The organism is Shewanella sp. 10N.286.51.B2 (assembly GCF_041469265.1).
Classification (GTDB): Bacteria; Pseudomonadota; Gammaproteobacteria; order Enterobacterales; family Shewanellaceae; genus Shewanella.
Window position 1 is genome coordinate 1 of record NZ_JBFRKH010000073.1, and the last position, 43,841, is coordinate 43,841.

Consider the following 43,841-nt stretch of genomic DNA (forward strand, 5'->3'; position numbering starts at 1 on the left):
GATAATTCCGATGGCGCATCAGCCACCATAACCCAAGCGGGGATGGACAATTCAGCAGAAATTTTCCAACAAACGGGTGATTTAAGTGACTCTGTCACTGAAGATACCGTCGCAGTGATAAGCCAAACCGGTGAGCGCCATAACGCCTTTATTAGCCAAATCGGTTTATCTTCAGATGCAGTGGTCACTCAAACGGGTACAGAAAACCACACCGATATCGAACAAACTGGGATCAATAACACGGCATTAATCATTCAAGATGATGCCAGCAATATAGCCAATGTTACCCAAGCTAACATGGACAATACTGTATCAATTAATCAAAGCGGTTCTGTCGTCGGCATGGGTAATACGGCAGTAGTGGAACAAGTCGGTATCAATGAATCCATCAATATTGTTCAAGTGGGTAATTCAAATATGGTCGATTTTTTTCAATTTAATGTGACTACGGGCCTTACAGTAGAGGTTGAGCAATTAGGTGATAATAATGTCGCCCGAGCGATTTCCGCTGAAGCTACAGCTAATTCAAGTCGCAATAGTCAGTCATTAATTATACAACATGGTAATGGTAATAGAGGGTACGCAGGCTCTTGGGACCGAGGCGGCATCGCCAGCGTGACTCAAATTGGTAATGATAATTCAGGTACCGCTCAAAGTTTTCTTGAAAGTAGCGCGATTATTGATCAAATCGGTAATGGCAATGATGCTCATGCATTTTCAAGATATGGGGAATCTGACATATATATCAGTCAAGTTGGTGATTTAAATGAAGCGTCAGGTGTTGCTCATTATGGTGAAGGTGTTGGTAGTGATATCGATATAATCCAAATCGGTAATGAACATTACGCTCATGTATCAGCAAGTGGAAATGCGAATATTATCGCGGTGACACAAACAGACATGGCGCAGAATGCAAATGTAAGCATAAATGGAAATGGTAACTCTGTAACGATTAACCAAGGATCTGGTATGTAGCTCATACGATTATTAGGAGGCATAAGTCTCTTAATAAGCGCTCTTAATTCGAGCCTCTTAAATGATGTTAGAGATCGAAGCTGTACATACCATTAGCTGAAATGCAGATAAAAGAAATAGCAGTGGCTGAGCAGCTTAATAGTGAAGGCAATACTGTAATAATTGACCATGATGGTTCTTAAACACTGCAGATATTGTCCAGCAAGGTACTTAGGTTCTTCGGCAACCATCACACAAAAGGATGGTAAAAACCCCGCTGCAATATATCAGTAACTCTGTAGCGTAAATGCACTTGCGCTAATAAACGCCAACGGTAAATCTATCGAAAGCTAGCCATATAGCAAAATCCGCTAGAAAAGTGCTAATGGAGCGTTAGCTGCGATCAATCAGTGCTCGATAGTTTTCAAGCTGAAATGTATATTGCTAGCGCGACAATAAATCAGGCTTGTGAAGCCCGTAATGATGCTTATTATTGATAAATTTTTTCATCGCGTCCTTTCAGCATCCCCCCTTTTACATGGATTAATCAAATTTAAATGGGCCATTTGGCTGATATTTTCCAGAAATAAGCTGGTAATGGCACATATGTAGATCAGTTTGGTTTCAAGGGGATTATTTCTGTTTATCAGCCTGTTTATCAGCCTGTTTATTAGCCTGTTTATCAAGTCGGTTTATCAAATCAGATCGATGCTGGTCAGCCTAGCGCTCTATTTGTATAGCGTCATTATTATTGATTAAATTAGAGGATAATAATCGAGCTTAGGCCTTAATCTGATGGCGAAAAAGCTCAGGGCTAAGAGGTCGCCGTAACCCCGTAGAAACCTGGTCGCAATGGATGAGGCTTAAGGCTGCGGTTCTGCGAATATTGATAACGCCAGAAATAATACAGCGATAGCATAGATAAGCCATCACTGCACAGTCAGTATTGCAGATACAAGTCACTATGGCGCTAGCGATAACAATATCAGCAGTAGACAATCGCGGCTGAGGCATATTTTACACATCCCAATAAATGGCTCATGAAATTCAGTGGAAATTATCCAAATAGCGATATTTAGTGCGTTATTAATTAAATTATGAGAATTGTTTTTTAGTATTACTTTGCTTTCTAAAGTTTAATTATTATTGATGAATTTAAAAATGACATTAATTGAGAGTAGAGCCGTTGTCATTTCTATGTTTTATAAGGCTGTAAAAATGTATTGAGTAGAAAGTATTTATATTGTTAGTTAAATTTATTATTTCGAGCCTTTTATTTTAATCTTCATTAAATACACCAAAAAATCTTCATTAAATCTAATTCAAAACGAATAATTCTCACATTGTTTATGTCAGTTTCCATGTTTTTTTAATTTTAATTGCAATTTTAGCACATACAACCCCAAAGAAAGTACAAAATCTTCAATGTGAAGTTGGGTTTAACTACATGTATTTACTCATTAATTCAATTATAAATGTTGATATTTCGATTTAAGGAATAGTACTAAAGTAGGGGGGGCGATGATTTTTTACCTATTAGTCTATGCAGTTTTAATACTCGAGGAGGATTCAGAATAAATATTAATCATCAATACTTTACACACTGAAAATGTGAAAGGAAATCTCCTTTCAGTATGTTAAAGGCAGAAAGCATGGACGTATTAAAAAGTAAGTATTTACATCGCTTAACTAAGATACTAGCAATTTCATTTGCCTTTGTCGTCTGTCTAGCTTCTTTTCCTACTTTCAGTCAGTCTGATTTAAGTGATTTTGATGAACTTGCCAGTGGGGCTAATTTAGCTCTAGTTTCACAAGATGGCAGTGATAGTTCATTAAGCTTATATCAGTCTGGTAGCGCTAATCGTTTTCAATCTCAACAATTCGGTTTTAATAATTCAATAAATGTTAATCAGCAAGGCTCGCATCATATTGCAGGCCTTAGGCAGTCTGGTGCCAATATTGAGGCTGAAATCTTGCAGATGGGTTTTGGAAATGCGGTTGTTTCGTTGCAACGCGGAGAAAATTTATACCTCGATGTGATGCAAACAGGAACTGGGAACCTAGCTTTAATTAAGCAAAGTGGTTACGACAATTCGATAGAGATCCAGCAGCACGGGTCTGGAAACGCAGTGGGTGTACTTCAATGGGGAAACTCACAAGATGTTGTGATCACCCAAAGATAATTTATCTAACTAAACGTATAGGGAAAGACAATAATGAAACATTCAAAATTAGCTTTATTAATTTCAGCTGTACTATTTGCTTCAACTAGTGCGCATGCTAGTGATGGTAACATGGCAACTGTGGACCAAGTTGGTAATGATAATTCTGTCATGATTACGCAGCAAGTCAATAGCGAGTCAAATGCAGCAACAGTATCACAATCTGGTGATGAGAATTCTGCAGAAGTGACTCAAGCTGATACTTCAAATACTGCAGCTTTTATTACTCAAGTGGGTAATGGGAATGAAGGGGCAATCTCTCAGCATAATTCAACCGCTACAGCATCAGCGACTATTGATACTGAAGGTAGTTTGAATAAAGCGAATATAGTGCAGAAATATTACAATGCCCAAGCTGCAGAAGCGGCAGTAAATCAAGTGGGTGACAGTAATATTGCAACTATTACGCAAGAAAATGCCGATGGCGCATCATCGACCATCAATCAGTTAGGTGATGGTGATACTGCAGAAATTAACAATTATGTGTCTGACTTTGCCGATGCCACCATTAATCAGTCTGTTGGCACTGGTAATGATGCCTACATTGAGCAGGATAATTCAGATGGTGCAGAAGCGACCATATCGCAGGCTGGAGCTGGCAATACAGGTAGCATATTTCAGCAAACAAATACGCTAACAGATAATGCTTTGGAAGAGACAGTCGCGGTAATTGATCAATCTGGCGATAATAACTGGGCAGATATTGTACAAACAGGCTTGTCGAATGATGCTGCAGTGATGCAAATGGGCAATGGTAACGAGGCATTTGTTACTCAATCTAATTTGAATAATGAGGCTGATGTTAACCAGTCTGGTGATAGCGGTTTGGCTACTGTGATGCAAAGTGGTGTTAATGGTCAAGCTACTGTGGAGCAATCAGACTTTAACCAAACTACAACCGTAACTCAGTCTGGTGACGGTCAAATGGCATTTGTTAATCAAAGTAATGCCAATAATACTGCCACGGTTACCCAAAGCGATATGAGTAACTTAGCGACAGTCAATCAAGCTGGTAGCGGTGATACTGCAACTGTTGTTCAAGCAGGTATTTCAAACGAGGCATTGGTTACTCAATTGCCTGATAGCGTAACAAATACAGTATCTGTATACCAAACTGGTGATGATAACTATGCTGGTGCAAAAACAGGATATAACGCCAACAACACTATTACTATTACTCAAACCGGTAATAGAAACTCTGTGACTGATAACGACAATGCAACTAATTCTTATGGGACCGGTTTTGGTGCGGGTGCATGGGGAAGCAATAATGTTGTCAATGTGACGCAAACTGGTGATGATAATAGCGCTTATGCCGACGGTGCAAGTACTGGCTCAATGGTTGATATTGTACAGGTAGGCAGCTTGAACGAAGCTATTGGAGAGTCTTGGTTTGGTTCAACTAATGACCTTGATATTAGCCAAACGGGCACAGAGCACTTTGCTGATGTTTATATCAGTGGCAGTACAAATGTTATTGCAGTAACACAAACTGATATGGGTAATAATTCGTCAGTAAACACCTTTGGTAATGGTAACTCTGTGACCATTAATCAAGGCGCAGTGATGATGCCTTAATAGTACAAAAGTATATTTAAAATAATTTAAACACTCTTTTGGCTAATAGTATATGTCAGGTTGGCTTGCTAACCTGACTTTATACAATTTCTACAGGTTTGTTTAAGTAATAACATGGAGTGAAGGGTGATGTTTAAAGTTATCAATTGGATGATCGTTTCTCGTTCGCAATTGCTTGTTGACCTACTTGATTGTCGTTGGCCCCAAGAGTTTTTGGTCAAGCTAGCTAAAGCAACTCCAGCAACTATGAGTACTAAATTAAATTCACATGAAATCTCTTTAGTGGTGTTTGATTTAGCTACCATAGATTTACAACAAGCTTATCAATTACAGCGTTTAATCGAACGCGAACACAGCTCGGTGAAAACGGTATTTATTAATTTCCCCAAACAAGTTGATGCAAAATTTTTGATCCACCCAGCTACAACGTTTGGTGTATTTTACAGTGATGCTGAACTTACCGCTATTAGCAGTGGATTTAACGAAATACTTAAAGGTCGCAGCATTATACCCCATGATTTACATAAATCAGTCACTGGTGATGAAGCTGACGATGATAGTGAGCATTTAACCATACGTGAAAGAGAAGTACTTCAAGCGTTACTGGCTGGCAGTACAAATTTGGATATCGCCAATCAATTGTTTGTCAGCGAGAGTACAATTAAAACTCATTTATATCGCGCTTTCAGAAAAATTGGGGTATCCAGTCGCGGTCAAGCAATAGCTTGGGCACAGACTCACATGCATGAGGTTAGAGTATGAAAAGCATCTTATTGATGTTTTTTCTGTTCATCTTTTCAAGTCATGTCATTGCCGCTGGTAATTCAGTAACAAAACCTTTAGTTACTGAATCAAGGTTATCTACAGAGTCAACACTAGATATTAAATCAACTTTAGTGACTGAACCTTCTTTAAAGCAAATCAGCACTAAAAATAAACCGCCAATAGATCAAAGCCACGCAGAAAAGCTTAAGAATGCCAAAGAGCCAACAACGTCAGCGACAGATAAGAATATTCAAAAAGCTCCCAAAACTAAGCCTATTAATATTAATGATGCCGTCCCTAAGGATGAAGCTGATTTAATTGATGGGTTAATCTTAAACCGTGCGATGACCCGACTCGGCCATCGCTTTTACCGTGAATTTGTCGCGGCATACAGAGATATTGGTGGCGAGTCTAAACATACCGGGCTCACCGTTATTGAACAAGCTACAGCAAGAAGTGGTAGCAAAATATTAATACAACAAAACAGAAAAACCGTTTTTGTGACTTTTGTGTCGCCTATTAGTCGGAATATAGATGACCAAGCCAATTATGCCGCTAAACGCGTTAACTCTGCGGTAGTTAAGCAAAATGAACAAGCCGTTTTAGGAGCGTTGTTTGACCCAGATCTCGCACCTGACGAATTCTAAGCATGGAAAGCCAAAATGAAAAAAATAACATTTACTTCAATATTGCTCATTCTTTCAGTTGATTGCTTTGCCACTCAACTTATTTATCAACCAGTAAACCCAGCCTTTGGTGGCAGCTATTTAAATGGCTCATATCTACTGGCTAATGCAGCTGCGCAAAATGACCATGAAAGTAGTGGTGGCTCAGGTTATGTGGCCCCAACAGCATTAGAACGTCTCTCAAGTTCGTTACAGTCTCGGTTGATGAGCCAACTTTTTAATGATGCCGCCAATGGGGGGGAAGGTTATCTATTAACTGATGATTTTGAAATTAATGTCGTTAATGAAGACGGCTCATTGATTGTTCATATTACCGACGTATTAACCGGTGAAACCACCATTATTGAAGTTGGCGGTATTGTTGATGACAGTGTCGGGGGTTAATAATGAAAAAATTAATTATTAGCTTGTGCCTACTATCTTTAACAGCTTGCTCATCAATTGATGAAGAATTTGAAAATATAGATGCCACTTCAAGTTTAATGCCTAAAGGTGAAACTTATTACGATCTAACCAGTTTACCTTTTCCACAAGGTGCGATGGTTGCTGCAGTATATGATTTTCGCGATCAAACAGGACAATACAAGCCCATTCCATCAAGTAACTTTTCAACGGCAGTGCCACAATCCGGTACGGCATTTTTAGCCCAGTCACTTAATGATTCAGCATGGTTTATACCCGTTGAGCGTGAAGGACTGCAAAACCTATTAACAGAACGTAAAATTTTACGGGCAGGACTTAAAGGTGATGCCAGTAAATTACCGCAACTTAATAGTGCGCAGGTATTAATGGAAGGTGGCATTGTTGCCTATGACACAAATATTAAAACGGGCGGTGCTGGAGCACGGTATTTAGGCATTGGCGCTTCAGGTCAATACCGAGTCGATAGCATTACCGTTAATTTACGCGCTGTGGATATTCGAACTGGCCGATTACTCAGTAGTGTTACCACCACCAAATCGGTGATATCAAAAGAAATTACCGCAGGTGTATTTAAGTTTATTGATGCACAAGATTTGTTAGAGGCTGAAGCGGGTTATACTTCCAATGAGCCTGTGAGTTTATGCGTAGTCGCAGCCATTGAGAGCGCTGTTGTGCATCTTATTGCCGATGGCATTTGGAAAGGGGCTTGGAGGCTAGGGGATGCCACTACAGGTTTGCAAAATACTACCTTGCAAAAGTATTGGTTAGAAGCCCATAAAGAAGCGCAAGTCAGTGCCAGAATTAAGCGTGGCTAATTATCCGTCCTGAATAAATAGCCCCTAATTAACAGTCCCTTATGTTTCAATCACGATAAAGGTGCCAATGGCGCCTTTTATGTTTTCTGGGGGTAAACTTCTAGATACACAGAAGCAGCCCTTAAGGCGATAACCACATAAGCAACTTAGCTTTCATTATGGTTAAGTTAATCCAAGCTTTCATTATGTGGTGATCAAAAAGATGCCAAAGAAGTCTAATTGCATAAGGTTTAAAGGTAACCACCAAGAAATATAGCGCTTTTTTTAGCGACTTCAATGTTAATTGCTGGGGATACTTCAAATAAATCCCCTTTAGCATTGATAACAATGATGTGATAATGCCTAGATAAACTCTAAGTAAGTGAGCGTTGCTATAGTTAATCGAGCTGTCAAAATTGGCTTGATAGTGCCAACAACATTCAACAGTGATTAATAGCAAAGTGTTAAACTTGCTTGGCTTAAGTGACAAATGCAGCAGTAGCTATTATATAGTTAAGCAAGCGCTTAGTTGGCTGCTTGATTAGCGCATTCAACAATGATTTTCACTACTTCGATTATAATAACCAAAAGGATGATCAATCATGGCTGAAGAAACCATTTTCAGTAAAATTATACGCCGAGAAATTCCTGCCGACATTTTGTTTCAGGATGAGCTCGTCACCGCTTTTCGCGATATAAACCCACAGGCACCAACACATATTCTGATTATTCCAAACCATTTGATCCCCACAGCCAATGATGTAAAAGCATCTGACGAACTGGCATTAGGGCGAATGATGACAGTTGCGGCAAAGCTGGCTGATGAAGCGGGTATTGCACAAGATGGTTACCGCTTAATCATGAACTGTAATAAACACGGTGGCCAAGAGGTTTACCATATCCATATGCATCTACTTGGCGGTAAGTCACTTGGGCCAATGCTAAGTCGGTTGGATTAATACTAATAACATGAAAATAAACAGTGATTTTTTTCCGTTAACCGGCGTAGCAAGCCGATTTGTTAATCAGCTTGCCCATTGCCGTCGATTGAATATTAGTGCGTTAGAAGCCAGTGAACATCACGTATTACTGGAGTTGCCTTATAGCCAAGATATCATTGGTGACCCAGATACTGGGGTGATACACGGCGGTGTGGTGACTACGATCATTGATACCGCATCCGGCACTTCTGTTGTATGCGCTATTTTAGAGAAGTATAAATCCTTAGAAATATCGCCAACCTTAGATTTACGGGTTGACTACATGAAACCGGCTGAGCCAAACAAACCGCTGTATGCATTTGCAGAATGTTATCGTTTGTCGGCCAATGTGGCGTTTACCCGTGCGATTGCTTATCAAGACAGTATTGATGATCCTATTGCGCATGCTGTTGGCTCATTTATGCGTATTAGTCCAGAAATGGTGGGTGAAGAGTTTAGACAAGCTTTGATGGGCTGCGCTGATGAAGCAAGTGCAGTCAATTCAGCTGCTAATAACCAGCCTGATACTCAAAGTGTTGAAGTTATGCAGGCAGGCAATGCCAGTTTAACTGTGGGCGATATTAATGTTCATGATGTGGTTAAGCGGGCCATTGATTTAAATGACTATAGTTATTTATTAGAGAAAGTCCCTTATACCCAATTTATCGGGATGAGTGTTGATCGCTTTGGTGATGAAATGGTATTTAAGCTGCCAACTAAAGATGACAACATTGGTAATCCTATTCTGCCAGCCATACATGGCGGGGTTATTGCTGGCTTTATGGAAATGTCGGCGATTGTGCAGTTAATGGTATTTATGCAAGCTAAGAAAGTGCCAAAAATTATCGATTTTTCAATTGATTATTTACGTGCGGGTTTACATCAAGATACGTTTGCTGAATGTAAAATTACTCGTCAAGGACGCCGAGTTGCTAATGTTAGCATTAATTGCTGGCAGAAAAATCGTAAGCAGCTAATTGCTACTGCGAGAGCGCATTTCTTGCTTGATCAGTAGAAGTAACACACAGTTGATGCATAGATGAGCAAGCTGTTTGACACTGAGCCGACCATTTATTTTTAATACTTAAAAAAAGGAATTAATGATGACATTAAGAGTAATAATGATATCGCTAGCGTTAATGCTATCAGCCTGTGCTAATCATACCGCGGGAGTCATGGTTAGCTCTAATAGCGAAGTGAGAGTTGATAATAATTCTTTTGCGAGTAAAGTCGCTGTTGAGCAAGTCAATGTCAGAACGCAAGCGGATTTATTGCAAGGTTCTGCATTAATCATTAGCAAGGTGTCAACGGATTTAAGGCTGCAATATAAGTTTACTTGGTTTGATGTTGGTGGCTTTACCATTGAAGATGAAGCAAGCAGCTGGAAGTCATTAAAGCTACATGGCAAACAACAAATGCAGGTTAGCGCCGTTGCCCCTAATGCCAATGCAAGCCGTTTTGAAGTATATGTAAGAGAAGCATTCTCTAACTAAGTGTATCTTTTAAAATATAAAACACGCTTAATTGCGTGTTTTTTGTTTTATAGGCTTAGCTAATCATAAAAATATCTATGTGATAATTTTTTGTACTTAAATAGTTAATAAAAAGTGCCTGTTAGTGCTGTTGCACAGATAAAGGATAGTTTATAATCCGCCGCGCCAAGGGGTGTTTATCGTGTTGATAAACTGAGATGTCTAAAGACAAACCCTTAGAACCTGATCCGGCTCATACCGGCGTAGGAATAGGCTGCATGCTTTGCCGTAAATGTTAGTCATTAACTCAGTCATAAACCAAGTCGTAAACGAAAAACGACACCAATTTAATAACTGATAATTGTAATGACAGTCATGGATGCACATAACTAATTCACTATGCTTGCCGGATCTCAAAATTATAATTTGAGGTCCTATGTCTGTAATAAAATCTAAATCGCCACTAGCGATTGCCATTCTTGCCGTTTTATCCACTTCCGTTGTCGCTCAAACAGAAAATGTTGAACGCGTGGCGCCCGCTGCTGAAAAAATGGAAGTCATAGTGGTTAACGCTGACTTTAGTAATATAGCGCTAGAAAAAGTGCCATCCAGTGTTACCGTCATCGATAGCCAACAATTGCAAGATGAGGGCGCTCAACATTTTGAAGATGTATTAAACTCTATTGCTAATTTTAACTGGTCTGGCGGCAGCTCTCGGCCAAAGTATTTCCAAATTCGTGGTGTGGGTGAGCAAGAAGAATATCAAGGCGCGCCAAATTCTTCTGTTGGCTTCATTGTTGATGATATCGATTTATCTGGGATCGGCATGGTGTCGAGCATGTACGATATACAACAGGTTGAAGTTCTTCGTGGCCCACAAGGTACACAATATGGTGCCAATGCGTTAGCGGGTCTTATATACCTTAAAAGTAACGATCCCACCGATGTGTTTGAACATGGCGCACAAGTCTCTCTTGGGGACGATGACTTACAAACCTTCTCCGGTTTTAGCTCTGGCCCAATAACTGACTCTGGTAAGCTACTTTATCGGGTGTCTTTAGAGCAGCATTCACAAAATGGCTACCGCGACAATACTTACCTTGAACGTGAAGATACCAATGGCCGTGATGAATTCACTGCCCGTGCTAAATTGCGTTGGTATGCTGCAGATGATGTGCAACTGGATTTAACCTTTTTACATGCTAATTTTGATAATGGCTATGATGCCTGGACGTTAGATAATAATGGCTTTGAAACTATTACCGATAAGCCTGGTGTTGATGCGCAAAAGACCACTGGTGCTGGCTTAAAAGGCACATTCAGCAGTTTTGAAAAGTTCGAACTCACCTCGTTAACTTCATTTGCACAAACCGATCATCACCATAATTATGACGGCGATTGGGCCAACCCTGATTACTGGGATTCGAAACAATGCAGCATTTATGATGATGACTGGAACGTGATTGGGACTGAGCCATGTGTTTATGATTACACCTGGGATAAACAGGGTGAGCGTAAAACCGTGTCACAGGAACTTCGTATCAGCTCAAACGAAGCTGGCCGAATTTTTAACGATTCGACTGATTGGTTAATGGGCTTATATGGCATGAACCTTCAAGAGGATAATGACTTATATTCTGAATACAATGGCTGGCCAGATGAAGTGCTGCAATCGGAATATGAAGCGACCAACTATGCTATTTTTGCTCAAACCGATACCCAGTTTAGTAATGGTTATGTATTTTCAGCTGGGGTTCGTTTAGAGCGCCGAGAAAGTGAATATTCAGACAGTAATGGTGATAAATTCTCACCTAGCGAAAACATGTGGGGTGGTCATTTAGCGCTATCTAAACCCATAAACCAAGACCATAATACCTATCTGCGTATTGCTCGCGGTTACAAAGCGGGTGGCTTTAACATGAGTTTGCCAGCTGAATTAGCCGATAAAAAAGAGTTTGATACTGAAATCTTATATAACTACGAGTTAGGGCTCAAATCTTCGTGGTTACAAGGTCAATTAGATACCAACTTGGCATTCTTCTATATGGATCGACGCGATCAGCAAGTGGCGGCATCACAACAAGACCCTGATGATCAGCAGCGCTTCATTCTATTTACCGAAAATGCAGGTAGTGCTGAAAACTACGGCGCCGAAATCGACTTTACCTACTATGCCACCGATAACATTCAATTCTACGGTAGTGCAGGTTGGTTAGAAGCCACCTATGGTGATTATCAATACAAGGATAAATATGGCAATGTCGTAGATTTAACAGGTCGAGAGCAAGCCCATGCGCCAAAATTTACTTATAGCGCAGGCATGAGCTATGTCAGTGATTCTGGCTGGTTTACCAATTTAAATGCTAGCGGTAAAAGTGATTTTTACTACTCTGATAGTAACGAATCAAAGTCAGACGCTTATACTATTTTCAATGCTCGAGTGGGTTATGAAACACAAATGTGGTCAGCGTATTTATGGGGCCGCAACTTATTTGACGAGCAATATGGCACCAGAGGCTTCTACTTTGGTAATGAACCAGACTTAGATTGGGCCGATAAGCAATATGTACGTTTCGGCGATCCACGTCAGCTAGGTATTACCTTAAACGTCAAGTTTATGTAGCTTGACTGCAAACTATGTTAATTAAAGGGGGCTGTTAACCTGTTGGGTTACAGTTGATTTATTTAATAATAACAATACTTAACACTAAATTGCCGTCATGTTTTGAAAAGTTTTTTACCTTAAACTTTGATAGACTATGACGGTATTTTTATCACGATTAAGGAATTTCCATGAAATTGACTGCCGAAATCAGCATGTATCCATTTAATGAAAACTATTTAGACCCGATAAAGTGGTTTATTGGCCGAGTAGATAGCTACCCTAATATTGAACGTAAAACCAATGCGATGGCGACTCAGGTGTGCGGTGAATACGCAGATGTGATGGCCATGCTAGCAACCGAAATGGAAGCGGCCCATCAAAAATGGGGCAAAGCAGTATTTGTATGTAAATTTATTGGTGGCGAGCTTGATTTAAGCCACACCGAATAACCTGAAAATTCATCATAGTAATGAAATAGTAGCCAACGTTATGTTATCTGAGATCGTTCAATCAATACAAATTGCCATTACTGAAGTGTCTGTAATGACAGGCTGGGAAGCTGTTGCAGTGATTCTGGCAATTGCGTATTTGATATTAGCCATGAAAACCAATATTTGGTGTTGGGCGGCAGCCTTTGCCAGTACTGCCATATACACAGTGCTGTTTTGGAATGTGTCATTGTTGATGGAATCAGTGCTAAATGTATATTACATGGCGATGGCGATTTATGGCTTTTGGCTGTGGCGCTATGGTGCTGACAGTCGTCATCAAACTGAACTGCCAATTATTAGTTGGTCTCTAAACAAACACTTAGTGATTATTGCCGTTACTAGTGGTGTATCCTTGATTGTGGGCTACTTAATGGCCACAAATACAAGTGCTTCGTTTCCATATCTTGATGCATTAACAACCTGTTTTGCGGTGATGACTACTTATCTAGTGGCGAAAAAGGTAATAGAAAATTGGTATTACTGGATGGTGATTAATTCGCTATCAATTTACTTATACCTTCAAAAAGGTTTAATGCTAACTTCTGGTTTACTTATCCTGTATTTATTTATGGCTGTCAGCGGTTACTTTATGTGGCGTAAAAAAATGCTGCAAAATCATGCACCAGATGATGCAGCCTTAGCAAGCTAATGGCTATTTAGATAATGAGTCACTTTAACCCATGGCAATGGCTACCTGCGGATATTAAACGCCAATTACCGAATATATTAGCCGATAAGATTGAAGCAGATTGTCATGGGGTTAAAGTGTTATCTGATGGATTAAGTAACCAAAACTTCCATATAGCCTTAAGTGATAGCGATTGGGTATTACGGGTTAATCAAGATAATGCCCCGTGGTGTGAACGAGACAACGAAGTGAGCAGTTGGCGCTTGGTTGAAGCCATTAATCGGGCGCCTAAATTAATTTGGCTTAGTGATGATAAACGCTTTTACCTAAGTCAGTTTATACCTGAAAATAATCACTTATGGTCAAATTATGTCGCCGAGTTTAGTTTTTATGATAACAAGCGCCCACAGCAGTCGGTGTTTGCGGCGCTAGACCCTGTTGCTCACCTACTGGGGTTATTAACCCCGCTATCAAAATTACCTTTGCCGACGAAACAAATTACCATGACTCAGCAATGGCAAGTTTATGTAAACTCATTATCTGACTTAGGCAACTCAATTGCTGATGCAAGCGTCGCAAACAAAGGCGATGCTGATGAAACTCAGGCGTTAGTGACATGGCAGCAGCTTTATCGAAAATTAACCAGTAAATATGCCCAAATGGCTATTTGGCTTGAACAACTAGAAACCTGCGTGATTTCGCCGCAGTTCTGTCACCGAGATTTGTCGCCGTATAATTTACTGTTTGATGGTAAACAACTTAAGTGTATTGATTTTGAATATTCCGCTGCCAGTCATCCGCTGTTTGATTTAGTCGCCGTGGTGGTGACGCATCAATTAACTCAAGAGCAAGTAAAACAACTGACGGAAAAATATCTACAACATCAGCTGAATTTGACTCATGATTGTACTGACTACCTCGCTGAAATGGCTCATTGCTTTTGGCTATTTGCCGCAGCTTGGGCTTTAATGATGGCAGCTAACCAGCAATTATCTCCTCAGCAATATTTTAACTTATTCAACAAATACCTATCTTTAGTGCCATAAGGCTATTATTCTTAACTTATGCTGTTTGTAGGGGAGAATGACCGTTGAAAAAGCCATTAATTCCAATATTACTTGTTATCTTTTTAGCAGGATGTTCCACCAAATTTAGTTACTTCTTTCTCGACTGGGCCATTGAGTGGCGCGTTGATGAATATGTAGAATTAGATAAATCTCAACAAGCTCAATTTGATAAGCTGCTAGATAAGTTTTTGCTTTGGCATCAACAGCAAGAATTGGCTCGCTATAGCGAGCAGCTGCAGCAACTTTCCGACAATATTAATAAACACACGCTCACCATTGAAATTTGGGAGCAACAAGTTACTGCAGCTAAAGCCCATTGGTTTCGTGTTTTTGAATTTTTACTACCCGATTTACTACCTATTATTACTAGCTTAAGCGATCAACAAGTTAAATCTATTATTACTCAGCTTAAACTTGATAATGATGAATTAAATGCCAAGTATGCAGGAAAAAACCAACTAGAATTAGTCGCCGATGCCAACAAAAGAACCATCAATCGGGTTGATGATTGGTTAGGAAGCACCACAGCAGAACAAGAAGTGTTAATTAAAGCGTTTAATCAACAGCGTTTAGCAACCCTTGATATGTGGCTAGAGTATCGACTTGAATGGTTACGTCAGTTTGAAACTGCGCTGAGTCAACGAGATGATACAGCCTTACTTGAGCAGAGAATGCGGTTATTAATGACCCAGCCAGATGAATTAAAATCGGCAATCTATCAGCAAAATGCAGATAGAAATACTCGATTATTTGGTCAGTTAATGATTGAAATTAATCACAGTTTATCCAGCAAGCAGCGCCGTCATTTAAACAAAAAAATAGTCACGTTAATTGAGGATTTACAAGATCTGTCTGACGATGTGGAGCGTTAATTTATAGCTGATGTAAATAGATGAAATAAAACTTGTTATTCCAAGGTCTAATGATGTAATTATCGCAGCAAGGTTAAGGAATTATCATGGTGAACCTATATCAGCAATTTTTAAGTTTATTAAGGCACATTGAAGGCATAGCACCACTGGCTTTGCGACTTTATTTAGCCCCAGTATTAATGCAAGCAGGTTATAACAAGTTATCTAATTTTAGTGACACAGCGGCTTGGTTTGGTAATCCTGATTGGGGTTTAGGTATACCTATGCCTGAAGTCATGACCGCATTAGCTGCCGGCACCGAATTATTTGGCGGAGCGCTACTGCTGATAGGCTTAGCTACACGTTTAGTGGCCATCCCTATGATGGTAACCATGTTAGTTGCGGCGTTTGCGGTGCACATTAATAATGGCTGGTTGGCCATTGCTGATGCCAGTTCCTGGCTTGCTAACGATAATGTCACCGCTTCTGCTGAAAAGCTTGCTGCGGCTAAAGCACTTTTACAGCAACATGGTAATTACGAATGGCTCACAAGCTCAGGCAACTTTGTTATTTTAAATAATGGTATTGAGTTTGCCATAACCTATTTCATCATGTTGCTTGCGCTGTTATTTATGGGCGGAGGCCGATATACCAGCGTGGATCACTTTATTGCCAAGCGTGCTAGCTAGCGATTAATAACCTCATCTAACAATTTATCATGACATGTAAAAATCCCACTTTAATGTGGGATTTTTGTTAATATTCTTGAGAGATTAATTATCGGCGTGGACATGTGTCTGCGCAATGAAAAGACAGGGATTTTGCAATTGGACGCTTCAGAATTATTACTTACTCGCCAGTCAACACCTCGTTTAACAACGCCTGCGCCGAATGAACAACAATTGGACTTCATTCTTAATGCTGCTGCCAGAGTGCCAGATCACGGCGCTTTAACCCCTTGGGAATTTATTATCGCCACTGATGCAGGGTTAGAGACCTTAGCAGAGATATTTGTTACGGCGGCTAAGTCTAAAGGGGCGGATGAAACCTTTTTAACCAAAGTGAAAGGGATGCCACACCGAGCGCCAATGGTCATTACTGTCGTCGCCAAAAGTCAGTCACATCCTAAAGTGCCATTATTAGAGCAGCAGTTAGCCGCGGGCTGCGCCACCATGGCAATGCAACAAGCAGCGTTTTCTTTAGGATTGGGCGCAGTTTGGCGTACTGGTGACTTTGCTTTTAACGCGATGGTTAATCAAGGTTTGGGTATTGCCGCTGAAGATCAAATCGTGGGCTTTTTGTATATCGGCACCCCTGCGGTTAAAGCGCCGCTTAAACCGTTAAAACCAGGCCGACAATTCGCTCGATATTTATAACCTGTTTCTATGAAGTGGGCTTATCAACTTAATTGCTGAGCTCGAGAACAGTGCTAATTATAAAGGCGATCAAAAGCGTTAATAAAAATATAGTGACTCCAGTTGTGGAATCACTATATTTAATATTTTTAAATAAAAATGTTTGAGTTACCTAGGTCGGTGACTTTGCTCGTTATAATTAAATGTCTTAGTCGCTTGGGTCTAATGCATCTAACGGCAGCAAGTTCTGATATAAGTAATAGCCTAACGGGCCTAAAAATAGGCTTATTGTTCCCCATAGATAACGTTTAACGTTATCTATCTTTGCTGCTGTGTTAATCGCGCGGTAGCAAAACATAATATGCAATACGATTAACAGTGGTATGAGCACAAGCACCAAATCCATTTGTTCCATGTCTACATCCTTGGTCACTGCATGAGAGGCTTACCTAAGCTTAATCCTATTTTGGAGATTAGCTGCTTAATCACTATAAAATCCATCTTATAGTTGACTTAACATAGCGCATTTACAGTGCTTTTATCAATCATATATTTGAATAACTATACAAAAGATTGATCTGTTGTTGCTAATATAAGCAGTTAGTAATATATCGACGCTATTTGAGGTAATGTTGCTGGGTTAAATCATCTAACCAGAGAGAGTGTTTTTTCATAACCATTTTAAATAAATCACTTTCTAGATGGATTTTGAGCCATTGTTTTACATTTTTATATGGGCTTTGCTGGAACCAGAGCTTATTAACATGTGCAAATTGTCTTACAAACGGAAAAATAGCGTAGTCAGCCATCGAGGGTGAGTCTGACAACAGTTGTTTATTATCAGACAGCTTTTCTTCTAAAATTTCAATGAATTCACAGGCTTTAATGCGGTAATACTCTTCAGGATACTCAAGGTGTCTATCAGCATACTTGTATTTGTCTAGCCAAGGTTTAAATTGAAAATCATTCAATTCAATCAGATCAATTGCTGCTTTATCGGTTATAGAGCAGACTAAGCTTACATAAGCACTGTTGCATAAATATTCAGTATCAGCACAAGAATAATGACTTAATACATACTTGAAGATATCAATGCTTTCGTCTAATACTTTAGGACGATTAATTTGCGGATCATTCAGTACTAATACTGGTACTGTGCCTTTTGGCGACAGCTTTAGCATTTCTGCAGGTTTATTACGTAACTCAATTTCTCTTAATTCAGGATTTAACGAACTTAAATGCAAGCCTATACGCGCTCTCATCGCATAAGGGCAGCGCCTGAAGGTATAAAGAATAGCGGAAGACATATATAACTAGACCTTGTTATCGTGAAGTAAACAATGAGTGAGCTTATTCTATGTTTTTTATCTGTGGGTGTGTGAACTTTTTGCTTAGGTTGTCGGTTGGTTTTGCGGGTTTGTTGAAACATATGTGTTTACTGACACGAACTGAAGACGCTGCATTACGCCTAGCTATGGTTGTGTGATTAAGTTACAATTTCGCGCCATAACTTGAGGTTGATCACTCTTTTGTGCTTATTTGTCCTTAATCGTTATTAATTGCACTGGAAATTAAGTTCCAGCTAGCGGAGATATTCATGTCACAAGTTGTCGTTTGCGCGTTATATAAGTTTGTTGCTTTACCGCATTTTGAATCAATAAAAGCGCCATTATTAGCCCATATGGAGCAACAAGAAATTAAAGGCACTTTATTACTGGCCAGTGAAGGTATTAACGGCACAGTAGCAGGCTCGCAACAAAGTATTGATAGCCTGTTAGCCTGGTTGGCGTCACAAGATGGCTTAAATGAAATTGTGTATAAATTATCCTTTGACGACAACATGCCATTTTACCGCACCAAAGTGAAACTCAAGAAAGAAATTGTCACTATGGGGGTTGAAGGGATTGATCCAAGGGAAGTGGTAGGGACATACGTTAAACCAAAAGATTGGAACAAACTGATCTCAGATCCTGAGGTGTTATTAGTCGATACCCGTAACGATTATGAAGTACAAATCGGCACCTTCAAAAATGCAGTTAACCCTGTAACTGAAACCTTCAGAGAGTTTCCTCAATACGTCAAAGAAAACCTCGATCCAACTAAGCACAAAAAAGTCGCCATGTTCTGTACCGGTGGCATTCGCTGTGAAAAATCCACCGCTTACCTTAAAGAGCAGGGTTTTGATGAGGTGTATCACCTTGAAGGCGGGATTTTAAAATACCTTGAAGAAGTCAAACAAGAGCAAAGCCTGTGGCAAGGTGAGTGTTTTGTGTTTGATAATCGGGTAGCGGTAAATCATGATTTAGATAAAGGTATTTACGATCAATGTAATGCTTGCCGCATGCCAATCACTAAAGAAGAAATGCAGACCCCAGCTTTTGTTCAAGGCGTCAGTTGTCCACACTGTATTGATAAAATTTCTGACGAGCAGCGCCAACGTTTTATTGAACGTGAAAGACAGGTCCAACTGGCTAAACAACGTGGCGAAGCCCATATAGGTAGCGACGTTAAGCAAGTGATTAAGCAAAGACGTCAACATAAAGAAAGCGTGAAGCTAGCTCAAAATGAAGCTAAATAATTTGAGTTAGTAAAGGCTGATTTAACCAGTTAGATAAAAGCATCCATTATCATATGGGTGCTTTTTTTACCTCTTTTTTACCGTGATTAGCTCCGCTAAATTTTTACTGCACTTAAACAACCCATTACTATTTATGAAACAGATTGCTGGTTTTAGCAGCGAAAGATTTATTATTACTAAAGTGAATAAGATCTCTGATTCAGCTTATGTTATTTTTAGCATTGATTAAGAAATATAGAGTTGGAAGTTAATGTTTATTGGTTTTGATTACGGCAGTGCAAACTGCTCAGTGGGTATTGAGCAAGATGGTCAAGTGACACTTATTCCGATTAATGGTGATAGTTGTTTCTTATCTTCAACCTTATATGCCATGGATAGAGAACTTATCGCTGAAGCTGTTTATCACCGTATTGCTGATGGGCTAAAACCACAATATGCTCACCTGCGTTCATCGCAATTAAGCCGCGCCAGACAAGTCCGCCATGAGTTAGATATTTACCCAGACGAGCAAGTGGTATTTGTCGGCCCCGAAGCAATAGAGGCCTATTTAGAATTACCGGATGAAGGTTTCTATGTCCGGTCACCAAAATCATTTTTAGGCGCTAGTGGTTTAAGGGTCGATCAAGTGGCGTTATTTGAAGATATTGTCACCTTAATGATGCTTGAAGTGATGTCTCGGGCTAAAGCAGTAATTAAAGAGCCGATCACCAAAGCTGTCATTGGCCGACCTGTTAACTTTCAAGGTGTTGGCGGTGAGGAAAGTAATCAGCAAGCACAAGCTATTTTAGAAACAGCGGCTAAAAGAGCAGGCTTTGAACAAGTAAGCTTTTTATTTGAACCTATGGCTGCTGCGATGGATTATGAAGCGTCAATGACGTCCCACAAAACCGTACTAGTGGTTGATGTTGGCGGCGGCACCACCGATTGCTCTATGGTAAAAATGGGCCCAGAGTTACAACATAAAACCGATCGTAGTGATGATGTGCTTGGCCATAGTGGTCAGCGTGTTGGCGGTAACGATCTTGATATTGCCGTTGCCATGAACTGTTTTATGCCGCATTTAGGCCTAGGCTCTACATTAAAAAATAACCTTACAGTACCGCGACAACCATTTTGGAATGGCGTTGCTGTTAATGACATTAGTGCTCAGCGAGAATTTGGCTCTATTGCGACGGCTAAATTAATTGACGAACTCATTAAAGATGCCGAGCAACCAGCGCTTCTTAAACGACTTAAATCATTACGCTTGCATCAAATGAGCTATCAATTTGTTCGTCAAGCAGAGCAGTGCAAAATTGGCCTGTCACAGCAGACAGATTTTGATACAGATTTATCCTTTATTGAAGCGAACTTTGAGATTAATGTGGTACTAGAAGCTTTTGAAGCTGCAGTTCAGCAACCTGTTAGCAAATTAATCACTATTATGAAGCAAGCTGTAGAGTCTGCTGGCGCCGAGCCTGATGTGGTTTATGTCACTGGCGGCACAGCAAAAAGTCCGGTGATCCATCAATGTATTTCAAGCCAATTTAGTGAAGCAGAAATTATTGTCGGCGACCATTTTGGCAGTGTAACCAGTGGTTTAGTGCGTTGGGCGGGTAAAGTTTTTCAGCACTAATTTTTTAGCTGTGATTTAACGGTAAGCATTTAAGCATAAGCCAGTTACAACAGGTGTTATTAATCGTGTTGTAGCCAGTAAGGATAAACATCAATATGGTTCGAGCAATGATTCAAAACACGCCGGTAAATAAAATAACTGCAATGGCATTAGTGCTAGGGACTAGCTTATTAACCATGAGTTGCAGTGACGATGTTGGCAAGGTGAGTTTAGGGATGTTTACCACCAAAGACATTAAACTTAATAAGATGGTTGACCCGCTAGTACCTGGGGTAACTTGTCATGTTGCCAGTATTGAAGCGGATTTAAGCTTTTCAGATCCATCCGATTCATCTATTTCATGTCGTCAAACCGGTGAAATTACCTCGCAAATGATCGAGGCTATTGATAAGTCGGCATCGGGTGAGATTGTATTTAAAAAATCTAAAAGCATTTTCTTTAAAACTATGAAAATTAGACGTATTTTAGATGCTGAAAATCAAACTCTGATGTATGTGTCTTATTCGACCAAGGAAACATCGGGTAGTTACAAACACAGCTTATCGACCGTACCATTATGGGGCACCAAAGCTTATCAGCAGCCACAAGCGGCTTACTAGTTTTAAACTAATTTAGATAAATTTTACAGCATGAGGAGGGGAAATGGATTGTCCTTATTGTAAACAACAGCTTCATGCTGACGCACTAAAGTGTGGCCATTGCTTAGAATATTTATCGGGTCATATTTGTCCAGATTGTCACAGCAGCTTGCCTAAAGATGCCGTGGTTTGCCGTCATTGTCATTATCGCTTTAGTCAGTTGTCCATTGATGAAACTGAGCTGGCAATGGCCTTTAAAGCAGAGTTATTAGCCTCGGTTTTATTTCGATTTAGATTATTACCCCAAGAAATCGAAACTGATGTGGATAAAATTTGCATCAATGCACCGGGGCTATTTCGTTTGTGGAATAACACCGATGAAGTCCCGTGGAATAAAGTTGCCGGATTTAATTATCGCAGCGGCATTATTTGGGACCGCATCGAAATTGAAACCCGCGGTCAAAAGCCCAGTGTCATTTTGGGCTTGTCAAAGCACAATAGTGAGCAGTTACGAAAATTACTGCAATCTATTGTTAATGCTAATTAATTTTCTACTCGTCACATTATTATTAAGCGTGTTCAGATAATAATGTGACGGGGTTAAAGTGAAAATTGACAAGCCTCTCCATCCATAAGCAATGTTTTAAATTGCCGCTAAAAATGCATCCTTTAAACTGTCGTCTCTACTTCAGGGTGATTTACAGCATCATGTTGCTCTGCTCTACGTAGCATTAGCGCAATCACTTTAGAACACACTAAAGCCACTGCGACCATCACTACCGCCATGATAGTTAACATTTGAAAATAGTCACCATACATGTTTTGGGCGATGTCTTGGGTCAAGACTTGTCCTTTTTCAAGGGCAATATGAGTTGATAGCACTGCGCCCACAATCCCACTTAAAGCGATTGCCACTGAAAATAGGCTAACAGAAAAGTTTTCAATATGTGCGGGGGCAACAGACAAAATAAATGCCACTACCATTGAGCCGACAATCACTTCAGCAAGCGCTTGAAAAAAGTGCACTGCAAAAAAGACTTCAGGTCTAATGGTGACATCTGGGCCGATGTTTGAGATGAAATAGGTTAATATCCCAAATGCGATAGCTGTCATCACAAACGCCACCGACACCTTGGTTGCAGTCGACAGGTTAATGCCTTTTTTCTCTAAGGCAGAAAAAGCCATGGCGACCACAGGACCGCCAACCATACACCAGAGTGGGTTCATCGCCATTGCCGCTTCTGGTTGCAGTGGAATAAAGCCAAACAAATTGCCGCTCAGGGTATTAATGGCAACAATGTTCATGGATGTCATCATTTGTCCGTAATACACGAAAAAGCAGGTCGTTAAAAAAGTGGCAATTAAAATGGTGCCCATTCTAAGTTTTTCTGCGTGACCTACCTGAAACATCAAAGCAATGAAGTAACCAATTGCCATTAAGCCAATGGCATAAACGATATTTTGTCCAATTTCCATATTTGAGAACATGAAAAACACTAGGCCAACCATGGCGAAAGAAATAACAGCAAAGCCAAACCAGGCTTTAATTGATAGTGATTTTTGATCGATAGGTTTTCCTAAAGCTGAAAAAGGCTTTTTGAGCACCACAAGAACGAATAGGGCAACAGCTGCCAATATGGCAGAAAGCATGAAACCGCCAGTAAAACCAATATACAGAATTAACATCGGGAACAAATACTGCCCAGCAAAGGCGCCAATATTATTGACCGAGTAATTGATTGGGAAACCTTGTTCAAACTCTTTTTGAGAGTTAAATGTTCTTCTATAAAGGCTTGGGTAAGATGGCGACATTAACCCGCGGCCATAACTAGCGAGTGCTATACCAGCCATTGCGGTAGGGACATGTAATGAGGATGCGCCCACGACCAGTAGAATATAACCGGTAACAAATGCAGCATAACTAATGGTGAGTGAGCGATAAGCACCGAGTAATTTATCGGCGATAAAACCGCCTGCAATAGCAAATAATGGCCCGATAGCGGCGAATGCGCCGACAACCATCATGGTCTCGGATTCACCGTAATTGAGTTCTTCTAGAAAAAAGCGCGTAAGGCTGACGAGCACGCCATAAAAAGATAAGCCAAAAAGCATTTGGCAGACCATCATCGACTTGTTGAGTTTATTCCACATTTTTTAGGCCCTGATATTTGTATGTCGCTAACGACAATTGCCCACGAGCACTGTGACTCATGAGAGAAAGGTCGTTGTTCACACCTTGATTGCAGCAAGGGAATTGAGGGAAATTAGCAATTGTTTGATGAACTTCTGAATCGCTTATGTAGGACGCGATCCTACAAAAAGGGCTAAGGATTTTGATGCTGACGATCCAAAGTGATTGGCTTAAAATAGCGTATAGGTTGATTAATTCAGCAGTGACGCCATGGGGGCATTATAAAACAGTCACATAAGCTATTTTCATTGAGATATTTACTGACGATAAATCAGCTTGATGCCATAAAGCCGCACAGCACAGAGCACCTAAGGTATTGAAGCAAGCTTAGATATTTGTTTGATTAAATTATTAGGCTTTACACGTCTGGATGATTTTTCAGCGCATTTTGAACCAGTAAGTAGGCGCGCCAGTAATTAAATATGCCGCCTAATAAAAATAGGATACTGCCCAGCATATATTGCCAAGCAAGAAAGTTGAGAATAAGCAGGTGATCATTTGGCGATTCAAAAGCCCACAGATAAGGGATAGAGGCCATACCATAGAGAACTGAGCCGACAATAAAGGTGATTGCTGTTAGGTTCATCAATTGCAGTAATTGCACCGATTCAGCCTTGATAATCAGTAACACATTGGCTGCAGCGCCAAGCACAAACAATGTGCTGCCAATGATAAACAACCAAGTGCCGAGGATCAGATCATCAACCGCAGGGAAATAAGATATTCGGCCAAAAACAAAACATAGGGTACCCAGCAGATAACTGATACCTGCAAAATATTCTAATTTTAAATCAATCCCGTGGGATAGCTGGCTTTTCCAATGTCGCCTGATCTCAGCCATATCGTGAACATTAACCGCTAAGTAAATCAGTGAAGCGGCAAGAAAAAACCAACCGCCAATATGGGCATATTCAGCCCGACTTGGGAAAAAAAAGAAACTGCCAATAACAAAAAGAATACCGCCGACTTTATAAGCAATTGCGTTGATGGTTTCCCAGCGAAATTGTGCTCTAAGTTCTTTCTTATTTGCAGTTAAATTAAGAATACGTCGACGATTTGAAAATATATGCGGCATGTAAGTTTTGTCTCGGTTCTGGGGGGAAGAGGTTTCTTAAGTTAGTTTTGCTCATAATCTACAAGTACATCAATAAATGTGTTTTACTGACGTTTGTTTAACCTAGGTGCCTAAGCGTCTAAATTAACGCTTCGATATAAAAATTCTGCTACAACTGCCAAAGGATGATAAACCACAGCTGTGAATAAGTGAAATATTCAACTCCACATCAGCCTAATTATAATCGCTAGTTACATTTATTGTTAAAACGAGTTGTCGCGACAAGAGTTGGCGGTTTGGATACAAGAAACCCTTGATAAATGGATAAAACTGGATTGATGTTCGTATTATGCACAATCAAGGTGTCCTAGCAGAGGATGATTGGCACTTAATCGCTTGGAGTAATGCCTTAACTTATAGTCCAATATTTTCAGAAAATATAGTAGATAAATTTTCGCAAATTAGTAGTGAAACCTTTCTAATCATCGGCACTAGGGATAGAACAGGCCCTGGCCGAGGTTGGTTAAAAAAAGGTGTTAATAGAAAACTTGGAGATGACCAAAACCTTGGCAAACAAGCTCAGGCAATGATTAAAGGTTCAAGCCTTATTGAGTTGGAAGGTTTAGGTCACATGCCAAAATATGAAAATTATAAAGTTTTTCATGCGGCATTTACTCAAGTGATTGATGAATAGTTTACTTTGTTAATTAGGGTGACTTATCTATTTTAGCCATTCAAAACATTAAAAAGGCCGAACATATTACACTGTTCGGCCTTTTTATTATCGATTATTTGTGTTGTTGATAAGCTCTAAATCAGGGCTTAGCGCTTAGATTCAACCTCGTTATAACGCTCAAATGCTGCGGTTAAGTCGGCTATAAGATCATCGGGATCTTCAAGGCCAATATGTAGGCGAATAAGCGGCTTGCTGGTGTCCCATGTGGTGGCAGTTCTAATTTTATCAATGCCAAAGACACCGAGAATTAAACTTTCATAACCACCCCAAGAAAAGCCCATTTTGAAATGACGCATGTTTTCTACAAAAGCGGTCACAGAGGCTAAGTTGCCTTGTTTGAGTACGAATGAGAATAAGCCATTACCGCCACTGAAATCTCGCTGGTAAAACTCATGGCCCGGACAAGTTTCAAACCCAGGGTGGCGCAAGTGATCCACTTCAGGTCTGGTGGCTAACCAATTAGCGACCTTTAAGGCATTTTTGTCATGTTGGGCCATTCTGACGCCTAAGGTGCGTAAACCTCTTGCGGCAAGATAAACATCATCTGGTGAAGTGGTTTGACCCATGATGTAACTGTTTTCACGCAGTTGTTCCCAGCAGGCTTCATTAGCGGTTGCTGTGCCCATCATCACATCAGAGTGACCAACAATGTATTTAGTGGCAGCTTGAATTGAAATATCAACGCCCATCTCAAATGGACGACAATTGATAGGCGAAGCCCAAGTGTTATCGAGCATGACGACCATATCATGTTCGTGTGCGATACGACTTAAAGTGGGAACATCTTGAATTTCCATGGTGATAGAGCCTGGTGATTCAAGGAATAACACCTTGGTGTTGGGTTTAATCAGCGCTTTAATCCCTTCACCAATTAACGGATCGTAATAGGTGGTTTCAATGCCAAAGCCAGCTAACAGCTTATTACATAAATCGCGGGTGGGTTCGTAAGCATTATCAACCATTAATAAATGGTCACCACTTTTTAAAAATGACAATAACGCGCTGCTGATTGCTCCCGCACCTGACGGATACAAGGCGGTACCTACGCCACCTTCAAGTTCACTGATGGCTTGCTGAAATGAAAAATGCGTTGGGGTGCCACGGCGACCATAAAACATTTCGCCATTGGTTTTATTTTTAATGGCAAAACGCATGTCATCCATGGTGTCAAACACTACGGTTGAGGCGCGAAACACCGGTGGGTTAATAATCCCTTTGGTGTATTTTTTGTCTCTGCCGACACTGACGATTTGCGTGGCTAATTTGTCTTGCTGATTGCTCATAGATTCATTCCCAACTGGCACAACGGATGTTATGAATTATTGTTTTAGCCATCCTAACATCTATACGGCTAAAATAAAGGTTATTTTGAGTCTGCTAAGGGGAATATCAGCACGAACTTAACCCCACTGCCATCGGCTAGATTCTCAGCCTTAATGCTGCCTTGGTGAAACTCAGTCACTAATCTTGCAATGTACAAACCTAGCCCTAGATGCGGCTTGGCTTGCACGCCTTGTGGACGTATTGACACCATAGATTCAAAGATTTGCGCTGTCATGTCTGCAGGCAATAATGGCCCTTGGTTAGCCAGTTCGATAATCGCAGTTTTAGCGGTGCGTTTAAGTGTCAGCCTAATAGGATCATCAGTACTGAACTCAATGGCGTTATTAATCAGTTTATCCATCAGCTGCGCTATGTATTCAGGTACACCGAACATGATCATTGGGCCATCATCAATGTCTAGGGTAAATTGAGTTTCAGGGTAGGTATATTGATAACCTTGCATGCAGCCGCTAATGACTTCTGTTAAAGAAAACTGGCTTTGCTCTGCATGGGATAAACTGGCTTCTAAGCGGGTTGCTTCACTTAAGTTGTTTAAGATTAAATGCAAACGGCTGACACCTTCTTGAGCGCGAGCGACGTATTTTTCACTGCCAGGCTCAAGTTGTTGCAAGCTTAAATGCTCAAGGGATGAACGCACTACGGCAACTGGGGTACGTAGTTCGTGTGACAGCCTCGATGACATGTTCTCTAAGTAGTGGGTGTATTGACCTAAACGGCCAACAATATTGGCAAAGCTGCGAGATAAATCGCCAATTTCATCACGGGTTTTAGAGGGGACAATTTGTTGTCTCACTCGGCCTTGGCTATCGATAGCTTGTTCAGATTGATCTCTGAGTTTGCGAATGCGGCTTGAAATGCTGGATGCAAAGATAAACAGCGCCAAGGTGCCCATACTCATGATGGTTAAAATCACATTAAACAGTTTTTCTAGCGCGCGGTTACGCAGGGTACGAATTCCGTGGGTGGTTTCTTCAGCAATGACGGCGCCCATGACTTTATCATCAATCCAGATAGGACTGGCCGCGGCTAATACCACCGCTTTACTGTCAGGGGTTAAGCGCCAGGTTGAGCCTTGTTTTCCATTAAGGGCTTGTTGAATATGGCTGCCACTTAACTCGGTTGAGTCTTGCAATGAATCGACAAAATCCTGCGGCGGTTTAGTGAGGATTTTATAATATAGCGGCAATAGGTAATCAGTTTTAAATTGCCCCCAAATGCTAGGCTCACGGGTGTCATCTAAGCTTGATGACCAAAGATTATTGCTGGCGCGAATGTCACCCGATTTAGCTAATACCCGGCCATGATTATCAACCACCCAAATACGCGAGCTGTTATGACTCATACCTTTGATAATATTTTCAATTTCAGGTGATGGCACTAAGACTGTGCCTAAATGCGCCACAGAATCGATAGCTGAGGTACCGATAATAGTATTCACTGTACGGGTTTGGCTGTCATCAACATTGTAAATGGCGAACCCGAGTTTACTGCCTAGCATATTTAGCGGCATTCTAAATTCAATGTTATAACCTCTATCGGTGGCAAGCCATTGTCCTTGAATGCGAATTTCTGGTGTTACGGGCATTGATTGAGTTGGATCTTGTGGCAGCTCAAAGGCACTTAACCAACCGTCTTGAGTGTTGGCGACAATATAACGCTTAAATTGGCCATCAGGTGTTTGAGTGGCAATCACTAAATGATCGTTTTTATCTACCCGTAAGCTATTTTTACTACGATAGACCAGATGCTTATCGGCAACCTCAAAAAATCCATATAAATAGCCGGCGTATTTACCCACCATGTGACTAAAGTGAATATCAACGACTTGGTTTTCATTACGATTAAAAATCACGTGATCAGTGCCATAATTGATCACTCTATGCTGATATTGCTGCCAATCAGTCAGTTTACCATCAAGTTGAATTGGCCCCGAAAGTGGATAGGCGTATAAGTCGCGGCCTTTTTCAACCTGACTTAAAAAACTGGCTTGGTGATTAAACAGTTTCGGGCGTTCATGCAATGCGGTGGCTAAGGCTTGAGTGGTGCCCACCAAGGTTTTTTCTTGGCCGTGGCGCAGGTATTTTTCCATTTCCCACACGTATTCATAGCCAAGCCAAGGTAAGCACAGCAAAAATAGCGATAAGATAACGACTTTAGCGCGCAGCCCTATGGGAATATTAAACATTAACTGACACTGTCCCAGCGGTAACCCATGCCATACACGGTATCGATGCAATTAAAGTCTTTATCTGCGCTTAAAAACTTTTTACGAATACGTTTAACGTGGGAGGTAATGGTACTGTCATCGACAAATATTTTAGCTTCTTGCATTAAGTCTTGGCGACTTCGCACATGACCTGGATGTTTTGCCATCGCGTGCACCATCCAAAACTCTGTCACGGTCAACTCTATAGGTTGCTGCTGCCAGTACACCTGAATACGGTTGCCATCAATGGTGAGCTTGCCGTGTTCAATCAGGTTATCTTCAACGATGGCTGCGCCAATCAGTTCTGAGCGTCTAAATAAAGCGGCAATACGAGCAATTAAGTGCGGAAAGCTGACATCTTTTGATAGGTAATCATCAGCGCCTAATCTAAGGCCGCAAACGGTATCAAAGTCACTGTCTCGGGCGGTTAAAAAGATAATCGGTAAACTGCTAGACATAGATCGCAGCGACTGACATAAGGTAAAGCCGCCATCTATTTCGGTCTCAAGGCCAATATCAATAATGGCTAGGTCAGGTAAACGGGCATTAAAAGCCAACATGGCAGCAGGGCGGTTGGCATAACCCTGCACGCTATAGCCTTGTTGTTGCAGTAACTCTTTATAGTTTTCTCTAATGGCTACTTCATCTTCTACAATCGCAATTCTTTTCATATCACCATCTTTGTTTTGTCTTATATGGCTGACTATACATTATTTTTATGGCCAAAAAAGCGCTCCCTAGCAATTGCCATATTGTTGCCACATTTCATCGCTACATTGCCACTTTTACGCCCCTTAATTGCCATTTCAATGCTGTTTAATAGTTTCATCGAATGAGCAAACGTACTTCATTCAAATTTAATTATTAATCTGAAATAAAGGACAACACCATGAAAAAGCAATTAATCGCCATCGCAATCATCAGCAGTTTATCGATCGCCAACATTACTCACTTACACGCAGAAGAAATGAAACCAGCGATTGATTCAACCATCGATTCAAGTGATGTTTTAGCACAAACACCAGAAAGAGAGCACACAGAAGAGTTAGTCGGCTTGTCATCTGGGGCCATATTAGGCGCTGTGGTAGGCGGACCTGTTGGCGCCATCGTTGGCAGCTTTGTTGGGGTACTTATTGGTAAGACTGTGGGTGATGATTCTGAGATTGAAACTCAAAATGAGTTACTCGCCAAGCAACAACAGGCACTCGAGCTGCAAACTTATGAACTTACGGCGCTACATGAAAAGCAACAGTCTTTGGCGGAGGTCAATGATGAATATATACAAGTGCAGACGCAATTAGCCGATTTGCGCCATGCTCAAGAGCAAAAAATGCAAGAGCTGGCCATCGGGCTAAATGTGCAATTCAAAACCGGCTCAGCGACTATCGAGCCTCATTTTGAACAACAACTCGATGATGTTGCTTATGTGATGGCATTATCACCAGATTTGATGTTGGATTTAACCGGTTACGCTGACCGCCGCGGTGACAGTAAATTTAACCAAGCACTATCAGAGCAGCGTTTAATAGCAGTGACCAAGTATTTGGCTAATCAAGGCATAGCTGATGAACGCTTACATGCCAAAGCCTATGGCGCGACAGCGCCTTTACATGAGCAACAAAATTTTGAAAACGACTTTTTTGATCGCCGCGTGACTTTAAAAATTATCCCTGTGGGTGAAGCTTTAGCCGCTAATTAATATGACGAAAATTCAGTGTAAACCTTGGACTGGTGAGAATGCTGGTTTTGAGGTTTACGCTAATTTCATGGAGAGAAAACAATGAATATTAGTGTTAATCGTCATAGGGTGCATTACCTTTGCTCGAGCTTAATTTTACTGGGTTTAGTGATTTTGAATGTGCTATTTCCAGTATATGCAATGCCAACAAGTAAAGCAGATGGGCGCTCTGCTGAGATAACCCAGGGTGTGCTTGAATATATACAAGAGGGTGAAATCCACTATAGCTTGCCTTTATCCACCGATGTGTCAATGAAAGTATCTGGCTGGGTTAATCGCGTTAAGGTTAAGCAAACCTTTACCAATAACACCCAAGGCTTTATAAACGGTAAGTATCATTTTCCGTTATCCCACAATGGAGCGGTGGATCAAATGCGGTTAGTCATTGGCGAGCGTATTATTGAAGGCGAAGTACAACCAAAATTACAAGCCAAAGCCAACTTTGAAAAAGCCAAAGCTGCAGGTAAACGTGCCAGTTTAGTGAGTCAGCAAAGGGTGAATATTTTTACCACAGAAGTGGCGAATTTAGCCCCTAACGAGACTTTAACTGTTGAGATAAGTTATCAAGAAAAACTTAATTATAAAGAGGGTCAGTTTAGTTTACGGTTTCCAATGACCATTACGCCGCGTTATTCGCCAACAGCTTTATCAGAGCAAGTTTTAGTCGGTAATAGTGCTAGCAGTCAGAGTTCTAGTGAAAGTCCTAGTCGGCAACAGCGCCATAACCATTTGGGCATATTTGATTCTATTGCTGAAATGCTACCTGAGATGCTAACCGGCTTTAATTTGAATAACTTTGCAGAAGGGGCTGTAACTGATGATGCCTCTTCGGATTCTGCTGGTAATATCATGGTTAATATTAATGTCGAATTAAATACAGGTTTTGAACTTGGTGCGGTAACCAGTCCGTATCACAAAATTAAAGCAGCGCCAGTGGTAGGCAAGCAACAATGGATGGTAGAACTTGATCGCGCTGTGGTCGCCAATCAAGATTTTGTATTGAATTGGAAGCCTGTTGATGCAGCTAAATCGCATGCTGCAAATCATGCTGAAGTTGCGTTGCCGCTGCCATCAATGTTCATTCAACAAGGATTAACTCATCAATCAGCTGAACTTAGGTCAGCTAAAAATAGTATCAACAATCAAGATTATTACGGCTTAGTGATGTTAACGCCGCCACAAGTTAAAACGTATAACGGGGTCACTCCTCGGGAGTTAATCTTGGTTATTGATACCTCTGGCTCTATGGAAGGGGACTCTATAGTGCAGGCCAAACAGGCTTTACTGTCTGCGCTTGCAGGTTTAAGAACGAAAGATAAGTTTAATATTATTGGATTTAATCATCAGTTAACAAAACTATCTGCATCATCTTTGAAAGTTAACAGCCGTAATATTGCTAAAGCCAATCAATTTGTCCAAGGATTACAAGCCAATGGCGGCACTGAAATTAGCATGGCGCTTTCTGCCTCTTTGCTAATTCAAGATCAAAGCAATCAAATCGGGAGTGAAAACGCGCTACGTCAGGTGATATTTATTACAGACGGCGCGGTGGCTAACGAGCAAGGTTTATTTAAGCAAATAGAAGCCGACTTAGGTCAAAGTCGATTATTCACTGTCGGGATAGGCTCGGCCCCGAATACGCACTTTATGGAGCGCGCAGCCATGTTTGGCCGTGGCATTTACACCTACATTGGTAAAACGGCTGAGGTAAAACAAAAAATCGAAGGGTTACTGCAAAAGATTGAGCAACCAGTGGCAACAGATGTAAAAGTCACTTATCAAGACGGCACAATTCCTGATCATTGGCCTGCAAGAATCCCTGATTTATATACTGATGAACCAATCTTAGTCAGCTTTAAATCTCCGGCATACAATCAGCAAGATATTGTTATATCAGGCGAGACTCAGGGCGAATATTGGCAACTACAGATACCTAATCCACACCAGACTCGTCATTTAGATAATTCAGACATTGAGGCCCCAGGGTTAGATCTTATCTGGGCTAATGCGCAAATCAATGCCATTGAAGCCACCCAAACTAGGGCGAACAGTGAAAGAATAAAACAGCAAGTTAAAGCATTAGGAATGAAGTATCACCTGGTGACCTCACAAACAAGTCTAGTGGCGGTCGATAAAACCCCAGTTAATTTTACCCCTGAATTTAACGCTGATTATCAAGTTAAGCCACATTTACCAAAGGGATTACAAAAAGCAGGTGTCTTACCGCAAACAGCAACATCGAGCCGTTTGAATATACTCATTGGATTAAGCTTTTTATTGATTGCGCTTTTGCATGGACTTTGGCTTAAGCAGTGTCTTCCTGGTCAGCGGTTAACCATACCTAAGCATAAATAAGGAGCGCTGCGTTGATAAGTTTAAAAATGCTCATCCCTGGTTGTTTAGCCGTCTTAGGAGTCAGTTTTTTATCACATGGAGCCTATATGCAAGTTAAAGCGAATTTTGCGCAATATTTAATTGAGCAAGCATGGAATAAAACCTTGCAAGACCAAACACCCCATAAGCCTTGGAGCTGGGCTGATACGCATCCAGTTGGCAAGTTAATGCTTTATGCAGATAAAGAAACAGATGTTTATCCTGTAGGGGATCCTATGTTTGTGCTAGCGGGGGCTTCGGGCCGAAATTTGGCGTTTGGCCCAAGCTTGATGCTTAAAGGTGCAGGGGTTGGAGAGGTTGGTAATACAATCATTGCTGGCCACAGAGACACCCATTTTTCACACTTAAAAAATGTTAAAAAAGGCGACATCGTAGAATTAGAAACCGCAATTGGGCAAATACAAAGTTACTTAATAACCGGCATCGATATAGTACATGAAACGCAAACAGAGATACTCGATATGACGGCGGATAATCAGCTAACATTGATAACCTGTTACCCGTTTGAAGACTTGTCTGCAAGCAGTGATTACCGTTACGTGGTAACGGCAAAACAAGTAAATCACAGTTAGTTGTTTTAATTGGACGGTTTAATTTAACTCGCTACTTAATCGCTTTAACTATATAGGCATGACTCTATTACGCCCTAATCTTTTTGCTTGATATAACAACTGGTCAGCAGCCTCAATTAGCTGACTAGTTGTTTGATTTTCTTGCCACTGCACCACACCAAATGACGCATTGACATTATCAATTCGAGTGTCACTGCGCCTGTCTTTGACCCTGAGTTTTTCAATGGAGCGTCTCATGGCTTCGGCTAATTGTCTGGCGATCCTTAATTGGCTATTTGGGACGATAATGGCAAACTCTTCACCGCCAAAACGGTATAACTTTACCCCTTCTCGACAAGATTCCTGTAGCCGTTTGGCTACCACTCTAAGTACTAAGTCCCCAAGCTGGTGGCCATAAGTATCATTAAATAGTTTAAAGTTATCAATGTCAGCCATAATCAAGCAGCAGCCTTGGGGCGATTGTGCAATAACCGCATTAATATCGTCATTAAAGGCGCGACGATTTAACGTTTCGGTGAGTGCATCATACAAAACATCTTTTTCTGTTTTAGCCAGCTTTTGTTTTAAAATATTAATCTCGGACTGCGCTTTATTGAGTTGTTCAGTAAAACTCTTGCTACTTGATTGAATACGCGAAGATTCTTTAACCATACTGCGCACCACAGTGACCAATTGTTCCAGTGAAAAATCTTGGTTTTCAAACTCAGTTAATTTACGGACATTTTTTTGTATTTGAGATTGAAAAGTACGGGTGTCATGATGGGTATCTTTGATTGATTGAGATAACTCGCACACCATAGCATCAAGATTTTGACGCATAGTTCTGACATCTAACTCAACAGGATCGGCGATATGTTCTCGATACAGTAACTCACTTGAAACGGGTGAATATTGTTGATTTAGCTTAATATTTTCATCAAGTGCCAGATTTAGCTTAGGATTGGTTTCGCTAACATAGGCATACCAAAGTGCATAATTGGTTGGTGTTGTTGGAATGCTGTGTTTTAGCATTAAAGGTACGGCTTTTTTTAGATGAAGCGCGGCCGTTTTCAATAAATCGTTAGACATTCAATCCCTCAACAAAATAGGTAATAAAGCGAATGAACCAATTAGGTTTATCAATGAAATATAACAATTAATTAATGTGATAGATATTTTGTTAGTAAGTTTTTTGATAAACAGGCAAACCTTAAATAAAGTTTGCCCGTTTATTGATTGAAGATAAGATATTTTGCCGTGATTAAAAATGTAGTTGTTTAAAAGCGGTAGGACACTGCAAACATAGGGCCGGTGAAACCATAGTTTATGTTGTAATCTAGGGTACGATATTCTTCATCTAAAATACTTCTAGATTGTTCAATATCAACATCGACATCATAATAGTTATACGCCAGTGCTAATTGCCAGTTATCGCTAATTTTTGCCTGCACGCCAGCCCTGATGTCGACTAACGAACCTTTAAAATTATCATATTTGATCGCAAAATATTGAACATGGGCGCCAAATGTCCAACCAGGATAAAATTCATAGTTACCATATAAGCCGATATTAGGCAGAGGCGCAGTGATTGCGTTATCAACAACTTTTGGAGTAAAGGTCGTCGTATCACACAAACTATTGGGGTCACTGTGACCTTCACATAAACTAATATTGCCTTCGAAAATGGTTTCAACAAACATGGTGTGAATACCAATCGATGCGCCGACAAAATATTGTTCACCTTGCCAAATATCATAACCATAACCTAAACGGAGGATATCGATATTTAACGTGGTGGAAATAGTGGCACTACCATCAATAAGGTAATTCTGATCATTATCGCCAAATTCAGGGATTTCAATATCAAACCCCAGTTGTGGGGTTTCAGCATCTCGATGTAGAGATTTCCAATCAAGGTAAATATTATGACGGTCTTTGAAGTGATAGCGGAATTCGAAAAAAGGTAGAAATTGATCTTCTGTTAAAAGTAAGTCGTCTTCAAAATCAAGCAAATAGTAATTACCTGTATCTCTGGCACTTTTAACTAACATGGTGGAATCTGTATTGGCATAAAAAGCCCCGAGAGTAAATTTATACTCGTCAGCAGACACACTGTTAGATATACATAGGGCTGTCAATAGACCGATAGGGACTCGCTTTAACATTATTTCTCCGCACTCTATGGGGCTCATTTGGGGTAATAAATGAGGGTCGTGCATTATTATTTTTTTAGTTTTACTAGGCTAATATCTTAGCGCTGAAATATATTAGCATTATGTAAGCAAATGTGAAGTTTTTGTTGCTAAAGCGGTGGTTTTTTTGATCTAGTACAGGTTAACAAGCGTATTGGGCTAAAAACAAACGAAAGTCGCATTAAACCAGCTTGTTTAATGCGCATTTATAACCATACCTGATAATAACTACATCGTAGAGGGGCGCAGAATTGCTGTGGCTGATTGACAAGATTAAAAAGTAAAAGAGACTAATTCAGCACATAGGCATTAATCAAAATACATGCCCAAGTGATCCCACATAGGGCTAGGCTCATAAATACTGCTGCAGAGGCAGTATCTTTGGCTTGGCCACTTAAGGGATGAATTTCATCACTAATGCGATCCACTACAGCTTCAATTGCAGAGTTAACTAATTCGGTGATCAGAACAATAATTAAAGTCATGATTAACAGCAACTTTTCAATAAGGCTGACATCGACCATAATAGCCACTGGCAGTAAAATCCCCGCTAAAATCAGTTCTTGTCTGAATGCTGCTTCGTTAACCCATGCACTTTTAAGCCCTTTAAATGAAAAACCTGTCGCACGTAAGACACGTTTTAATCCATGATTGTTTTCAGGTTTCATATTGGCTGACTTAGTCCCTAAATGGTTTGGTGGATGATGGTCCAATTGATGACAAAAGTAGCCAAACATTGGCTAACTTATGGCAGTTTATTGATCATGCACTAAAATTGCTAATCAATTTGTTTAATTATTAGTTTACTTTTACGGCAACAGGATGTTGTTCCAAATACCAGCAAGGATGCAGCTATGTCTATTTTTTTATCAAAAACTATTGCTACGCCAGTGTCAGCTCTGTCGTTGATAGTAATTATATTGGCTGATTTTATAAGGCGTAATATATCAATCATCATGACAGTATTGAGTCTCTTTGCGCCCCCCATATTGTTTGCTGCAGATAAGCCAGCAATCCAACTTGCTACCAAAATCACTGAAGGAATTGATATTAATCAATATTATGTCAGTGAAAAGTTAGATGGTGTACGTGGTTATTGGACTGGGGACAAAATGCTTTCACGTTCAGGTCGAGAGTTCATTTTACCGCAATGGTTCGTGGCAGATTTTCCCAAGCAGGTTTTAGAAGGGGAGTTATGGCTAGGAAGAGCAAGCTTTGAAGCCATGTCAGGGCTTGCACGAAAAAATATCCCAGACAGTGAAATGTGGCGGCAAGTGAAGTTTATGCTGTTTGACTTACCTGAACATGGGGGCATGTTTCGTGACAGATACATAGCACTGCAACAGCTGGCCAAGCAGTCTAAATATCTGCAAGTCATACCCCAAGAAACGATAACCTCTGACACCATGCTGTATAAAAAACTGGATTTAGTCGTGAGTGCCCAAGGTGAAGGGCTAATGCTTCATCGCAAGCAAGCTTTTTATAAAGTAGGTCGCAGCCAAGATATTATGAAATTAAAACCCAAATATGATGCTGAAGCCATTGTTATTAAGCATATTGAAGGCAAGGGGAAATATACCGGTATGCTAGGGGCAATAGTTGTCAGCATGCCCGATGGGCTTGAGTTTAAAATCGGTAGCGGCTTTAGCGATGAACAAAGGCGTAAGCCGCCCCAAATAGGCGCAACGATAACTTATCAGTACTTAGGTCTAACCAAAAATGGTGTGCCACGATTCGCTCATTTTTTAAGAGAAAGACCTAAAATGTGATAGACATAAAAACAATTTTTAATACGCTGAAAAAGGAACTTATGTGAATACAATTAACTCGGTACTATTCGTATGCCTAGGTAACATCTGCCGCTCACCTAGCGCTGAAGCTGTGTTTCGTAGTAAAGCGGCTGAATATGGCTTAGTCATCGAGATTGCCTCTGCTGGCACCTTAGCTTACCACCAAGGTAATGCGCCCGATCCGCGCGCGATTAAAGCGGGCAATGCCAGAGGCTTAGACTTTTCAGGCATGTATGCAAGGCAAATCGCTCAGGCTGATTTTGAAAAATTTGATTTAATACTGGCTGCAGATATTTTTAACTTAAAGGACTTGCAGGCAATATGCCCGCAAGAACATCAACATAAGCTTAAATTAATGCTTAGTTATATGAGTGACGATGTAGCTGATTTTGATGAACTGAGTATGGATAAGTTTTCCCTTGAGCAAGTGAATCATGCCAAGGAAGTTCCTGACCCTTACTATGGCGGCGCTAATGGTTTTGAAACGGTTTTGGACTTACTGGAGTCTAGCCTTGATAATTTAGCAAAGCAGATAGCGAAAAACCGTTAATATTATCTATACATATTCGCTCTTTAACGGGTAAAAACAATAAAGGCTTAGCATTGCTGCTAAGCCTTTATTTTAAATATGTCGTTTATCAAACACATTGCAGATAAGCTGGATGTTTTTGTTAAAGCCTTATTCGCCTTGGTGACGTTTACCTGATCGTTTCAGATTTTCTTGCTCTAATTTCTGCTGCTTAATAGCTTCTTTTTCAGCCAACACTCTAGCGACTTCTTCTTTCTCGATTTCGGCCATTTCAGGGGTTTCAAGGGTAAGTAGCCCTGTTTTGCCAGAGCGGAATTCATGTAACAGTAATTCTGATGCTTTATGTAAATCGATACGGCCACCAGGTCTTAGTGCTCCGCGCTTACGGCCAATTTCTTCAAGTAATTCAATGTCGGTTTCTGGCAATGATTTAAGCTTATAACGCTCACAAATTTCTTGTGGGTAAGCTTTTAAGAAATATTCAGCAGCAAACATGGCAACGTCTTCATATTCCATTGCGGTGTCTTTAATTGCACCAGTAACAGCAAGGCGGTAGCTACTGGCTTCGTTATCTACTTTAGGCCATAAAATACCCGGCGTATCTGATAGTACGATGCCATTTCGTAAATTAATTCGTTGTTGACGTTTAGTTACAGCTGGCTCATTACCGGTTTTAGCAATGGTTCTACCTGCAAGTGTATTAATGATGGTAGATTTACCAACGTTAGGGATCCCCATGATCATGGTACGAATATCTTTTTCGATTTTGTCTCTGGCAGGTACCAGTTTGCGGCAGATATCAGGAATGTTTTTGACCTGACCAGGTTGTAGTGTGGTGATAGCAGTGGCTTTTACGCCTTGTTCCTGCTCAAGGTACTCAATCCAACGCGCCGTGACTTTTGGATCTGCTAAGTCAGACTTGTTCAGTAGTTTGATACATGGCTTATCGCCCCTTAGCTTAGAAACCATTGGGTTTTCACTACTGTAAGGAATACGGGCATCAAGCACCTCAATAACAAGATCGACTTGAGGCATTGCCTCTTCAATCTCTTTACGAGCTTTATGCATGTGACCTGGATACCATTGAATTGCCATGATTTTGCCTTTTATAAATCTACTACTAACAAAGGGGGCATATTCTACCTTGTTATGAGTAAAAATGATAAAAAAAAGCGCCTATTGGCGCTTTAATATCATTAACGATGTCACTAAATAAGCAGTAGGGTTAAATAACCCCAAGCTCACGCAGTCTTTCCATTAAGTAGCTGTCAGCGGTGTGACGCTCTGACAATACTACTTCTGGATTTGGGTGTAAGAATAGTGGTAATGAAATTCTTGATTTAGTTTTATCACTGCCTTGAGGGTTAATCACCCGATGTGACGTTGAAGGGTAGTAACCTGCTGATGCCTCTTGTAGCATATCACCGATATTGATAATGATATTACCAAAGTCACTGGGTACATCAACCCAGTTACCTTCTTTGGTTTTAACTTGTAGTCCTGGCTCATTGGCAGCAGGTAGTACAGTAATAAGGTTTATGTCCTCATGTGCAGCAGCTCTGATAGCGCCTAACTCTTCATCGCCAAGCATTGGCGGGTAGTGCAGTACTCTTAATAATGTCTTCTGACTATTTTCAATCATTTGTGGTAATGGCATTGAGAATTTGTCAGCAATATCCTTAGGTGCGTACTCTTCAATCCAGCCGAGTAACTCTGCTGCTAGCGCGTTGGCATGTGCATAATAGGCTAAGATATTTTGTTTTAACGATTCAGGAATACGGCCCCAAGGATAAACGTGAAAATATTCTTTGATATCTTTTACGCTATGGCCTTTAGCGGTTTCTGAAATTGAAGCAGGGAAAAATCCATCTTGGGTTTCTGGTTTAAATAGATAATCATTTTTTTGTTCAGATTGAAAAAAGGCATACCACTCTTGATAAATTTTTTCGACCAGTTCTTGACTGACTGGGTGGTTAGAAAGAACGCCAAACCCGGTTTCTCTTAATGAAGCGACAAACTGTTGTGGACAATCTTTTGCGCGGTAATCAATTGTTTCTACTTTCATATTTTTCTTCTATTGTTTTTATTTGACCCAGCGCGATTCTAACCTTGGTCACACTTTGTCGCAATTTTTTGATGCGAAATATGTCTTGGTCAGTCGAAATAGTGATCTTTATTGTGCATACTGCCATAGTTGTAATACTTGCAGTACAGTAAACCTAATCAAAACAGAAGTAGAGATGGAACTCATGAAGCAGTTAACGGAATTCGAAAAGTATGTGATTGAACAAAAAGGAACTGAGCAACCTTTTAGCGGCGAATACGTCAAACATGATGCCCCAGGGGTGTATTTATGCAAAAAGTGCTTAGCGCCTCTGTATAAAAGTGAGCATAAATTTAATGCTCATTGTGGTTGGCCTGCTTTTGATGATGAAATACCGGGAGCAATTGACCGAACTCCCGATGAAGATGGCCATCGAATCGAAATCACCTGCCGAAAATGTGACGGCCACCTAGGGCATATATTTGAAGGCGAAATGTTAACCGCTAAAAATATCCGTCACTGTGTCAATTCTGTTTCGATGATATTTCAAACGGCAGATGAATTACAAAAAGTAAATAGTAATCAGTTTGCTACTTTTGGCGCGGGCTGTTTTTGGTGCATTGAAGCGGTATTTAATGAGTTAAAGGGAGTGATTGAGGTAACGCCAGGCTACAGTGGCGGTAGTGGTAGCGATGCAAATTATATGGCGGTATGTTCTGGTGATACTGGACATGCTGAAGTTATATTGGTGGAATTTGATCCTAGTATCATTAGTTACCAAAGCTTACTGGCGGTTTTCTTTGCCATTCACAATCCCACCACCTTAAATCAGCAGGGTAATGATAAAGGTCCGCAATACCGTTCAGTTATTTTTACTCATTCAACAGAGCAGGTTGATCAAGCGACCATCGCTATTAGTAAACTAATTCAGCAAGCCATTTGGCCTAAACCTATAGTGACCGAAGTTGCCATGTTCGAAGCTTTTTATCCTGCAGAAAGTGTTCACGAAAATTATTATGCTAATAATGCTGAGCAGCCATATTGTGAGTTAATTATTAAACCAAAATTTGAAATGGCGATGAAACGATTTGAGCAGTTGTTAAAGGACACTGATAAATAATGACTAGCTAAGGTTAGTTTACATCGGCAACAAAAAAGGCGAACTGAGTTCGCCTTTTTTAATGTGTAAACCTAACGATTAAGAGTCTAATGCGTCGTCAGCCACTTTGTAATGGGGATCTTCAATCACATTGACCTCGACTAACGCTCTAGCTTTATGGAGTAAATCTTTACAATCACCGCTCAAATGGCGCAAGTGTAACTTCTTACCGGCAGCAAGATAACGCTCTGCTAAGGTGTCAATTGCATCGAGGGCAGAATGATCTGCAACCCGTGAGTTTTGGAAGTCTACGATAATGTCTTCAGGATCATTCTCTGCGTCAAACAGCTCTAAGAAATTAGATACCGAACCAAAAAATAACGGTCCATTTAATTTGTAAACTTTCCAACCGTTGGCATCAATATTGGTTTCAACATTAATATGTTTGGCATGCTCCCAAGCAAAGACTAATGCAGACACAATAACGCCGACAAATACTGCGAAGGCTAAATCTGTGAACACGGTTACCGTTGTTACTAACACAATGACAAACGCATCATGCTTAGGCACTTTGCCCATGACTTTGAAACTGGCCCATTCAAAGGTACCTAAAACGACAATGAACATAACCCCAACTAATGCAGCTAACGGAATTATTTCAATAAAGGCTGCACCAAATAAGATAAATGCCAATAAAGCGAGTGCTGCAGTGATCCCTGATAATCGTCCACGACCGCCAGAGTTGATGTTAATCATCGATTGTCCAATCATCGCACAGCCACCCATAGCGCCGAAAAAGCCACTGGTAATATTACCAACACCTTGACCAACACATTCTTTGTTACCTTTACCACGGCTGTTAGTCATTTCATCAATAACGGTTAGCGTCAGCAATGATTCAATCAAGCCTACAGCAGCAAGAATACAGGCATAAGGCAGAATGATATAAAGCGTTTCTAGCGTGAATGGGACACTTGGGATAGCAAAGCTTGGCAGGCTACCAGCAATTGTTGCTTGTTCATCGCCGCTCATGGTTTTTAAGAAATCGAGTACATTGCGAGTATCTAAATCTAAGCCTACAACCAATGCCGTTACCGTTAAAATAGCCACCAATGAAGAAGGGATAGCAGTGGTTATTTTGGGTAAGAAGTGAATGATCGCCATAGTTAGTGCCACTAAAGCTAACATAATCATTAGGGGCTCTTGTGCAAGCCATACCATGTTGCCAGCAGCATCTTTTACTTTAAATTGGCCTAATTGTGCAAGGAAAATCACAATGGCTAAGCCATTCACAAAACCTATCATCACAGGATAAGGAACAATACGGATAAATTTACCCAGTTTAAAAATACCGGCAGAAATTTGTATTATCCCTGCCAGTACTACTGCGGCAAATAGGTATTGAACACCATGTTCAACCACCAGTGATACCATAACAACAGCCATCGCGCCGGTAGCGCCAGAAATCATCCCAGGACGGCCACCAATAACAGCAGTAATTAGCCCCATGATGAAGGCTGCGTAAAGTCCTACCATAGGCTCAACTTGTGCGACAAAAGCAAAAGCAACGGCTTCAGGAATAAGCGCGAGTGCAACGGTTAAACCAGATAATATATCTGCTTTGCCGCTACTGGTTTTATGACGTAGTAGATCGAACATTTAACCTCTGAAATCTATTGATGTGTTTGATAATAAAAGTGTGAGCATGTTAACAAAAATGACAAACCTTCTAAACCTGAAATTAAACTTAATTTGTGCTAATTCGTATCGTTAGGGTTTTAGAGAGAATTTTTAAGAGGATAAGCTAAGCTTGATATTTTCGTTAGTAACAGAAAAACTAGATCACAGCTGAGGTTTTATAATCAGGATTAATATCAAGGCTTGATAAGGGCTGGTAGTTTGAACAGTCTCTAAGTTTTTAGTAAAAGTTAAGCATAAAAAAACCACGCTAAGAAGCGTGGTTTTTATTACCATCAAAGGTGAATGCTAACAGTTATGCTTTAGACATATCTGCTGAAGCACTATTGGCCACTTTTGACTTAACGCTATTGGCTTCAGTTTGCGAAGCTTGATACTCGCGGCCTTTTGGCACAGCTTGCTGAGTACGAACCTCTGTTACTGGCTTAGTCGTATCTGACATGACCATAGAGCCGAAGCGGCTAGCGACAGGTGCTTTTTTAACAGCTGGTTCAGCTTTAACTTCGGTTGGTGCGACAGTTGTTGGTGCGACTGCGGCTTTACGTTGTATTGCAACAGGCTTAGTCATAGGTGCAGATGCAACCGTTTTAACTTCAACTTTAGCTGTTTCAGGTTTAACTTCAACCGCTGGCG

Annotated in this window: 41 protein-coding genes, 1 pseudogene and 1 riboswitch; of the genes and pseudogenes, 28 read left to right on the forward strand and 14 right to left on the reverse strand. The window is 40.6% G+C overall.

Going from position 1 to position 43,841, the window contains the following annotated elements:
- From AB4140_RS17645 to AB4140_RS17725, 17 genes and pseudogenes are all read left to right on the forward strand, one after another.
- Nucleotides 1-975: pseudogene (locus AB4140_RS17645) on the forward strand (hypothetical protein); the annotation flags it as partial.
- 1,631 nt (nucleotides 976-2,606) lie between these two features.
- Entirely contained in the window at nucleotides 2,607-3,137 is a 531-nt protein-coding gene (locus AB4140_RS17650; RefSeq protein WP_303410026.1) for a curlin, read from the forward strand.
- Nucleotides 3,138-3,170: 33 nt separating this feature from the next.
- Nucleotides 3,171-4,754, forward strand: a complete 1,584-nt coding sequence (locus AB4140_RS17655) for a beta strand repeat-containing protein (RefSeq protein ID WP_372001995.1) — start codon at nucleotides 3,171-3,173, stop codon at nucleotides 4,752-4,754.
- Between the two features lie 129 nt (nucleotides 4,755-4,883).
- Nucleotides 4,884-5,516, forward strand: coding sequence for a LuxR C-terminal-related transcriptional regulator (locus AB4140_RS17660; protein ID WP_102439587.1), 633 nt, complete (start codon nucleotides 4,884-4,886; stop codon nucleotides 5,514-5,516).
- On the forward strand, nucleotides 5,513-6,166 hold the full coding sequence (locus AB4140_RS17665; RefSeq protein WP_241901032.1) for a curli production assembly/transport protein CsgE: 654 nt from the start codon (nucleotides 5,513-5,515) through the stop codon (nucleotides 6,164-6,166). Before AB4140_RS17660 ends, AB4140_RS17665 begins: the two co-directional genes overlap by 4 nt.
- 15 nt (nucleotides 6,167-6,181) lie before the next feature.
- Nucleotides 6,182-6,589, forward strand: a complete 408-nt coding sequence (locus tag AB4140_RS17670; protein ID WP_102439588.1) for a curli assembly protein CsgF — start codon at nucleotides 6,182-6,184, stop codon at nucleotides 6,587-6,589.
- Nucleotides 6,590-6,591: 2 nt separating this feature from the next.
- Complete coding sequence (locus AB4140_RS17675; RefSeq protein ID WP_076536135.1) at nucleotides 6,592-7,443, forward strand: CsgG/HfaB family protein; 852 nt, start codon at nucleotides 6,592-6,594, stop codon at nucleotides 7,441-7,443.
- A gap of 581 nt (nucleotides 7,444-8,024) precedes the next feature.
- A complete protein-coding gene (gene hinT / locus AB4140_RS17680) occupies nucleotides 8,025-8,381 on the forward strand; it encodes a purine nucleoside phosphoramidase (RefSeq protein WP_102439590.1) in 357 nt (118 codons plus the stop codon).
- 10 nt (nucleotides 8,382-8,391) lie between these two features.
- Entirely contained in the window at nucleotides 8,392-9,417 is a 1,026-nt protein-coding gene (locus tag AB4140_RS17685; protein WP_102439591.1) for a PaaI family thioesterase, read from the forward strand.
- An 85-nt stretch (nucleotides 9,418-9,502) separates the two neighbouring features.
- Nucleotides 9,503-9,895 carry a YcfL family protein gene (locus tag AB4140_RS17690; RefSeq protein WP_372001998.1) on the forward strand — a complete coding sequence of 131 codons (393 nt, stop codon included), beginning with the start codon at nucleotides 9,503-9,505 and terminating at the stop codon, nucleotides 9,893-9,895.
- A 158-nt stretch (nucleotides 9,896-10,053) separates the two neighbouring features.
- Nucleotides 10,054-10,162: riboswitch (TPP riboswitch) on the forward strand.
- Between the two features lie 148 nt (nucleotides 10,163-10,310).
- The gene (locus tag AB4140_RS17695) at nucleotides 10,311-12,497 is read left to right on the forward strand and encodes a TonB-dependent receptor (protein ID WP_372002000.1); all 2,187 of its coding nucleotides are present in this window, start codon (nucleotides 10,311-10,313) and stop codon (nucleotides 12,495-12,497) included.
- Between the two features lie 170 nt (nucleotides 12,498-12,667).
- Entirely contained in the window at nucleotides 12,668-12,928 is a 261-nt protein-coding gene (locus tag AB4140_RS17700) for a hypothetical protein (protein WP_076536145.1), read from the forward strand.
- A 40-nt stretch (nucleotides 12,929-12,968) separates the two neighbouring features.
- Nucleotides 12,969-13,619, forward strand: a complete 651-nt coding sequence (pnuC, locus tag AB4140_RS17705; RefSeq protein WP_102439594.1) for a nicotinamide riboside transporter PnuC — start codon at nucleotides 12,969-12,971, stop codon at nucleotides 13,617-13,619.
- 14 nt (nucleotides 13,620-13,633) lie between these two features.
- A complete protein-coding gene (locus AB4140_RS17710) occupies nucleotides 13,634-14,644 on the forward strand; it encodes a phosphotransferase (protein WP_372002002.1) in 1,011 nt (336 codons plus the stop codon).
- Between the two features lie 44 nt (nucleotides 14,645-14,688).
- A complete protein-coding gene (locus tag AB4140_RS17715; RefSeq protein ID WP_102531781.1) occupies nucleotides 14,689-15,537 on the forward strand; it encodes a DUF6279 family lipoprotein in 849 nt (282 codons plus the stop codon).
- Nucleotides 15,538-15,623: 86 nt separating this feature from the next.
- On the forward strand, nucleotides 15,624-16,205 hold the full coding sequence (locus tag AB4140_RS17720; RefSeq protein WP_372002004.1) for a DoxX family protein: 582 nt from the start codon (nucleotides 15,624-15,626) through the stop codon (nucleotides 16,203-16,205).
- A 138-nt stretch (nucleotides 16,206-16,343) separates the two neighbouring features.
- Nucleotides 16,344-16,892, forward strand: a complete 549-nt coding sequence (locus AB4140_RS17725; protein WP_102439615.1) for an NAD(P)H nitroreductase — start codon at nucleotides 16,344-16,346, stop codon at nucleotides 16,890-16,892.
- Between the two features lie 187 nt (nucleotides 16,893-17,079).
- Here AB4140_RS17725 and AB4140_RS17730 read toward each other — a convergent pair whose 3' ends face one another.
- Nucleotides 17,080-17,286: a hypothetical protein gene (locus AB4140_RS17730; protein WP_076536156.1), complete on the reverse strand. Its 207-nt coding sequence runs from the start codon at nucleotides 17,284-17,286 to the stop codon at nucleotides 17,080-17,082.
- Between the two features lie 202 nt (nucleotides 17,287-17,488).
- Nucleotides 17,489-18,178 (reverse strand): glutathione S-transferase, encoded by a 690-nt coding sequence (locus AB4140_RS17735; protein WP_102439598.1) that lies wholly within the window; start codon nucleotides 18,176-18,178, stop codon nucleotides 17,489-17,491.
- 290 nt (nucleotides 18,179-18,468) lie between these two features.
- Here AB4140_RS17735 and AB4140_RS17740 point away from each other — a divergent pair, with 290 nt between their 5' ends.
- The 4 genes from AB4140_RS17740 (at nucleotide 18,469) to AB4140_RS17755 (ending at nucleotide 22,189) form a co-directional block, all read left to right on the forward strand.
- Complete coding sequence (locus AB4140_RS17740) at nucleotides 18,469-19,449, forward strand: rhodanese-related sulfurtransferase (RefSeq protein ID WP_372002007.1); 981 nt, start codon at nucleotides 18,469-18,471, stop codon at nucleotides 19,447-19,449.
- A gap of 250 nt (nucleotides 19,450-19,699) precedes the next feature.
- Nucleotides 19,700-21,064 carry a molecular chaperone gene (gene yegD / locus AB4140_RS17745; RefSeq protein WP_372002009.1) on the forward strand — a complete coding sequence of 455 codons (1,365 nt, stop codon included), beginning with the start codon at nucleotides 19,700-19,702 and terminating at the stop codon, nucleotides 21,062-21,064.
- A gap of 143 nt (nucleotides 21,065-21,207) precedes the next feature.
- Nucleotides 21,208-21,663 (forward strand): CreA family protein, encoded by a 456-nt coding sequence (locus AB4140_RS17750; RefSeq protein ID WP_372002022.1) that lies wholly within the window; start codon nucleotides 21,208-21,210, stop codon nucleotides 21,661-21,663.
- 43 nt (nucleotides 21,664-21,706) lie between these two features.
- A complete protein-coding gene (locus AB4140_RS17755) occupies nucleotides 21,707-22,189 on the forward strand; it encodes a zinc ribbon domain-containing protein (RefSeq protein ID WP_372002011.1) in 483 nt (160 codons plus the stop codon).
- A gap of 122 nt (nucleotides 22,190-22,311) precedes the next feature.
- On the opposite strand, the gene AB4140_RS17760 is transcribed toward AB4140_RS17755, so the two are convergent.
- Nucleotides 22,312-23,793 (reverse strand): peptide MFS transporter, encoded by a 1,482-nt coding sequence (locus AB4140_RS17760; RefSeq protein WP_303410007.1) that lies wholly within the window; start codon nucleotides 23,791-23,793, stop codon nucleotides 22,312-22,314.
- 398 nt (nucleotides 23,794-24,191) lie between these two features.
- Nucleotides 24,192-24,908, reverse strand: a complete 717-nt coding sequence (locus tag AB4140_RS17765; RefSeq protein ID WP_102439603.1) for a YrhK family protein — start codon at nucleotides 24,906-24,908, stop codon at nucleotides 24,192-24,194.
- 328 nt (nucleotides 24,909-25,236) lie between these two features.
- Here AB4140_RS17765 and AB4140_RS17770 point away from each other — a divergent pair, with 328 nt between their 5' ends.
- Complete coding sequence (locus AB4140_RS17770) at nucleotides 25,237-25,581, forward strand: hypothetical protein (RefSeq protein ID WP_372002013.1); 345 nt, start codon at nucleotides 25,237-25,239, stop codon at nucleotides 25,579-25,581.
- A 128-nt stretch (nucleotides 25,582-25,709) separates the two neighbouring features.
- Here the strand turns inward: AB4140_RS17770 and AB4140_RS17775 are convergent, their stop codons facing one another.
- The 3 genes from AB4140_RS17775 to pdsR all read right to left on the reverse strand — a co-directional run bounded on the left by AB4140_RS17775 (nucleotide 25,710) and on the right by pdsR (nucleotide 29,844).
- Nucleotides 25,710-26,906, reverse strand: coding sequence for a cystathionine beta-lyase (locus AB4140_RS17775; RefSeq protein ID WP_303459243.1), 1,197 nt, complete (start codon nucleotides 26,904-26,906; stop codon nucleotides 25,710-25,712).
- A gap of 80 nt (nucleotides 26,907-26,986) precedes the next feature.
- The gene (gene pdsS, locus AB4140_RS17780; protein WP_102439605.1) at nucleotides 26,987-29,152 is read right to left on the reverse strand and encodes a proteobacterial dedicated sortase system histidine kinase; all 2,166 of its coding nucleotides are present in this window, start codon (nucleotides 29,150-29,152) and stop codon (nucleotides 26,987-26,989) included.
- Nucleotides 29,152-29,844, reverse strand: a complete 693-nt coding sequence (gene pdsR / locus AB4140_RS17785) for a proteobacterial dedicated sortase system response regulator (protein WP_102439606.1) — start codon at nucleotides 29,842-29,844, stop codon at nucleotides 29,152-29,154. The genes pdsS and pdsR overlap by 1 nt, the downstream gene beginning before the upstream one ends.
- A gap of 218 nt (nucleotides 29,845-30,062) precedes the next feature.
- Here pdsR and pdsO point away from each other — a divergent pair, with 218 nt between their 5' ends.
- The 3 genes from pdsO to AB4140_RS17800 all read left to right on the forward strand — a co-directional run bounded on the left by pdsO (nucleotide 30,063) and on the right by AB4140_RS17800 (nucleotide 33,877).
- A complete protein-coding gene (pdsO, locus tag AB4140_RS17790; protein ID WP_102439607.1) occupies nucleotides 30,063-30,872 on the forward strand; it encodes a sortase-associated OmpA-like protein PdsO in 810 nt (269 codons plus the stop codon).
- Nucleotides 30,873-30,953: 81 nt separating this feature from the next.
- Entirely contained in the window at nucleotides 30,954-33,266 is a 2,313-nt protein-coding gene (locus AB4140_RS17795; protein ID WP_372002016.1) for a marine proteobacterial sortase target protein, read from the forward strand.
- Nucleotides 33,267-33,292: 26 nt separating this feature from the next.
- Complete coding sequence (locus tag AB4140_RS17800; protein WP_102476395.1) at nucleotides 33,293-33,877, forward strand: class GN sortase; 585 nt, start codon at nucleotides 33,293-33,295, stop codon at nucleotides 33,875-33,877.
- Nucleotides 33,878-33,925: 48 nt separating this feature from the next.
- On the opposite strand, the gene AB4140_RS17805 is transcribed toward AB4140_RS17800, so the two are convergent.
- From AB4140_RS17805 to AB4140_RS17815, 3 genes are all read right to left on the reverse strand, one after another.
- Nucleotides 33,926-34,945: a GGDEF domain-containing protein gene (locus AB4140_RS17805; protein ID WP_102439610.1), complete on the reverse strand. Its 1,020-nt coding sequence runs from the start codon at nucleotides 34,943-34,945 to the stop codon at nucleotides 33,926-33,928.
- 188 nt (nucleotides 34,946-35,133) lie between these two features.
- Nucleotides 35,134-36,021 carry a hypothetical protein gene (locus AB4140_RS17810; RefSeq protein WP_241901034.1) on the reverse strand — a complete coding sequence of 296 codons (888 nt, stop codon included), beginning with the start codon at nucleotides 36,019-36,021 and terminating at the stop codon, nucleotides 35,134-35,136.
- Nucleotides 36,022-36,338: 317 nt separating this feature from the next.
- A complete protein-coding gene (locus AB4140_RS17815; protein WP_372002024.1) occupies nucleotides 36,339-36,716 on the reverse strand; it encodes a diacylglycerol kinase in 378 nt (125 codons plus the stop codon).
- 186 nt (nucleotides 36,717-36,902) lie between these two features.
- On the opposite strand from AB4140_RS17815, the gene AB4140_RS17820 reads away from it, so the two are divergent.
- Nucleotides 36,903-37,817, forward strand: a complete 915-nt coding sequence (locus tag AB4140_RS17820) for a DNA ligase (protein ID WP_241904990.1) — start codon at nucleotides 36,903-36,905, stop codon at nucleotides 37,815-37,817.
- 43 nt (nucleotides 37,818-37,860) lie between these two features.
- Nucleotides 37,861-38,388 (forward strand): low molecular weight protein-tyrosine-phosphatase, encoded by a 528-nt coding sequence (locus AB4140_RS17825; protein WP_102476393.1) that lies wholly within the window; start codon nucleotides 37,861-37,863, stop codon nucleotides 38,386-38,388.
- A gap of 129 nt (nucleotides 38,389-38,517) precedes the next feature.
- Here the strand turns inward: AB4140_RS17825 and ylqF are convergent, their stop codons facing one another.
- The gene (gene ylqF / locus AB4140_RS17830; RefSeq protein WP_076536189.1) at nucleotides 38,518-39,462 is read right to left on the reverse strand and encodes a ribosome biogenesis GTPase YlqF; all 945 of its coding nucleotides are present in this window, start codon (nucleotides 39,460-39,462) and stop codon (nucleotides 38,518-38,520) included.
- Nucleotides 39,463-39,592: 130 nt separating this feature from the next.
- Nucleotides 39,593-40,432, reverse strand: a complete 840-nt coding sequence (locus AB4140_RS17835) for an isopenicillin N synthase family dioxygenase (RefSeq protein WP_372002019.1) — start codon at nucleotides 40,430-40,432, stop codon at nucleotides 39,593-39,595.
- A 184-nt stretch (nucleotides 40,433-40,616) separates the two neighbouring features.
- Between AB4140_RS17835 and AB4140_RS17840 the strand changes: the two genes are divergently transcribed.
- On the forward strand, nucleotides 40,617-41,531 hold the full coding sequence (locus AB4140_RS17840; protein WP_102530768.1) for a bifunctional methionine sulfoxide reductase B/A protein: 915 nt from the start codon (nucleotides 40,617-40,619) through the stop codon (nucleotides 41,529-41,531).
- Nucleotides 41,532-41,609: 78 nt separating this feature from the next.
- Here the strand turns inward: AB4140_RS17840 and AB4140_RS17845 are convergent, their stop codons facing one another.
- Together AB4140_RS17845 and AB4140_RS17850 are read right to left on the reverse strand one after the other, a co-directional pair.
- The gene (locus tag AB4140_RS17845) at nucleotides 41,610-43,169 is read right to left on the reverse strand and encodes a SulP family inorganic anion transporter (protein ID WP_076536194.1); all 1,560 of its coding nucleotides are present in this window, start codon (nucleotides 43,167-43,169) and stop codon (nucleotides 41,610-41,612) included.
- 334 nt (nucleotides 43,170-43,503) lie between these two features.
- Nucleotides 43,504-43,841, reverse strand: a 338-nt coding sequence (locus tag AB4140_RS17850) for a hypothetical protein (RefSeq protein WP_157936256.1), incomplete at its 5' end; no start/stop codon positions are given.

Bases quoted from the DNA above. Each gene is read 5' to 3' on its own strand.
- AB4140_RS17655 (WP_372001995.1), top strand. From the start codon at position 3,171: ATGAAACATTCAAAATTAGCTTTATTAATTTCAGCTGTACTATTTGCT.
- AB4140_RS17685 (WP_102439591.1), top strand. From the start codon at position 8,392: ATGAAAATAAACAGTGATTTTTTTCCGTTAACCGGCGTAGCAAGCCGA.
- AB4140_RS17720 (WP_372002004.1), top strand. From the start codon at position 15,624: ATGGTGAACCTATATCAGCAATTTTTAAGTTTATTAAGGCACATTGAA.
- AB4140_RS17650 (WP_303410026.1), top strand. From the start codon at position 2,607: ATGGACGTATTAAAAAGTAAGTATTTACATCGCTTAACTAAGATACTA.
- AB4140_RS17775 (WP_303459243.1), bottom strand. From the start codon at position 26,906: ATGAGCAATCAGCAAGACAAATTAGCCACGCAAATCGTCAGTGTCGGC.
- AB4140_RS17730 (WP_076536156.1), bottom strand. From the start codon at position 17,286: ATGGAACAAATGGATTTGGTGCTTGTGCTCATACCACTGTTAATCGTA.
- AB4140_RS17815 (WP_372002024.1), bottom strand. From the start codon at position 36,716: ATGAAACCTGAAAACAATCATGGATTAAAACGTGTCTTACGTGCGACA.
- AB4140_RS17800 (WP_102476395.1), top strand. From the start codon at position 33,293: ATGCTCATCCCTGGTTGTTTAGCCGTCTTAGGAGTCAGTTTTTTATCA.
- AB4140_RS17700 (WP_076536145.1), top strand. From the start codon at position 12,668: ATGAAATTGACTGCCGAAATCAGCATGTATCCATTTAATGAAAACTAT.
- pdsR (WP_102439606.1), bottom strand. From the start codon at position 29,844: ATGAAAAGAATTGCGATTGTAGAAGATGAAGTAGCCATTAGAGAAAAC.
- AB4140_RS17670 (WP_102439588.1), top strand. From the start codon at position 6,182: ATGAAAAAAATAACATTTACTTCAATATTGCTCATTCTTTCAGTTGAT.
- AB4140_RS17765 (WP_102439603.1), bottom strand. From the start codon at position 24,908: ATGCCGCATATATTTTCAAATCGTCGACGTATTCTTAATTTAACTGCA.
- AB4140_RS17770 (WP_372002013.1), top strand. From the start codon at position 25,237: ATGCACAATCAAGGTGTCCTAGCAGAGGATGATTGGCACTTAATCGCT.
- AB4140_RS17690 (WP_372001998.1), top strand. From the start codon at position 9,503: ATGATGACATTAAGAGTAATAATGATATCGCTAGCGTTAATGCTATCA.
- AB4140_RS17665 (WP_241901032.1), top strand. From the start codon at position 5,513: ATGAAAAGCATCTTATTGATGTTTTTTCTGTTCATCTTTTCAAGTCAT.
- AB4140_RS17750 (WP_372002022.1), top strand. From the start codon at position 21,208: ATGGCATTAGTGCTAGGGACTAGCTTATTAACCATGAGTTGCAGTGAC.
- hinT (WP_102439590.1), top strand. From the start codon at position 8,025: ATGGCTGAAGAAACCATTTTCAGTAAAATTATACGCCGAGAAATTCCT.
- AB4140_RS17760 (WP_303410007.1), bottom strand. From the start codon at position 23,793: ATGTGGAATAAACTCAACAAGTCGATGATGGTCTGCCAAATGCTTTTT.
- AB4140_RS17810 (WP_241901034.1), bottom strand. From the start codon at position 36,021: ATGTTAAAGCGAGTCCCTATCGGTCTATTGACAGCCCTATGTATATCT.
- pnuC (WP_102439594.1), top strand. From the start codon at position 12,969: ATGTTATCTGAGATCGTTCAATCAATACAAATTGCCATTACTGAAGTG.
- AB4140_RS17740 (WP_372002007.1), top strand. From the start codon at position 18,469: ATGTCACAAGTTGTCGTTTGCGCGTTATATAAGTTTGTTGCTTTACCG.
- AB4140_RS17710 (WP_372002002.1), top strand. From the start codon at position 13,634: ATGAGTCACTTTAACCCATGGCAATGGCTACCTGCGGATATTAAACGC.
- AB4140_RS17805 (WP_102439610.1), bottom strand. From the start codon at position 34,945: ATGTCTAACGATTTATTGAAAACGGCCGCGCTTCATCTAAAAAAAGCC.
- AB4140_RS17795 (WP_372002016.1), top strand. From the start codon at position 30,954: ATGAATATTAGTGTTAATCGTCATAGGGTGCATTACCTTTGCTCGAGC.
- AB4140_RS17695 (WP_372002000.1), top strand. From the start codon at position 10,311: ATGTCTGTAATAAAATCTAAATCGCCACTAGCGATTGCCATTCTTGCC.
- AB4140_RS17675 (WP_076536135.1), top strand. From the start codon at position 6,592: ATGAAAAAATTAATTATTAGCTTGTGCCTACTATCTTTAACAGCTTGC.
- AB4140_RS17735 (WP_102439598.1), bottom strand. From the start codon at position 18,178: ATGTCTTCCGCTATTCTTTATACCTTCAGGCGCTGCCCTTATGCGATG.
- AB4140_RS17820 (WP_241904990.1), top strand. From the start codon at position 36,903: ATGTCTATTTTTTTATCAAAAACTATTGCTACGCCAGTGTCAGCTCTG.
- ylqF (WP_076536189.1), bottom strand. From the start codon at position 39,462: ATGGCAATTCAATGGTATCCAGGTCACATGCATAAAGCTCGTAAAGAG.
- AB4140_RS17660 (WP_102439587.1), top strand. From the start codon at position 4,884: ATGTTTAAAGTTATCAATTGGATGATCGTTTCTCGTTCGCAATTGCTT.
- AB4140_RS17840 (WP_102530768.1), top strand. From the start codon at position 40,617: ATGAAGCAGTTAACGGAATTCGAAAAGTATGTGATTGAACAAAAAGGA.
- pdsO (WP_102439607.1), top strand. From the start codon at position 30,063: ATGAAAAAGCAATTAATCGCCATCGCAATCATCAGCAGTTTATCGATC.
- AB4140_RS17845 (WP_076536194.1), bottom strand. From the start codon at position 43,169: ATGTTCGATCTACTACGTCATAAAACCAGTAGCGGCAAAGCAGATATA.
- yegD (WP_372002009.1), top strand. From the start codon at position 19,700: ATGTTTATTGGTTTTGATTACGGCAGTGCAAACTGCTCAGTGGGTATT.
- AB4140_RS17755 (WP_372002011.1), top strand. From the start codon at position 21,707: ATGGATTGTCCTTATTGTAAACAACAGCTTCATGCTGACGCACTAAAG.
- pdsS (WP_102439605.1), bottom strand. From the start codon at position 29,152: ATGTTTAATATTCCCATAGGGCTGCGCGCTAAAGTCGTTATCTTATCG.
- AB4140_RS17835 (WP_372002019.1), bottom strand. From the start codon at position 40,432: ATGAAAGTAGAAACAATTGATTACCGCGCAAAAGATTGTCCACAACAG.